The organism is Johannesbaptistia floridana (genome assembly GCF_057440575.1).
In genome coordinates this window covers 1-46,663 of sequence record NZ_JALKVM010000388.1, presented here as the reverse complement: position 1 = coordinate 46,663, position 46,663 = coordinate 1, and the positions used below count along the sequence as shown (strand labels likewise).

The 46,663-nt window shown below is 35.8% G+C and carries 39 protein-coding genes, 1 tRNA gene and 1 other RNA gene; 20 read left to right on the top strand and 21 right to left on the bottom strand.

The features are described from left to right. Positions 1-96: 96 nt before the first annotated feature. Positions 97-561 carry an AAA family ATPase gene (locus MW688_RS22130; protein ID WP_486738179.1) on the bottom strand — a complete coding sequence of 155 codons (465 nt, stop codon included), beginning with the start codon at positions 559-561 and terminating at the stop codon, positions 97-99. Between the two features lie 111 nt (positions 562-672). Here MW688_RS22130 and MW688_RS22125 point away from each other — a divergent pair, with 111 nt between their 5' ends. After that, positions 673-1,110, top strand: coding sequence for a DUF2996 domain-containing protein (locus tag MW688_RS22125; protein ID WP_486738178.1), 438 nt, complete (start codon positions 673-675; stop codon positions 1,108-1,110). Between the two features lie 75 nt (positions 1,111-1,185). Here the strand turns inward: MW688_RS22125 and MW688_RS22120 are convergent, their stop codons facing one another. Then, the gene (locus tag MW688_RS22120; protein ID WP_486738177.1) at positions 1,186-1,398 is read right to left on the bottom strand and encodes a hypothetical protein; all 213 of its coding nucleotides are present in this window, start codon (positions 1,396-1,398) and stop codon (positions 1,186-1,188) included. A gap of 240 nt (positions 1,399-1,638) precedes the next feature. On the opposite strand from MW688_RS22120, the gene MW688_RS22115 reads away from it, so the two are divergent. Beyond that, positions 1,639-3,429 (top strand): sodium:solute symporter family transporter, encoded by a 1,791-nt coding sequence (locus MW688_RS22115; protein WP_486738176.1) that lies wholly within the window; start codon positions 1,639-1,641, stop codon positions 3,427-3,429. Between the two features lie 133 nt (positions 3,430-3,562). Further along, complete coding sequence (locus MW688_RS22110) at positions 3,563-4,159, top strand: cyclic di-GMP-binding domain-containing protein, MshE-related (protein WP_486738175.1); 597 nt, start codon at positions 3,563-3,565, stop codon at positions 4,157-4,159. A gap of 35 nt (positions 4,160-4,194) precedes the next feature. Here the strand turns inward: MW688_RS22110 and MW688_RS22105 are convergent, their stop codons facing one another. After that, the gene (locus tag MW688_RS22105) at positions 4,195-4,869 is read right to left on the bottom strand and encodes an SDR family oxidoreductase (protein ID WP_486738174.1); all 675 of its coding nucleotides are present in this window, start codon (positions 4,867-4,869) and stop codon (positions 4,195-4,197) included. 95 nt (positions 4,870-4,964) lie between these two features. Continuing rightward, on the bottom strand, positions 4,965-5,618 hold the full coding sequence (locus MW688_RS22100; protein ID WP_486738173.1) for a DUF3318 domain-containing protein: 654 nt from the start codon (positions 5,616-5,618) through the stop codon (positions 4,965-4,967). A 72-nt stretch (positions 5,619-5,690) separates the two neighbouring features. Here MW688_RS22100 and MW688_RS22095 point away from each other — a divergent pair, with 72 nt between their 5' ends. Then, the gene (locus MW688_RS22095) at positions 5,691-6,107 is read left to right on the top strand and encodes a hypothetical protein (protein ID WP_486738172.1); all 417 of its coding nucleotides are present in this window, start codon (positions 5,691-5,693) and stop codon (positions 6,105-6,107) included. A 6-nt stretch (positions 6,108-6,113) separates the two neighbouring features. On the opposite strand, the gene MW688_RS22090 is transcribed toward MW688_RS22095, so the two are convergent. Then, complete coding sequence (locus MW688_RS22090; RefSeq protein ID WP_486738171.1) at positions 6,114-8,291, bottom strand: O-linked N-acetylglucosamine transferase, SPINDLY family protein; 2,178 nt, start codon at positions 8,289-8,291, stop codon at positions 6,114-6,116. A gap of 117 nt (positions 8,292-8,408) precedes the next feature. On the opposite strand from MW688_RS22090, the gene rsmI reads away from it, so the two are divergent. From rsmI to MW688_RS22050, 8 genes are all read left to right on the top strand, one after another. Further along, a complete protein-coding gene (rsmI, locus tag MW688_RS22085; RefSeq protein WP_486738170.1) occupies positions 8,409-9,260 on the top strand; it encodes a 16S rRNA (cytidine(1402)-2'-O)-methyltransferase in 852 nt (283 codons plus the stop codon). 72 nt (positions 9,261-9,332) lie between these two features. Continuing rightward, positions 9,333-9,869, top strand: a complete 537-nt coding sequence (locus MW688_RS22080; protein WP_486738169.1) for a type IV pilin protein — start codon at positions 9,333-9,335, stop codon at positions 9,867-9,869. A gap of 117 nt (positions 9,870-9,986) precedes the next feature. Then, positions 9,987-10,508, top strand: a complete 522-nt coding sequence (locus tag MW688_RS22075) for a type IV pilin-like G/H family protein (protein ID WP_486738168.1) — start codon at positions 9,987-9,989, stop codon at positions 10,506-10,508. Continuing rightward, complete coding sequence (locus MW688_RS22070; protein ID WP_486738167.1) at positions 10,505-11,047, top strand: type IV pilin protein; 543 nt, start codon at positions 10,505-10,507, stop codon at positions 11,045-11,047. The genes MW688_RS22075 and MW688_RS22070 overlap by 4 nt, the downstream gene beginning before the upstream one ends. After that, positions 11,044-11,838, top strand: a complete 795-nt coding sequence (locus MW688_RS22065; protein ID WP_486738166.1) for a hypothetical protein — start codon at positions 11,044-11,046, stop codon at positions 11,836-11,838. Before MW688_RS22070 ends, MW688_RS22065 begins: the two co-directional genes overlap by 4 nt. Positions 11,839-11,841: 3 nt before the next feature. Then, entirely contained in the window at positions 11,842-14,019 is a 2,178-nt protein-coding gene (locus MW688_RS22060; RefSeq protein ID WP_486738165.1) for an O-linked N-acetylglucosamine transferase, SPINDLY family protein, read from the top strand. Positions 14,020-14,041: 22 nt separating this feature from the next. Further along, on the top strand, positions 14,042-16,219 hold the full coding sequence (locus MW688_RS22055) for an O-linked N-acetylglucosamine transferase, SPINDLY family protein (RefSeq protein ID WP_486738164.1): 2,178 nt from the start codon (positions 14,042-14,044) through the stop codon (positions 16,217-16,219). Between the two features lie 22 nt (positions 16,220-16,241). Further along, a complete protein-coding gene (locus MW688_RS22050) occupies positions 16,242-18,419 on the top strand; it encodes an O-linked N-acetylglucosamine transferase, SPINDLY family protein (protein ID WP_486738163.1) in 2,178 nt (725 codons plus the stop codon). A 4-nt stretch (positions 18,420-18,423) separates the two neighbouring features. On the opposite strand, the gene MW688_RS22045 is transcribed toward MW688_RS22050, so the two are convergent. The 7 genes from MW688_RS22045 to MW688_RS22015 form a co-directional block, all read right to left on the bottom strand. Next, the gene (locus MW688_RS22045) at positions 18,424-19,083 is read right to left on the bottom strand and encodes a MotA/TolQ/ExbB proton channel family protein (protein ID WP_486738162.1); all 660 of its coding nucleotides are present in this window, start codon (positions 19,081-19,083) and stop codon (positions 18,424-18,426) included. A 40-nt stretch (positions 19,084-19,123) separates the two neighbouring features. Then, positions 19,124-21,445, bottom strand: a complete 2,322-nt coding sequence (locus MW688_RS22040) for a M48 family metalloprotease (protein ID WP_486738161.1) — start codon at positions 21,443-21,445, stop codon at positions 19,124-19,126. A 97-nt stretch (positions 21,446-21,542) separates the two neighbouring features. Continuing rightward, positions 21,543-23,393, bottom strand: a complete 1,851-nt coding sequence (gene drmB, locus MW688_RS22035; protein ID WP_486738160.1) for a DrmB family protein — start codon at positions 23,391-23,393, stop codon at positions 21,543-21,545. A gap of 37 nt (positions 23,394-23,430) precedes the next feature. Continuing rightward, positions 23,431-23,595 (bottom strand): hypothetical protein, encoded by a 165-nt coding sequence (locus tag MW688_RS22030; RefSeq protein ID WP_486738159.1) that lies wholly within the window; start codon positions 23,593-23,595, stop codon positions 23,431-23,433. Next, on the bottom strand, positions 23,579-24,529 hold the full coding sequence (locus tag MW688_RS22025) for a GDP-L-fucose synthase family protein (RefSeq protein ID WP_486738158.1): 951 nt from the start codon (positions 24,527-24,529) through the stop codon (positions 23,579-23,581). The genes MW688_RS22030 and MW688_RS22025 overlap by 17 nt, the downstream gene beginning before the upstream one ends. A gap of 57 nt (positions 24,530-24,586) precedes the next feature. After that, entirely contained in the window at positions 24,587-25,624 is a 1,038-nt protein-coding gene (gene gmd, locus MW688_RS22020) for a GDP-mannose 4,6-dehydratase (RefSeq protein WP_486738157.1), read from the bottom strand. Between the two features lie 119 nt (positions 25,625-25,743). Then, positions 25,744-26,475, bottom strand: a complete 732-nt coding sequence (locus MW688_RS22015; RefSeq protein ID WP_486738156.1) for an undecaprenyl-phosphate galactose phosphotransferase family protein — start codon at positions 26,473-26,475, stop codon at positions 25,744-25,746. 578 nt (positions 26,476-27,053) lie between these two features. Between MW688_RS22015 and MW688_RS22010 the strand changes: the two genes are divergently transcribed. Then, a complete protein-coding gene (locus MW688_RS22010; RefSeq protein ID WP_486738155.1) occupies positions 27,054-30,380 on the top strand; it encodes an FkbM family methyltransferase in 3,327 nt (1,108 codons plus the stop codon). 179 nt (positions 30,381-30,559) lie between these two features. Here MW688_RS22010 and adhE read toward each other — a convergent pair whose 3' ends face one another. The 4 genes from adhE to ssrS form a co-directional block, all read right to left on the bottom strand. Then, entirely contained in the window at positions 30,560-33,208 is a 2,649-nt protein-coding gene (adhE, locus tag MW688_RS22005) for a bifunctional acetaldehyde-CoA/alcohol dehydrogenase (protein WP_486738154.1), read from the bottom strand. Positions 33,209-33,408: 200 nt separating this feature from the next. Beyond that, positions 33,409-34,668, bottom strand: coding sequence for a M16 family metallopeptidase (locus MW688_RS22000; protein WP_486738153.1), 1,260 nt, complete (start codon positions 34,666-34,668; stop codon positions 33,409-33,411). Positions 34,669-34,677: 9 nt separating this feature from the next. Beyond that, positions 34,678-35,955: a M16 family metallopeptidase gene (locus tag MW688_RS21995; RefSeq protein WP_486738181.1), complete on the bottom strand. Its 1,278-nt coding sequence runs from the start codon at positions 35,953-35,955 to the stop codon at positions 34,678-34,680. A 103-nt stretch (positions 35,956-36,058) separates the two neighbouring features. Then, positions 36,059-36,240, bottom strand: a non-coding RNA gene (ssrS, locus tag MW688_RS21990) — 6S RNA. A gap of 135 nt (positions 36,241-36,375) precedes the next feature. On the opposite strand from ssrS, the gene recR reads away from it, so the two are divergent. Next, entirely contained in the window at positions 36,376-36,969 is a 594-nt protein-coding gene (gene recR, locus MW688_RS21985; RefSeq protein WP_486738180.1) for a recombination mediator RecR, read from the top strand. On the opposite strand, the gene MW688_RS21980 is transcribed toward recR, so the two are convergent. The 3 genes from MW688_RS21980 to MW688_RS21970 all read right to left on the bottom strand — a co-directional run bounded on the left by MW688_RS21980 (position 36,966) and on the right by MW688_RS21970 (position 39,938). Then, positions 36,966-37,157, bottom strand: a complete 192-nt coding sequence (locus MW688_RS21980) for a hypothetical protein (RefSeq protein ID WP_486738152.1) — start codon at positions 37,155-37,157, stop codon at positions 36,966-36,968. The genes recR and MW688_RS21980 overlap by 4 nt on opposite strands. A 164-nt stretch (positions 37,158-37,321) precedes the next feature. After that, complete coding sequence (locus MW688_RS21975; protein WP_486738151.1) at positions 37,322-38,581, bottom strand: AAA-like domain-containing protein; 1,260 nt, start codon at positions 38,579-38,581, stop codon at positions 37,322-37,324. Further along, positions 38,574-39,938, bottom strand: coding sequence for an AAA-like domain-containing protein (locus tag MW688_RS21970; protein ID WP_486738150.1), 1,365 nt, complete (start codon positions 39,936-39,938; stop codon positions 38,574-38,576). Before MW688_RS21970 ends, MW688_RS21975 begins: the two co-directional genes overlap by 8 nt. Before the next feature lie 377 nt (positions 39,939-40,315). On the opposite strand from MW688_RS21970, the gene MW688_RS21965 reads away from it, so the two are divergent. Together MW688_RS21965 and MW688_RS21960 are read left to right on the top strand one after the other, a co-directional pair. Further along, positions 40,316-41,719, top strand: a complete 1,404-nt coding sequence (locus tag MW688_RS21965; protein WP_486738149.1) for a GGDEF domain-containing response regulator — start codon at positions 40,316-40,318, stop codon at positions 41,717-41,719. 159 nt (positions 41,720-41,878) lie between these two features. Beyond that, positions 41,879-42,883 carry a PstS family phosphate ABC transporter substrate-binding protein gene (locus MW688_RS21960; RefSeq protein ID WP_486738148.1) on the top strand — a complete coding sequence of 335 codons (1,005 nt, stop codon included), beginning with the start codon at positions 41,879-41,881 and terminating at the stop codon, positions 42,881-42,883. 54 nt (positions 42,884-42,937) lie between these two features. Here MW688_RS21960 and MW688_RS21955 read toward each other — a convergent pair whose 3' ends face one another. Both MW688_RS21955 and MW688_RS21950 read right to left on the bottom strand, forming a co-directional pair. Beyond that, positions 42,938-43,429 carry a YajQ family cyclic di-GMP-binding protein gene (locus tag MW688_RS21955; RefSeq protein ID WP_486738147.1) on the bottom strand — a complete coding sequence of 164 codons (492 nt, stop codon included), beginning with the start codon at positions 43,427-43,429 and terminating at the stop codon, positions 42,938-42,940. Positions 43,430-43,452: 23 nt separating this feature from the next. After that, positions 43,453-43,956, bottom strand: a complete 504-nt coding sequence (locus tag MW688_RS21950; protein ID WP_486738146.1) for a DNA-processing protein DprA — start codon at positions 43,954-43,956, stop codon at positions 43,453-43,455. Positions 43,957-44,121: 165 nt separating this feature from the next. Here MW688_RS21950 and MW688_RS21945 point away from each other — a divergent pair. From MW688_RS21945 to MW688_RS21930, 4 genes are all read left to right on the top strand, one after another. Then, positions 44,122-44,195 (top strand) — tRNA-Val (locus MW688_RS21945). A 148-nt stretch (positions 44,196-44,343) separates the two neighbouring features. Further along, on the top strand, positions 44,344-45,204 hold the full coding sequence (locus MW688_RS21940; protein ID WP_486738145.1) for a hypothetical protein: 861 nt from the start codon (positions 44,344-44,346) through the stop codon (positions 45,202-45,204). A gap of 296 nt (positions 45,205-45,500) precedes the next feature. Beyond that, a complete protein-coding gene (locus MW688_RS21935; RefSeq protein WP_486738144.1) occupies positions 45,501-46,103 on the top strand; it encodes a hypothetical protein in 603 nt (200 codons plus the stop codon). Between the two features lie 56 nt (positions 46,104-46,159). Next, positions 46,160-46,420 carry a BolA family protein gene (locus MW688_RS21930; RefSeq protein WP_486738143.1) on the top strand — a complete coding sequence of 87 codons (261 nt, stop codon included), beginning with the start codon at positions 46,160-46,162 and terminating at the stop codon, positions 46,418-46,420. Positions 46,421-46,663 lie beyond the last annotated feature (243 nt).

Below are 46,663 nucleotides of genomic sequence, written 5' to 3'. Positions count from 1 at the left end.
CAAAACTTCAAGACTTCAAAACTTCAAGACTTCAAAACTCATTACTCATTACTCAACCACAACGAGTAACATTATGTATAGATGCAAGATGTGAGTTTAGGTGCGATCGCTTTTTTCATCAGCCCATGTTTCTACAGCAAATTTACCTTGTGAGATTATCTTAACACAATATAATTTATGGAAACCTTCTGTATAGGTTGGTGGGACTAGACGTGCGTATGTGTTAATTATGCCTTTTTCCGGGATTCTTTGTTTTCTTTCACGGGATTGATTCCGTAAAATGCAATCAGCAAGATTAGGTGAAAAATAATAGCCAATTACTGTAAAATCACGTGATTTAGCTGGTTGAATATAGCGTTGTCTATCTTCTGGGGTTGGATTAGTATTATCTATAACAAAAGATTGAGTAATTTCTAAACATGTTTCTAAAAGTCTTTTTTCTCGGTGTCTAGTTTTGATCATGTCTAGATTAATCCGAATATGGGTATCTATAAAATTTTGTTGGTAAAATGTAGATTTTCCACTAGCTTGAATGCCAATAAAGATAATTGCCGTGTACATTTTTTACTCTAAGTATAGTATATTGTCCCCTAGCTTGAAGTAAAGATTGTGGCGAGGCTTTAAATCCAATTTTTTGATAAGATATAAGCGTTATTACTAAAAAATTAAAGTATGGCTGAAGAAACTAAACCCAAATCCCCCGCAAAATCTAAACCCCCTGCGAAGAAAGCCAAACCCCCTGCTATTGAAGATAAACCATTTACTGAGTTTATGCAGGAACATTTCCTACCTTCTTTGGAGACTGCTTTAAAAGAAAAGGGACTCAATGAGGTTCAATTGGAGTTTACTCAAGATAAACTGCCTTTACCTAGTGATGGTCAAGTTTATTGGCAAGTAAAGGGCAACTTGTTTAATGGACAGAGACAATTTATCATTTACTTTCTTGAAGAAAACATCAAGGGGGCTAAAGCTTTTTCCTATGCTACCAATGGTGCTCCCCCTAGTACAATTGAGTCTTTTATGATTGATGAGCGTAGAGTCAATCTGGATCTTATGGTTTTATACACTTTACAACGTTTGAATGGTCAAAAGTGGTTAAGTGGTAATTGAAAATTTTGTTTTGTTTTTTTCTCACATAAGTTTGATCACATAAGTTAATTATAATACTAACTTATGTGAGAATAATTACTCTTTGCTTTGGTAAGCTTTAGCTGAGGCACGAATCCAAATTGAAGCAGCTAAAACAAAAGGAACTGCTGAAACAACAGCCCCCGTGAGAATAGGGTGTTCTCTACCTACAGGTGACATAATCATAAAAGCCATAATCACAGCACAATAGAGTAGTCCTAAAAAAGGTAGTCCCAAAACGAGCAAAGCGAATTTAGTATCTTTTTCCATAGTTATTTACTTTTATATATGGATTGATTAGTTGAGTTAGGAGGCATATAAACTAATGCACAATCCCTAGATTAAAAATCTAGATAATTTGATAACTCTCACTAAAGTTTCTTATTCTAAGATAGCTAAGTAATCAATCAATTAACAAAAACTTTAGATTTTTTTTGTGTTTATATTATCTAGCTAATTGATTGAGAGAAACATTGCCTGCGTATATAGTTAAATACTTGGAATGATTATATGTCTTTAGTTGATTACTTAGTAATTATCATTTATTTAATATTTATTGTTTGTCTGGGGTTGTTTTTACAGAAAAAAGCGAATCAAAGTATCGATAGTTATTTTCTGGGTAATCGCCAGATGCCTTGGTGGTTACTAGGGGTTTCGGGAATGGTATCTAATACGGATTTAGCGGGGACTATGATAATTTCGACTCTAATTTATAGTTTAGGGACAAAAGGGTTCTTTATCGAAATTAGAGGAGGATTAGTGCTAATTATGCCATTTTTAATGACATTTATGGGAAAATGGAATCGCCGTGCCCAAGTAATGACATTAGCAGAATGGATGGAATTGCGTTTTGGAGATGGTAGAGAAGGTAATCTAGCGAGAATTGTGAGCGCGATCGCCATGTTAATTTTTGCTATTAGTACTCTCAGTTACTTTTCTCTAGCTGGGGGGAAGTTCCTGGGGCAATTTCTGGGACTAGAGGATCGTGCGGCGGCTATTTGCTTGATAATTATAGCATTAGTTTATACAACGGCGAGCGGATTTTATGGAGTAATTTGGACAGATGTTTTCCAAGCAATTTTAGTATTTATTTCAATTATTTATATTTCTTATCTAGCTTTGACCCAAGTTACTCTACCGGATAGTTTTAATGTTTCTATACCAGGAAGCGAAGAATTACAGAGATGGAGTTTTGCTGAGTGGAGTGAGATTATACCGCCATTTACCACTGATTTACCAGGAAACTATGAGACTTTTAATTTATTTGGCGGCTTAATTTTATTTTACCTGTTGAAAACTATTATCGATGGTTGTAGTGGACAGGGAGGATATATGATTCAGCGCTATTTTGCGGCAAGAAGCGACCGGGAAGCGGGTTTACTATCCCTATTCTGGATTATTTTACTCTCTTTTCGCTGGCCTTTGGTTACATCATTTGCTGTTTTTGGTATCTACTATCAAAATAATTTGGGCACTATTAGCGATCCCGAATTAGTACTACCACTAGTTATTAATACTTATCTTCCTCAGGGGATAAAAGGATTAATTATTGCCTGTTTTATGGCTGCGGCTATGTCTACTTTTGATTCAATTATTAATTCTAGCGCTGCCTATTGGGTAAGAGATATTTATCAAGCTTATTTGAACAAAGAAGCTACCGATAGCCAACTATTACAACAAAGTCGTCTAGCTTCCGTAGTAATTGTTAGTTTAGGTTTATTGTTAAGTTTTAATTTGACTGATATTAATGATATTTGGGGTTGGTTGAGTGTGGGATTAGGAGTTGGTTTAGGGATACCTTTACTGTTAAGATGGTACTGGTGGCGTTTTAATGGTTATGGTTTTGCTCTTGGTACGGCTAGTGGGGCGATCGCCGCTATAGTTACTCCTTTGGTGATAACTCCTAATTTAACCAATATTCTCTTGAAAGACTATTTACTATTTTTGATTCCGAGTTTTACTTCTTTGCTAGGCTGTCTCCTAGGGACTATTTCCACTCAAGCGACTGAACTGGAGACAATAACCAAATTCTATCAACAAACTCGTCCTTTTGGCTTCTGGAGAGCTGTTACTCAACATTTACCACCGCAACTTTTACACAAAATTAAACTTGAAAATCGTCGGGATATACTCGCTACAGTTATAGCTTTACCCTGGCAACTAGTGTTAATGATGATGGGAATCATGCTAATTAGTAAAAATTGGCAAAACCTAGCCATCTTGGGGTCACTATTTATTTTACTTTCTTTAGCTCTATACTTGGTGTGGTTTCGTCATCTTTCTGAAGAAAAAGTTAGTTGAGTATTTTTAACTTAACTGTCTGTTGATTGACTAAAATATATTTTTGGTTTACCATAAGCATACGTATTAAGTAATATAGACTTTACTATAAATAACTAAATATATTCCACAGTAGTTACTTCAATTAGCAACTATGCCTAAGCCAAACATATTGATCTCAGAACCGCATATTTGTTTTCCCCAAGACTTTGAAACCTTTGGATCTAAAAAAAGAATAGAAGTTAAGCCCCTCGGGGAAACTCTCATAGAAGCAGACTTGGTGTCACCAGCACAACTACAATTAGCCTTGAGTGATCAAAAAAATCGTCAAGAATTAATTTTGGGAGAAATCTTAGCTTTAAGAGGTTGGATTAAGCAAGAAACTGCTAACTTCTTTGCTAGGAAATGGTTTGAACAATTATCAAAAGATTCGCACCATCCAATTGGTTATTATCTCCAAGAGGCGGGTTTGTTAAGTGAAAAGCAGATACAAGAAATTTTAGATGAACAAAAGCGAAATTGGTTTAAATTTGGAGCTATTGCTGTATTAAAAGGTTGGGTGAAACAGAACACTGTAAATTACTTTATTAAGTATTTAGCGCCAGAACAGACTCAGAGTTCTATATATGTAGACAAGACTCACTCAAGGGAAACTAAATCAACTGATGAGCCCAGAAATGAGGGCAAAAATATTCCTTATAATTGGACTGAAGATGACAGTATAGAAGATATACTATCAAAATTTGAGTAAACCCTGCTCATGTTCTATAATTTAGCTTCTATAATTTAGCAAATACTCAAAGGTTTACCATTGTCTCTAGGAGATAGTTTTAGGAAAAATGGTACGGCTTTTTTCACCCAGGTTTGAAGTGGAGTGTAAAAACTTGCTAGATCGCCAAAACAAATATCTAACATATCGGTATGGATAATTCCTGGGTTTATAGGTATTGCCGCCATACCTGATGGCAATTCTTGAGCTAAAGCTTGAGTTAATCCTTCTATTGCCCATTTAGAAGCACAATAGGGGGCCACATCAGGAGAAGTGGAACGTCCCCAACCAGAACTAATATTAACAATAATTCCTCGTTGAGATTTAATCATACTGGGTAAAACATGGCGAATAACATTGACAACACCTTTGATGTTGACATCAATTAGTTGAGAAAATTCATCACTGGGTACTTTCCACAAAGGTGCTGGATGGTTAATCAAGGCGGCATTGTTAATTAATAAGTCTGGTGGAGAATTGAGGAATAATTCTGACCAGTTTTCTACTTGTTCTTCATTAACTACATCGACTACTGTAAAACTATGGGGTTGACTATATTTTTTTTGGAGTTCTTGGATATTTGATTTTGAACGAGCACAGCCAATCACTGTATGTCCAACATTGATAAATTCTTCAGTGAGAGCACGTCCTAAACCTCTACTTACTCCGGTGATAGCGATAGTTTTAGTCATAAAATTAATTGTTTTTACTACTACTAGAAGAGTTAGAGAAACTACGAGTATTTTTTTCTAACCCTTCTTTTTTTCTATCCAGGCCAAGAAACTAGTTAATTAATCTCGCGAATTGGTTGTTTTTGAGATTCCATGTTAGCCTTAGCTTTGTTGGCACTACGCCGTAATGCTTGTAATCTTTCGTCATACTTCTTGCGCTGGCGACGGTTAGGAGTTTGTTCTATGATGGTTTTTAGGGCACTGCCAAGGCTTTTGTAGGCATTACGCAAAGAATAACCGAAGCGGGTAGCTAGGGCGATCGCCTGTTGATCCGCTTCAATTAGTTCTTTGAGTTGCTTTTCACCGTTGTTTTTTTGCCACAGTCTATAGCCTGAAATACCACAAAGTCCGAGGGCTAGTAACAGTAGTAATCCATCTTGTACCCATAATTCTCCCACAGCACCGCCTAAACCAATGGCTAAGGCTGCCATTTCCCAACCTTCGCGAGGGATGGTATCATTTTGAATTCTGGCCACTTCATGCCAAAATAATAAGTTACGTTGATCCATAGCTAAATTTTCCCATTTTGCTAAATCAACTTGAATTTCAACTTCATCTTTACCGAGTTCTTCACAACGAATCAAAGGAGGATTAACCTCGGTAGTCGCTTCTACCATTACCCAAGTTTGCAACTCTGGGGGTAGTAGAGTTTTTAAGCGACGTAGTTCACTCATTTCTGCGCGAGCTGCTGCGGTTGCATAAGATGTCATAATTAAATTTTAGGTTACACTAAACGTCTTTTTATTTTAATCATAAGCGCGATCAAAGGAATACGGCAAATTATGGAACGTGGTTTATTGTGGTTACCCCTACTCTTAGTTTTTATTGGTTTGGCTTGGGCTGGATGGAATGAATATCAAAAGATTGAAGCCTATCAAGCTTGGGCTAAGGATTTTGACAAGGCTAAATATGATATTTATGCAGTTTTAGGACAAAAAGATTTATCTTTGACTTGGGGGAAACCCGCACGCAATCGCCCCATTGATTTACAGTCTTTTTCTCTAGCTAATGTTAATGATGTCCGTTTATTAGTAGATGGGCACCCTGTAGATGCTTCTGATTCTTCTCAAACTAAAAATGTGGCGATTGAGTTTACTTTTGTTAGTGATACTCCTACTGTGATCATTCCTTTTACTGATGTTTCTCTCGCTGCTCAATGGGTAGAATATTTAGAAAAGTTGCGATTAGGAGAAAATTAATCTTAATTATTTTTGCCCTGCTTCCCACATTTCTTGATAAGCTTGTTCCATTTTACGGGTAAACTTTTCTCCCTGCCACAAGGGTGAAGTTTGACGAGATTGCTTTAATTGCCAAATTACTTGTTTACGTAGGTTAGTATCAGTGCCTAGTTTTATTCCCCATTCTATATATTCTTCTTCCCTATAGGCTATGCCTATATCTAAACCCACATTTTTCATAAAAGCGTAACTATTGCGAGCTGTAAATTGTTCTCCTACCAGTGTAACTAGAGGAATAGCCATCCACAAAACTTCAAGAGTGGTAGTAGCCCCATTATAGGGATATGTATCTAAAACTATATCAGCGATCGCTAAGTTAGCTCGATGAGTTTCTTCATTTTTGTCTTTACCTAGGAAACGTATTCTTGAGCTTGATACTCCTTCAGATTCAGCGATATCTATGATCGTTGCTTTAATTAATTCTTGTATGCCTGTGCCTTTTAATAGTAAAAAACTATTGGGCACGGCTTTGATTATTTTCATCTGTAGACTTATTATATAAGGGTTTAGCTTCATCACCCCTTGGACATTTAGATAAATTATGGCGTCGCTGGGTATATCTAAATCTTCACGGCTGAGGGTAGGTACTCCTACTTCAAAGCCATCTATACCTATATAGGTATCTGGTAATTCCCAAATCCTCTCTTGATAGTGATTTTTTACTACATCAGATATTACATAAGCATCGCTAATAAAATAATCAATACTAGGAATTCCTGAAGCGTCAAATCCTAACCAGGTAACTTGAATAGGTGCGGGTTTATGAGCCATAATTCTAACAGTAGGGCCATTGGTTGCACTATCTAAATCAACTAAGATATCTAATTCATCTGCTTTGATTTCCTGGACTATTGTGTTTACACTAGTGCTAAATTGGCGGACAATTTCCACTTTATCTCTAAAGCAGCTTTGAGTTATATCATCTTCTTCTTGATTAATTAAGTAGATAAATATTTGAAACTGTTGTTGGTCGTGGTGATGAATTAACCACCGACTTAGCCAGCCAACGGAATGCCGACGCAAGGTATTAGCAATATAACCAATTTTTAGTTTTTGGTTATTTCTATCGCTTATTTGAGGTTGAGTTTGAATAAGTTGACTTTCGCTTTGTTGGAGTAATTGAGCGATCTGATTTTGTAATAATCTATTTTCTTGGGCCTGGTCTCTATAGTAGAGTAAAGGCATGGTTATATATATAAAAATGTCTTTAACCAGGGGTTCGATTTCCTGGGGATTTGCTGCGATTAGTTGGTTAATTAGATTGAAATATTCTGACCATCTTGACTCTAGTTTTAACCAGTTACCTTCCTTTAAGAGTACATGGATAATTAGGTAATAGCCAGCAACTTTAGTAGTTATACTTTGACACTGAGTATAGAAATCTGTGGCGCGTTGAAAAGCTTCTTCATATTTATGGATAGTGCTATTTAAACTAATCAAGTCTTTTAGCAAAGTTAAATTATCAGGTTGCTGTTCTAAACAACTATTAAGTAATTCTATAGCATATACTAGCTGTAAATATTTGCTGTCATTTTTATAGGTTCTTTCTTGAGCTATTTTTAGGGCAGTTGCGTAAATTGAATTAATAGCTACTTCTTGATTAGAGGTATAACTCCAGGCACTATTGAGTAAAGATATAGTATCTGGGTGGGGAAACCAAACTAATCTGGGTAAAAGTTCCCAGAGTAAATCGGTGTTAACATCCGTGGTGGGTGTCTGTTTTAAATAGTCTATAACTTGCCACTCTGCCAGTATTTCTGGTTTATAGGTTTGTAAATCCATCTCTAGTTGACAGAGGTAGAGTAAGTTATTAATATTACTTGGTTCAATTTGTTGAATTTGATGGCGAATTAACCAGGATATGTATAGTTGATTATTTTTGGCCGTTTCTTGAGCATAATTACTGAGTATTTCCTCTAAGTCTTGAGACCATTTCTCTATATCCTCTTCATCCCCTTGACTAAAAGCTAGTAGCCAAGTTGTTTCGGCTGCCTCTGATTCTTCTAGAAATAAATACCCTAAACCTAGATACCAGTAAGGGGCGATTAAATCTGATTGATTTTCTAGCAAGTTTTCACAATATTCTACTAGTTGCTCATATTTCCCTGTAGCTAAATATTCTTTGATTTGTATTTCCCAATCCATAAATAAATCCTAGTTATTTTAAAAAAGCGATCTCCTTCCACCAGCTTGAGTTTCCCCAGGAATTAGCTTTATATACTAATGTTAACCTAAAGATATTGGCTAAAAGCTATAGAAGTAATGACATTATATATAGTAGGTACACCCATTGGTAATTTAGATGATATGACCTATAGGGCGGTAGCAATTCTCAAATCGGTAGATTGGATCGCCGCTGAAGATACTCGTCATACAGCTAAGTTGTTACAGCATTTTCAAATTAAGACACCATCAATAAGTTATCACCACCATAATCGTAATTCTCGCACCACGGAGTTACTCTCCTTACTCAAGCAAAATCAAGATATTGCTTTAGTTAGTGATGCGGGGATGCCAACCATTTGTGATCCAGGTTTAGAAATTGTCCAAGGAGCGATCGCCGAGGGTATTCCGGTGATTCCTATTCCTGGAGTCACTGCGGTAACTACGGCTTTGGCTATATCTGGTTTAACTACGGAGCGTTTTGTCTTTGAGGGGTTTCTCCCTACCAAAAATAAATTACGTGGGGAGAGATTAGAGGTGATTAAGCGAGAATCTCGTACTCTGGTGTTTTATGAAGCCCCTCATCGCTTAGTAGCTACTCTTTCTGATTTACTTGAGGTTTGTGGTGGCGATCGCCAAATTGTTTTGGCTCGGGAGTTAACCAAACTTCATGAAGATTTATGGAGAGGTACATTAGCAGAGGCGGTTGAATATCATCTTTCTACTTCTCCCCGAGGGGAATATACCTTGGTTGTAACAGGTTCTACAAATGAGCAGCTACCAAATCTTCGGGAAAATGAGCTAAAAATCGAATTAGAGAAGCTATTAGCGCAAGGAATGAGCTTAACCCAAGCTACACGCCAATTAGCTCCTTTTACCAGTTTTTCTCGTCGAGAGATCTATCAAATTGCCATAGAAAAAAATTTTTTTTCAAAAGGTGATAGGAAATGATGAAAAACTGGGTATGTTCTAAATAGGAAAGAAAAACAACATTATTACCTAATAATTTACAGGAGCAAAACCATGAGATCCGACTTACAATTTAAACTACTCGCTTACTTAAACGACAACCAAGAAGAAAAAGGTTTCACATTAATTGAACTACTCGTAGTTGTTATCATTATCGGTGTTCTTGCAGCAGTTGCACTACCTAACCTTCTAAAACAAGTAGGTAAAGCTAGAGAAACTGAAATCAAAAACGCAGCAGGTACAGTTAACCGTTCTCAGCAATCATACCACTTTGAAAGACAACAATTTGCGCCTGGTTTAAGCTATCTTGGAATTTCAGTTCCTACTGAGTATATCTCTAATGGTACTACTGCCACTGCTGACAACCTAAGTATAGCTTCTGTTGACCCCCAAAGTGATGCTACAGTTCAACCAGCCAACACTAACTGGAGCAACGACGGTACAAGAGCTTATTCTGGTTTAATCATCTACGCTAACGGAACTTACGCTCAAATCCTTTGTCAATCAAATGATGCAACTGCCTTCATGGCGGCTCCTGCTGGTGTTAGCGGACCAGACTGCGACGCTGTTAACGGTAACATCATCAGATAATTATTGAGATATCTTAGAGTTTTCTACATAAGTATCTTAACAATTGAGCGAACGGAGGTGCAGCTTATTCTCCTAGAAAATAGGATAGGAGTTAATAGGCTGCTTTTTTTTATTTATATGTTTCTACCAATTCTCAAAGTAAAAAATCAGCAAAATGCCGATAGACATGGATTTACTCTCATAGAGTTAACAGTAGTAATCTTATTTATTTCTGCACTAGTAGCTGTAGCTTTACCTAATTTAATCAGACAGGCAGGTAAAGCCAGAGAAGTGGAGTTAAAAAATGTAGTGGGAACGATAAATCGAGCTCAACTAACTTACCATTGGGAAAAAGAGATATTTGCTCAGGGAGTTGATGATTCAGATAGTTTAAGATTGTTAAATCTTAGCTTTAATAATAACTATATTGTAGACTATAATATAGTGGCGAATACTAGTGCTATTTATCATGCAACTCTAGCCCCTACTAACCCTAATTATCAAAAAGACCAGACTAAAGCTTATTCTGGTTTAGCCCTGTTTAATGCAGGTGTGTACAACACAGTTATTTGTCAATCACTGCAATTGCAACAGGTTGCTAACATTCCTAGTTTACCGCCCGCTATACCCTGTAGTTCGGATTTGGAGCAGTTGAGATGAATAATAACTTATCTTCACAATTTAGATTAAATTTAAGTTTACATATTGTTCGTTTATTAAAAAACCCGTCAAAAGAGTTAAAGGGTTTTACGTTACTCGAATTATTGGTAGTAATGATATTTGTGAGCCTTCTAGCAGTTGTTGCTTTACCTAACTTAGTTAGACAAGCAGGAAAAGCTAGAGAAGTAGAATTTAAAAATGCAGTAGGCGTAATTAATCGTTCTCAACAAGCCTATCACTGGGAGAAACAAAACTTCGCCCAGGGTGTAGATGATGCTGATAGTTTAGAATTATTAAATGTAAGTTTTGATAATCGTTATATAGATGCTTACAATATTCAGGCATTTTCTAGCCATGCAAACATCGCCTTAACTAATTTAGAATCAATAGATGATCAAACGAGAATTTATTCGGGAGCAACTTACCACGACACTGGCCAATATAGCATGGTTGTTTGTCAATCCCTTCAGGTAGCTACTAGTGTAGCACCACCTGTTAGTAGTAGTGATTGTGGAGTAGATGCAGAAAGAGTTAGATGAGTAAGCTGAGTACTTCTGTATGGCAATTAGGCCAAAGACTAATAATTTTACTACTTTGTTTGAGTGGTGTAGTTATTTTGCAACTACCTAGAGCTAACGAAGAGCAATCAGAAATTACTGAAGAAGAAGCAATCAAAGAAGAACAGCAAAAAAAGCTGCGTATAGATGTACTCCAACAAATGCCTGATTTTGGCTACAGTAATCTTTTTGCTAATTGGATATTTTTAGATTTTGTCCAATACTATGGAGATAGAGTTTCAAGGAGTTTTACTGGTAATACGCTTTCAGGAGATTATTTTCAAGCAGTAGTAACAAAAGACCCGCGTTTTGTCGATTCATATTTTTTTCTAGCACCAGCAACTTCCTTGTTTGCCGCTAAACCAGCTCTATCTGTAGAATTAATGGAAGAAGGACTAGAAAAAGTTTCTCCCACTCAACCTGTAGCTTATCAAATATGGAATTACAAAGGTATTGATGAGATGTTGTTTCTGGGGGATCATGAAGCAGCGATAAAATCCTACAGTAAAGCTCTAGAATGGACTAAATACCATAATACCGAACAGGCAAAAATTGCAGCAATGAGAGCTCAACAAGCTAAGGATTTTTTAGAAACTAAACCTGATAGTAGATTAGTTAGAGCTAGTGCTTGGTTGATGATTTATAGTAATGCCAGAGACGACCAAACTAGGGAATTAGCCCGTAATGCAGTAGAAAAAGAGGGGCTAGAAATTGTCGTAAGTGGGAATACCCTAACGGTTAGGCCCCGTGAGCTACAAGAAAATGAAGAGTAATATATGAGCTGGGATTCACAAGTAACTACATATTTAAAAAGTAATAACTATCAGGAAGTGGCCGAATTTTACGAAGCTAAAATCAGCGAAACACCTGATGATGTTTCCCTATACTGGTATTTAGGCTTAGCTTATCTATTAGCAGAACAAGAAGGGGAAGCAGTAGGAATTTGGTTATCGGTTTTTAGTGAAGGAGAATCAGAGGAGATAGAAGCTTGGACTAGAGAATTAGTAACAATTTTAGAAACAGAAGCAAATCGTCAAGGAGATTTAGAAAATAACTATAAAGCTTGGTTAATTCGGCAACAAATATTAGAATTAAACCCAGAGTTAGTAAATAATATTTTACATTTAATTAATTTGGAAGTAAATCTGGGGGAATATCAACCAGAGAAATTAAGAGAATGGCGTATATATGATTTACTAGAAGCAAATAGTAGAGAAAATATAGATATTCAGTTACTGCTTCAAACCCTAGATTCTCTTTTGCCAATTCCTACTTATGAGTCAGTAGAATTTGCTGAAACTGTAATAAAAAAATATTCTGACATTAATGAAGTAATTAATAAAATAGTTACTAATGCTGAAATAATGACTTATGAACAGGGGTTTCCTCTTTATGCACTAGATTTACACAAAGTTTGTACAAGATTAGACCCTAATAATTTATTTTATTATAAAAATCAATTTTGGTGCTTAATAGAAGCTTCTAAACTACAAGATGCTTTACCGATAGCAGAAGAATTTTTGCGCCGTTCTGATAGTATTGTAGTCAAGGTATTTGCCTATTATCAACTTTTGTATGTTTATATGAGGCAGGCAGATTGGTCAAAAGTAGTAGAAGAAACTGAAAAATATAAAGAATTAATTAGAGGTTTGACGGAGGAGAAACCTTTACTCGTACCCATGTTTTTAATTATTGACTTTATTATTGTGGGGAACCCTCTACTATATATAGAAGACAATCCCCAAGAAAATCGCCCTCTAATTAATGAAATTGGGAAAATCTTTCAAGAAGGTGCAAAAACAGTAATTCATCCTCCAGAAATCCTAGAGACAAACAGAAAAACCACTAAACATCAAAAGTTAAAAATAGGCTATGTGGCGCACACCCTAAGAAGACATTCTGTGGGTTGGTTAAGTCGCTGGTTATTTCACTATCATGATAGAGAGGCTTTTTCTATACATATTTATTTACTTAGTCAACAGGCAGAAGCATTTACTAAAACTTGGTTTGAACCATACTCTGAGTCAACACACTATTTTGACAGGAATATCAAAGAACTAATTGAACAAATTAAAGCCGATGAAATTGATATATTGGTAGACTTAGACAGCATCACCCTCAATTTAACCTGTCAAATTATGAGTTACAAGTTAGCGCCAATACAAATTACCTGGTTAGGGTTAGATGCTTCGGGAATTCCCGCTATAGATTACTTTATCGCTGACCCCTATGTGTTGCCAGATGATGCCCAAAACTACTATCAAGAAACTATCTGGCGTCTACCAGAAACTTATTTAGCTGTAGACGGTTTTGAAGTGGGGGTTGCCACTATTAGTAGGGAAAGCTTAGATATTCCCGAAGATGCCGTTATTTATCTCAATATTCAAAACTCTAAAAAAAGACATCCTCAGTGTTTAGAATTACAAATGCAAATCTTAAAGGCAGTGCCTAATAGTTACTTCCTAACCAAGGGTACAGGAGATACGGAAATTATCAAAGAAGTGTTTACTAAAGCAGCTTTAGACCATGGTATTAATCCCGAAAGACTACGGTTTTTAGACCGCACCCCTAATGAAGAAACCCATCGCGCTAATTTGGCGATCGCTGATGTAATTTTAGATACGTATCCTTACAATGGTGCGACTACTACCCTAGAAGTTCTCTGGATGGGTATTCCCCTAGTGACGCGAGTGGGAGAACAATTTGCCGCCCGTAATAGCTATACTTTTATGAAAAATGCTGGAATCACGGAAGGAATAGCCTGGACAGATGCTGAATATGTGGAGTGGGGCATCAAATTAGCCAAAGATGCTAATTTACGAGAGGAGATTATCAAGAAACTGAGACAATCCCGTCGCCATGCTCCCCTATGGAAGAGTAAAAAGTTTACCCAAGAGATGGAGAAAGCCTATCAACAGATGTGGGAAATTTATTGTGAACAAGAATCAAAATAATTAGCCAAACTATCTATTTAATATGAACTGGAATTCAGAAGTAACCACATATTTAGAAAATCATAACTATCAGCAAGTTGTCGAATTTTACGAAGCTAAAATAGGCGAAACACCCGATGATGTTTCCCTATACTGGTATTTAGGCTTAGCTTATCTATTAGCAGAACAAGAAGGGGAAGCAGTAGGAATTTGGTTATCGGTTTTTAGTGAAGGAGAATCAGAGGAGATAGAAGCTTGGACTAAAGAATTAGTAACAATTTTAGAAACAGAAGCAACTCGTCAACTAGATTTAGATAATAATTATAAAGCTTGGTTGATTCGTCAGCAAATATTAGAATTAGCCCCAGATTTAATCAATAATATTTTGCACTTGATTAATTTAGAAATAAATCTCAGGGAATATAGACCAAATAAATTAAAAGAATGGGGAGTATATGAGTTATTGGAAAAAAATACTGTAGATACTATAGATAATCAGTTACTTCTAGAAACCCTAGACTCGATTTTACCAATTCCTACTTATGAGTCGGTAGAATTTGCTGAAACTGTGGTCAAAAACTATCCTGAGATTAATGGAGTTACCAGTAAAATTACTCAAAATGCTCAATTAATGGCTTATGAAAGAGGGTTTCCTGCTTATGCGGTGGACTTAAATAAAATTTGCCTAGCAGCCTATCCAGATAACTTATTTTTCTACAAAAATCAATTTTGGTGTTTGACTAAAACTGAAAACTTTCAGGATGCTTTACCAATAGCAGAAGAATTTTTACGTCGTTCTGATAGTACTTTACCCAGGGTATTTGCCTATTATCAACTGTTTTATCTGTATATGAGACAGGCGAATTGGAATAAAATAATCGAGGAAATTGAAAAATATAAAGAATCAATAAGAGATTTGACAGAGGAAAAACCCCTATTTGTTCCGAACTTTTTAAGCATTGATTTTATTATTGTTGGGACTCTTCTGTTATATATTGAAGACAATCCTAGAGAAAATCGTCCCTTGTTAAATGAAATTGCTAGGTTGTTTCAAAATAGCACCAGAAAATTAGTATCAGATACAGAAATTTTAGCAATAAAAAACACAAGAATTAAAAACAAAAAGTTGAAAATAGGTTATGTGGCGCACACCCTGAAAAGACATTCGGTAGGGTGGTTAAGTCGTTGGTTATTTCACTATCATGACCAAGAGGCTTTTTCTATACATATCTATTTACTCAGTCAACAAGCAGAAGCCTTTACTAAAACTTGGTTTGAACCATACTCTGAGGCAACACATTATTTTGAGAGGAATAGCAACAAAGCAATAGAACAAATTAAAGCCGATGAAATTGATATATTGGTAGACTTAGATAGCATGACCCTCAATTTAACCTGTCAAATTATGAGCTACAAGTTAGCGCCAATACAAATTACCTGGTTAGGGTTAGATGCTTCAGGAATTCCAGCTATAGATTACTTTATCGCTGACCCCTATGTGTTGCCAGATGATGCCCAAAACTACTATGTAGAAAATATTTGGCGTCTACCAAATACTTATTTAGCTATAGACGGTTTTGAAGTGGGGGTTCCTACTATTAGTAGAGAAAGCCTGAATATTCCTGAAGATGCCGTTATTTATCTCAATATTCAAAACTCTCAAAAAAGACACCCTCACTGCTTGGAATTACAAATGCAAATCTTAAAAGCAGTGCCTAATAGTTACTTCTTAACTAAGGGTACAGGAGATCCAGAAATCATCAAAGAAGTGTTTACTAAGGCAGCTTTAGACCATGGTATTAATCCCGACAGACTACGCTTTTTAGACCGCACTCCCAATGAAGAAACCCATCGCGCTAATTTGGCCATCGCCGATGTGATTTTAGATACTTACCCTTATAATGGTGCTACCACTACCCTAGAAGTTCTCTGGATGGGTATTCCCCTAGTGACGCGAGTGGGAGAACAATTTGCCGCCCGTAATAGCTATACTTTTATGAAAAATGCTGGAATCACGGAAGGAATAGCCTGGACAGATGCTGAATATGTGGAGTGGGGCATCAAATTAGCCAAAGATGCTAATTTACGAGAGGAGATTATCAAGAAACTGAGACAATCCCGTCGCCATGCTCCCCTATGGAAGAGTAAAAAGTTTACCCAAGAGATGGAGAAAGCCTATCAACAGATGTGGGAAATTTATTGTGAACAAGAATCAAAATAATTAGCCAAACTATCTATTTAATATGAACTGGAATTCAGAAGTAACCACATATTTAGAAAATCATAACTATCAGCAAGTTGTCGAATTTTACGAAGCTAAAATAGGCGAAACACCCGATGATGTTTCCCTATACTGGTATTTAGGCTTAGCTTATCTATTAGCAGAACAAGAAGGGGAAGCAGTAGGAATTTGGTTATCGGTTTTTAGTGAAGGAGAATCAGAGGAGATAGAAGCTTGGACTAGAGAATTAGTAACAATTTTAGAAACAGAAGCAACTCGTCAAGGAGATTTAGATAATAACTATAAAGCTTGGTTGATTCGTCAACAAATATTAGAATTAGCCCCAGATTTAATCAATAATATTTTGCACTTAATTAATTTAGAAATAAATCTGGGGGAATATAAACCAGAGAAATTAAAAGAATGGGGAGTATATGAGTTATTGGAAAAAAATACTGTAGATACTATAGATAATCAGTTACTTCTAGAAACCCTAGACTCGATTTTACCAATTCCTACTTATGAGTCGGTAGAATTTGCTGAAACTGTGGTCAAAAACTATCCTGAGATTAATGGAGTTACCAGTAAAATTACTCAAAATGCTCAATTAATGGCTTATGAAAGAGGGTTTCCTGCTTATGCGGTGGACTTAAATAAAATTTGCCTAGCAACTTACCCTGATAATCTGTTATTTTACAAAGATCAATTTTGGTGTTTGACAAAAGCTCAAAAATATGAGGAAGCTTTATCTGTAGCCGAAGAATTTTTACAGAGGTCTGATCAGATTTTACTCAAACTATTTGCTTATTATCAAGTATTTCATATTTATATGCGAAAGGCAGATTGGAATAAAGTAACAGAAGAAGCTAAAAAATACAAAGAATTAATCAAAGATTTGATTAAGGAAAAATACTTATTTGTTCCCGACTTTTTAAACAAAGACTTTATTATTGTTGGTAATCCTCTACTATATATTGAAGACAATCCTAAAGGAAATCGTCCTCTGTTAAATGAAATTGCTAGGATATTTCAAGAGACTACCAGAAGATTAATCTCAGATCCAGAAATTTTACAAATAAAAAACACAAGAATTAAAAATAAAAAGTTGAAAATAGGTTATGTGGCGCACACCCTGAGAAGACATTCGGTAGGGTGGTTAAGTCGCTGGTTATTTCATTATCATGATAGAGAGGCTTTTTCTATACATATTTATTTAGTAAGTCAACAGGCAGAAGCATTTACTAAAACTTGGTTTGAACCATACTCTGAGGCAACACATTATTTTGAGAGGAATAGCAACAAAGCAATAGAACAAATCAAAGCCGATGAAATTGATATATTGGTAGACTTAGACAGTACCACTCTTAATTTAACTTGTCAATTAATGTGTTATAAGTTAGCGCCAATACAAATTACCTGGTTAGGCTTAGATGCTTCAGGGATTCCCGCCATAGATTACTTTATCGCTGACCCCTATGTGTTGCCAGATGATGCCCAAAATTACTATGTAGAAAATATTTGGCGTCTACCAGAAACTTATTTAGCTATAGACGGTTTTGAAGTTGGGGTTCCTACTATAAGTAGAAAAAGTCTAGATATTCCCGAAGATGCCGTTATTTATCTCAATATTCAAAACTCTCAAAAAAGACACCCTCACTGCTTGGAATTACAAATGCAAATCTTAAAAGCAGTGCCTAATAGTTACTTCTTAACTAAGGGTACAGGAGATCCAGAAATCATCAAAGAAGTGTTTACTAAGGCAGCTTTAGACCATGGTATTAATCCCGACAGACTACGCTTTTTAGACCGCACTCCTAATGAAGAAACCCATCGCGCTAATTTGGCGATCGCCGATGTGGTTTTAGATACTTATCCTTACAATGGTGCTACTACTACCCTAGAAGTTCTCTGGATGGGTATTCCCTTAGTGACGCGAGTGGGAGAACAATTTGCCGCTCGTAATAGCTATACTTTTATGAAAAATGCCGGAATCACTGAAGGAATAGCCTGGACAGATGCTGAATATGTGGAGTGGGGGATTAAATTAGGTACTGATGCTAATTTACGAAGAGAGATTATCTGGAAACTGAGAGAATCTCGTCGTCATGCTCCCCTATGGAAGGCGAAAAAGTTTACCCAAGAGATGGAGAAAGCCTATCAACAGATGTGGGAAATTTATTGTGAGAAAAACCCTGAATAATTTACTAGCTAGAAATCTCTGACATTAATTTCTCTCGATTTTCACTCATCCAGCGTTGACGGTAAATCATCTCTAAATCACTTCCCGCCTTGCGAAAAATTCGCACTTGATAAGACCAAAGAGCTTGAAAAATCCGATAAAAAGCCATAGTAATAATTGCTACGATTAAGCCTGTAGCCGTAGAAATAAGAGCTTCAGCGATACCTAGGGATACTCCCGTAGTGGAAGAGTTACCCAAATCATTAATCTGAATTGAACCCAAGGAATTAATTAATCCCAAAACTGTCCCCAATAACCCTAGTAAGGGAGAAAGAGCGATGACTGCTTCTAAGAGTTTATCACCTTTGCGCATTGATCCTAGTTCTTCATCAGCGGCGGTTTCTAAAGCTAAATGAAAAACATCAGGCTCAACTTTTGACAACCGTAATGGTGCGTAAAGAAAGCCTCCAATAGGGTGTTTACGATATAAATGGGCTACTTTTTCTACTACTTCCCAATTACCTATAGCTGCATCCATAATCTTGTTGAGAATTATGCCTTCTCTAGAAAGTAGCTTACTCCAAAACCAGATGCGTTCAACTATTGTTCCCAAGGCTAAAATTGATAATAAGAGTAATGGCCACATTGCCGGGCCACCTTTTGTCATAATCTCTCCAAAGTTCATGTGTATTCCCCTTTTATCCTCACCTTCTGCAATATCCAGTTTAGATTACCCATTTTAACATACTCAATACACCTAGAGTTATCCAAGCGCAACCTATGGCGATCGCTCTTAAATTATAATAGGTTTTTACACTCTCATCTTCAGATGTTAACTCTTTTAAATCTAGCCAAATTCCCACCCCCCTCCGAAACCAACCTGATACTTTTACTTGAGTTCCTAGGGGAAAATTTGACTGTTTTATTTCTTTAGGACAGTGACGCAAATTAATTATACCCAATCGATCTTGTATTTTCAAGTCATTAATCAATAAACTTCCTTTTTCTCTAGTTCCGATTAATTTTCCTGATATTTCTACTTTTTCTCCTTTTACTGGGTTAATAGAGGAGTTATAAATTAAGCTCATTATTTTACTTTCTTTAATTTTTTTATTTCCAGAATACATTAACAAACTTCTTACTATTATACTCAACCCTAAACAAAATAGAGGTAAACTTACTAACATCTTATTATATTCGCTAAAAAAGTAAACAATTACCCCTATAATTATCCCTCCAATTAATCCGATTATCGGTAAATTTAAAATTATTAAATCCAGCCAGACATTATGCTTGAATTTATTTCTACTTATTTGTTTTTCTTCTTGAATAGTTTCTTCTAATTCAAGTTGAGTATATAAGTTTAATTGTTGAGCATAATTAGTTAAAACTCTGAGTCTTTTTCCTATCAAAGGATGAGTAGCGTTTAATTCTAGCCATTTAGCCATAGGGTTAATTATATCCCAGGTAAAAATTCGTCCCACATTGTTAGATTCGAGGAGGGGACAGGCAACCCCAGCAGAAATCGCCATTTGATAATCATAAATGCCCATAAGGCGAGTCTGCACCAGTAACTTATTAGATTTTGTGATATTTTCTTTAGGTGTAATTATACTCTGGGCTATTTTTAATAAAGCACGAATTAAAGCATTAGGATTACCTGTCGTTTTCACAGCAAAATAGTCAGCCTGATGTTCTCTAATCCGAGATAAATAAAAGAGAAAATAAGTTCCCAGATTGTAAATAAAACTAGGCATAATTGCCTGTTGATGTTTAGGCTTAGTAATTGTATTTACCAAAATATGAATGGTATTAATTAAACTATAACCAAAAGTAATTACCCAGACATCTCCATCAACAATATGTCCTAACTCATGGGCATAAACTGTAGCGATAGCTTCTTCATCCTTTTTCAAGCAGGAAAACAAGCCTTTAGTGAGTATTATGCGGGGCTTATTAGGAAAAACTCCATAGGTAAAGGCAGTTGGAGTTGGATCATTGATGATGCCCAAGCGTGGTAAATTAAGGTTATTATCTCTACAGACATTGTGAATTGTTTCTGAAGCTTCTTGAGAGTAGTAGCTAATTTCGCTAATGTTTACCCAACGAATATTATAGTTATTTTCATATATAGAATCTAATAGTTTTGTAGCCGTAAAAAGTGCTATCAAATCAACAACTACAGTTAAGGCGATGGCGATTTTCACTAAACTCAAAAAAGCAAAAGAAGCCAACCAAAAATTTAACAACCAAGCCACAATCAAGATTGGCCCTAAAGTTAGGATAAAAATCAATCCCAAAGTAATTGATATAGCTAAAAATAGATTACCACTCGATGGAGCTTTTTTAAGTGTTATATTTGTTTCTAGACAGCGCTTAGGTAAAGGTTTAGATTTAACTGTCAATTGAGCTGAGATATTTTCTTCTAAACTAGCTGTTTTTAAAGCTTCATTTTCTAGATAGGTATTCTCATCTAAATATTGATTATTTTCTTGATTTGCGTGAGTTAGTTTCAAATTGGGTAGTTTTTCCTTAGCCCAATTTTGAATCATAGTATCTTGACTCCAGTTAAGTTCTTCACACAAACACATAGCATTTTGTGTATCTCTTGTAGCTGTGTAAGCTTGAACTAGCCACATTTTTGCTTGCTGAACTTCTAGAAGATTCAACTGATGATTATGGTGACAATATTCCTCAAGAAGATTAATTGCTTGGGGATAATTTTTGTCTCTCAAAGCTTGTTGACCTTCTTCAAAAATAGCGTTTAGCTGTTCTATAGTATATTTAGGGGTAGCTTGAATGGCATTAAGCCATTGTTGAGCCCATTGACGCACGGAGAGAGTCTCACTAGCGGCCAATTCTCTACAGATATAGATTACTGGTTCTCTTTCACCGAGACCATAATATGCCCTAGCCAAACCTACTTTGGCTTGAATATATTCATGAGAGTGATAGTTGGTGTAACTATCGCAAAAATCCGTTAATAATTCTATGGCTTTTGCATATTGCTGTTCTTCTACAGCTTTTAATCCTTTTGTTAATGACATTCTACCGACTCTACTGAGTAAACAGATAATTAGCGATATTTTATATTTTATAAGTACCCAAAATTGAGCCACAAATTAACATTTTTGAGGCAAAAATTTAGCCAAAATAGGCTATGTCTGATTTATTCATAGTTTTCACTAAGATAGCCCGATCTAAAAATTTGTTTCCACGTTCACAAGCAGTTTCAGGAGCAAATAAACAAGCATGACAAGCGGCCCAATGTAAAGAAATATTACCTTGATTAGGTTTATGTTCAGCACAAAGAGGATCTGAGGTACAGAGTTTAGTAGTTTCCAAAGCACTAGCGATATGATAACCGAGAGTTTGAGGATTACCCAGATTAACTAATCCTCCCAACGTTCCCTCACTATCGGGAGCTGCTGTATAAATTAAAACTCCTCCCTGAGGGCCATTTTCAGCGCTAGGAGATTGAGAATAGATGCGTTCTTTTAAACTAGCTGCATTATAACCACATTCGATTGATAATTGACACATCAAAGCATGGGTAAAAGAATGAATTAACAAATAGCGAACACCCAGCAGAGATGCTTTTTTTGGATCTAATCCTCGACTATTGAGCCAGTTTTTTTGAGCTTCTTTTAGTTCAATTTGATACTTTTGAACTGCTGCTAAATTTTCCCACTCTTGTAGCTTATCTTCGTTAAACTGTAAAAAGATGCCTTCGCCTTTGACTTCTGTAGCAGGAACCCAAGTAGGTTTTTCTCTACTTAGAGAGACTTGATAATCTTGAGGTGATTGTTGATTATCATCAAGGTCATTGGGGGATTGTATGCGTGTAAATCCAATTAAAGCTTTAACTTCTCTGAGTTTTTCTACTAAAACTATGCGGTCAAAATAACTTTCGTAACCACGAGGTGCATCTACTGGATTGAGTTTAAAATTATCTGATTCTGGTGTTTTTTCTGGTTGAGATAAAGCTAACCACTCTGGTGTTTTTAAGTCTTGATATTCATCGGGTTTTATGCCTTCTTTTTTCTTGCGAATTACTTCCCAAATCTCTGCATAAGAATATTTATTTAGTTTGATTAGTTGTCCAGTACTTTGGAGTGTTTTTACAATTATTTCTAATATTTCGGGTGTATTGGCTCTTTCTAAGCTTTGCCAATTATCGGCGACAATTTGCTCTAATAAGGCATTTCCTGCCGGGAGAGAAAGAGCGGATCTCGTTACTGGAAACCAGCTATTAGAGGCACCTAGTAACATAGTTTTCATTTGATGTTGACAACTTTCGTCAAAGGTTCTTAGATGAGGATTTCGTCCCCGACATTGGGGCATATTTTGTTTACCCCTTTCTCCAAAAGCTTCAGATAAAGGACGGGGTGGTACTTCACAACTATCGCATTTGACAAAGATTTCTGTAGTAGATCCTGAAACGCCACGTTCTTCTAAACGCAGTAATCCTTTACAGTTGGTGTTGCCTCGGTGAACAAAAAAGTGCCAGGGAAAATCATCTAAATGTCCTTGTTCACAAGCTACTAGAAAACGCACAGGAATGCTAGGGCGTGGTTTATTCGCCTTGTTACAATTTTGATGGACATAATAAGTTTTCTCCTGGCGATATCGGTCTGTTTTTAGTTGAAATAATTGTGATTGCAATGGGGCCAACAGATTACATTCAGGACACACCATCCAACTAGGAAAGGGTGCTACAGGAATGCCGATTAAATTCTCCCAGGGATTAGGGTTATCATTGGCTTCTGTATCAATGGGGGGAGGACAGAGTTTTTGAACTTGTCTCCCGAGGTGTTTTTGAACATCCGCAAGCAGTCGTTCTTCTTGGAGTAATAACCCATTGTCGGCATCAAGCCATTCTTCTAATCCCATGATAATCACAGAGAAGTTAAGTAGGTCTGCTACAGCACCTACTCCATAACTAAAGAGGATTTGACTAGGTCGTAGTTGACCTACTTTGTATTTTTTAGCCATGGCGATCGCAATTTTTTCTCAGGATAGCTTAATCTTGCTATATTTCTGGTTTTGGTTTGTCATCAGGTATTTTGGGAGCTGTATCTACTTTTTCCAGATGGTATCCCTGTTTTTTTAATTCTTTAACAAATGCAGTAGATTTTTCTGGTTGCTTTACTCCCTGCTGTTTTTTTGCTTGTTTTAGTTTAGCTTTTCTGCCCATTTACTTGATTCCGATACCATTCAATTGTTTTTTTCAGTCCTGCTTCTAAGGACATTTTAGCAGTAAAACCAAATTTTTCTTTAGCTAAGGAAGCATCTAGGCAGCGGCGGGGTTGACCATTGGGTTTATCTGTTTCCCAGATAATTTCTCCTGAAAATTCCATCAATTCACTTATAAGTTTTACTAAGTCTTTGATGCTGATTTCTTCATTAGTTCCTAGATTAACTGGTTCTGACTCGTCATATTTTTGAGTGGCTAAAACAATTCCTCTGGCGGCATCGGTAGAGTAGAGAAATTCTCTCGTGGGACTTCCATCTCCCCAAACCGACAGGTTTTTATTCCCTGTAGTTTGGGCTTGATGTATTTTATATATTAGTGCTGGAATTACATGGGAACTTGCTGGATTAAAGTTATCTTCTGGACCGTAGAGATTTACTGGTAATAGATAAATCCCCTTAAATCCGTACTGTTGTCTATAGGCTTGTAGTTGCACTAGCAGGGCTTTTTTGGCGATTCCATAGGGTGCATTAGTTTCTTCTGGATAGCCATCCCAAAGATTACTTTCTTGGAATGGTACTGGGGTAAATTTTGGATAGGCACAAATTGTCCCGATACAGACAAATTTTTCTACTCCCCCTCTATAGGCACTTTCTATTAATTGAGTACCCATTAACAAGTTATCGTAAAATAGTTCCGCGGGTTTTTCTCTATTTAGGCCAATCCCTCCCACATGGGCAGCTAAGTGAATAACTATATCTTGATTAGCCACTATTTTCTGGCAATTATCTAGTTTTCGTAAATCGCAAGAGTGCGATCGCGGTATCGTCATCCTCTTAGCTGTCGCTCCTGCTTCAATTAGTTCTTGAACTACTTGGCGACCTAAAAAGCCCGCACCTCCTGTCACCAGGATATTTTTTTCTTTTAAATCAAGCATTTTTTTCTTTAACGATTCTTGACTCTTTAACTTGACTCTTTCACTTTAATCGTTTTTTCAGACATTTTCTTGACCTAAAGCTTTTAAATCTGCATCTACCATCAATCTTACTAATTCTTCAAAATTTACTGATGGATACCAGTTTAATTTTTCTCTAGCTTTTTGGGGATTCCCTATGAGTAAATCTACTTCTGTCGGACGTAGGTATCTTTCATCGAATTCTACATAATCTAACCAATTGAGATTTACATAACTAAAAGCTAATTCCAAAAACTCTTTCACTGAATGTGTCTCACCTGTAGCTATTACATAGTCATCTGGCTTCTCTTGTTGTAGCATTAACCACATAGCGTTTACGTAGTCTTTGGCGTAACCCCAGTCTCTTTTGGAGTCTAGGTTTCCCATATACAGTTTCTTTTGTCTCTTTGTAACTATCTTCGCTACAGCTCTAGTGATTTTTCTTGTTACAAAAGTTTCTCCACGTCGTGGCGATTCATGATTAAACAAAATTCCGTTACAGGCAAATAAATCGTATGATTCTCGATAGTTAATAGTTTGCCAATGGGCATATACTTTTCCGCAGGCATAAGGACTACGAGGATAAAAAGGTGTTTCTTCTGTTTGGGGTATTTCTTTTACTTTCCCGAACATTTCTGAAGAACTTGCTTGATAAAATTTGATTTCTTTGCCTGTACGTTGTTGATAATCTCTAATTGATTCTAATAGTCTTAGAGTCCCCATAGCCACTGTATCCACTGTATATTCTGGAGAGTCAAAACTTACTCTTACATGGGATTGTGCCCCTAAATTATATATTTCTTGGGGTTGTATTTGTTCTATTATTCTGCCTATGGTGGTTCCATCGGTCAAATCTCCATAGTGTAAGAATAACCTCGCATCTGGGTTATGGGGATCTATATATAGGTGGTCTATTCTATCTGTGTTAATTGTGGAAGTTCTTCTGATTATACCGTGAACTTCGTAGCCTTTTTCTAAGAGTAATTCGCTTAAATAAGAACCATCTTGACCTGTGATACCTGTTATTAAAGCTCGCTTCAAATCAACACTCATTAATTTTTCGTTTATTGTGTACATTAATTATAGTATATCCTTTCATGCTTTTTCTAGAAACTTTTAGTTTTTCCTTTATATACTTTAAGTCCAGTGCGATAGAGTGTAGGAATCTATCGCCACTGTTTTGTTTAGATAGGAATTTAATAAGCTCCGTTTTTATAGGGAAATAAGACGATACTAATGGTTTTAATAATAATCCAAATGTCCAACCACCAATAGCGATAACTAGCGTAATAAACGTCTATTTTTACCCTTTGAGGATAGGGTATATCATTACGTCCAGATACTTGCCACAAACCAGTTATACCTGGGCGTACTGTGAGAACTTTATCTATAGAGTGACCATATTGAGATAATTCTTCTGGTATCAATGGTCTTGGACCTACAATACTCATATCTCCTTTTAAAACATTCCAGAATTGAGGAAACTCATCGAGACTAGTTATTCTCAAGAATTTACCAATCCAGGTAATGCGCGGGTCATCTTTTAGCTTAAAATTCGCTTCAAACTCTTGACGCAGATGTGGATTCTCCTCCATCAGTTTTTCTAAAACTTGGTCGGCATTTTGAACCATTGTTCTAAACTTGATACATTTAAAACGTCGATAATTTTTACCCACACGTTCTTGTATATAAAAAATTGGTCCTTGAGAACTTCCGGCTATTAATATCGCTACCAATAAATACAGTGGTAAACAGGTAATCAGAACCAATAAAGAAAAGACGATATCAAATAAACGTTTAGCAGAATTTCCGTCTAAAGCTTTCAAGGGAAGACTTAGGTATTTATATTTATTTGATTGAGGTAGGGGACCTCTTCTTAGCAACCCTCGTACTAGCTTGACGGAGATAAGTTGGCTATTAGCTGTCATCTCACTCCTATACACACACACCACATTTAATCATCAGGTCGCTGATTAATAAGCAAGCTCCATAGAGCTTTCTATCTATTCAGCGAACTATTCCCGAAAGGGATCATTCTTATTGTTACACACCCTTAGTCTGAATGCTCAATTTCTTAGCTAAAATCTTGCCATTGAACTTTCAAAAATATCTGAAGACTAAAGGCGTTAATATTTTAACAAAAAACTAGTTGTAGCTAGGGGGATGATAGGCTACTTTTAAACTATATTACTTGACTCTCATCTGTAAACTTGAAAATTTTAGCCAATCTTAATTTTTGCTAATTAACTAGTACACATATATATGAGTAATGAGTCTTGAAGTAATGAGTAATGAGTTTTGAAGTCTTGAAGTCTTGAAGTTTTGAAGTAAAAGAATTGATCCTAACCCCTTAAACTCAGACCCTCGCATCTTTACCCAAAGTTACTTGTGGATGAATAATGAGTTTTGAAGTCTTAAAGTAATATTAAGTCTAAGTATAATCATGATTTTTCATGGCTATATAATATAATAGAATTGAGATTATAATCGATTATTCACAAAACCTATGAATGTTGAACCTTGCTGCCTAAATTTACTATTTGTTTTGTTACCTTTGATAGACCAAGAGAAAAAAGGTGTTTGTATTGAAATTGGTGTGGGAACTTTTGCTTTTTATTGTGAAATATTTGCTCGTCAAGGTTTTAAAACCATAGCCGTTGAGCCTTTACCTGTAGATAATCTTAAAAAATTATGTAATAATCTCAAGATAAATTTAATTGAGAGTTGTGTTTCTGAGATTAATGGAAAACAAACTTTATACATAGGCAATTTTCAAGGTTCAGAAAATCTTAATCTTTGCTCTTTACATTCTGACTGGTGGGGTGCTTCCAGCAAAAAAATAGAAGTACCTTCCATAACTTTATCTAAACTCATAACAGACAATGACGTTACAAATATAACCTGTTTAAAAATCGATGTAGAAGGAGCCGAGTTAAGTATTATTCAACAACTAAAAGAGTTACCTCAATCTTTGTTACCGACTGTAATTATGTTTGAGTATGGAGGTGGAGATAGCAAGCAAAGTAATGATAAAGGATGGTTACCTAAATTTTTAAATGCAACTAAAGAATGTCTCAAAATCTTAAAAAGTTGTCAATATAGTTTTAGTATTCTCATAGATGCCGAAGAAAGCGAAGAAGAAAGAATATTTGATTTGCAAACTATTGATTTAGATAATGATTATATTTTTAGTTCTAATGCTCAATGGGGCAACATAATTTGTATCAAAGGATATACTTTTAATCCTGTAGAAATTAAACAACTATGTTCACCTTTTCGCCAAGAAAAAAGCCAAGAAAAAAGTATTTTTAATAAAACCGGAGAAGAATTAGTAATTGAAAAATTTATTCATTCAGAAGATATTGTCTTTGATGTAGGAGCTCATCTAGGTGATTGGAGTCAACCAGTATTTAGTAAATATAGCGATGTAGAGATACACCTATTTGAAGCAATCCCGCAAAATTACCATAAATTATTACAAAAATCAGGGCAGTTTTTAGAAAGTGGTAGATTTTTTGCTAACAATTGTGCTATAGGCGCAGAAGAAGAGATTAAAAACTTTTACCATTATCCCCAGCAACCTAGTTGGAGCACTTCTTATCGTAGGTTGGAGATAGAAGAAAAATATAGTTTACCAGCGCCGCAAGAATTTCCTGTTATTACCACAACTTTAGATAAATATGCTCAAAGAATGGGAATTAAACGGATCAATTTTTTAAAAATAGATACTGAAGGGGGAGAATTAGATGTACTCTATGGATCCGAAAGTTTATTAAAAAAAGGAGGGATAGATTTTATTCAGTTTGAATATGGCGGAACTTATTTAGATGCAAAAATTACCTTAGAACAAGTATTCAATTTTTTGAGGAAATATAAATACAATATTTTTAAAATACTTCCCGAAGGTTTATCGTACTATCCTGAATTTAATAAAGCTTTAGAAGATTATCAGTATAGTAATTTTTTGGCTTGTAATGAAAGATTTCCCTTGAATAATGGTCAAGATGCTCAACCTCAAATGTTTGATTTACCTAAGATGTTGCAAAAATACAACATTCAACCGAGGGGAATCATTCATTTAGGAGCACATCAAGGAAAAGAAGCGAAATTATATCAATCCCTAAAAAGCAACAAAATTTTATTAGTAGAAGCAAATCCAGAAATATTTACTCAATTAGAAGAAAATATCAAAGATATACCAGAAGCTCAAGCCGTTAACTGTGCCATTAGCAATGAAAATGGGACAGTTACATTGCATATAACTTCAATGGATCAAAGTAGTTCTATTTTACCATTAAAGAGGCTAACTGAATACTACAGCATGATTGAAGAAAGTAAGCAAATAGATGTACCAAGCAAAAAGCTAGATAGTCTTTTAGAAGAGCTTAATTTGAAGCCATCTGATTTTAATTTTCTCAATATTGATATTCAAGGAGCTGAGTTACTCGCATTAGAAGGGGCAATTAATTTATTACCACACATAGAAGCAATCAACACAGAAATTAATTATGTAGAATTTTATGAAAATTGTGCCTTAATAGATCAAGTTGATGAATTTTTAGAAAATCATGGTTTTATCAGAGTGGCAACTACTACACCCTATCATCCTCATTGGGGTGATGCTTTTTATATCAAAAAACCAGTGATTACTATGTCTACTTTAGGTAGAAATGGAGGTTTTGGCAATCAAATCTTTCAATATGCTTTTCTCAAAATTTACTCTCAAAAACATAACTTGCATTTAGAAACACCTTCTTGGATTGGTCAAGATTTGTTTGGAATTGAAGATCCCCCGATTACCAAAAAATTACCTAAACTAGATGCTATATACACATCATACTCACAACCAATTATTGTCAATGAAAATGAAGTATTTCACAACGTAGACTTTTGGGGCTTTTTTCAATACCATACTCGCTACTACGCTCCCTATAAAAACTATTTTCGCTCTTTATTTCAACCGATACCAGAGCTTAAGAAAACACTTAATGTAGCATGGAATAAGCTTTCTCTAGACAATAAAACTGTAGTAGCCCTTCATCTGAGACGCAATGATTTTGGCTGTGGATACTTTTTTATTGCGCCAAGTAAATGGTATCAAGATTGGTTAGAGGGTTTGTGGGAAACTTTAGATAATCCCATATTGTATATAGCTAGTGATGATTTAGACCAAGTAGTTCATGATTTTGATAAATACAATCCTATTACATGTCATGACTTAGGTCTTAATATACCTCAAGCTCAATTTTATCTAGATTTTTGGATGCTTACTCAAGCAAATATAGTAGCAACATCTAATAGTTATTTTTCTGTTACAGCTTGTTTATTAAATGAAAGAGCTAAATTCTTTTTCCGCCCTCATTTAACTACAGAAAAATTAATTCCTTTTGATCCTTGGCACAGTGAGACAGTGTTCAAAGAAGCAACAGTAGAAGAAAATATTGCCCAAAAATATCAAGATGATCAAGTCAATTTAGTAATTTTGCCTGATTGGCAACAATCAGAAGAAATTTTATACGAAGATTTATCACAGGCAATTAATATTTTTCTGCAACATCCTCAAATAGATAGGTTAAGATTGTTTGTTCTGTTTAGTAAAATATCAATTGAAGAAGTTTACTTAATAATAGGTGATATAGTTATGAATATATTTTTAGAAACTAATTTAAGCGATTTGAATATAGAGCCTCAAATAGAACCAATTCATTGGATGAAAAACTTCAAAGATAGACTTAGAATTAGAGGTAGAATTGCATTATCTCATGAAGATCAAGGTGTAGTCTCTGAAACAAATATACCAACAATTGATCTCAATAGTTTAACTTTTGAGTAATTTGGCAATCCTCACTACCTACTTTAGTGCTTTCCTTGAATGTAAAAAACACATAATAAATATACTCAAATCTTGCATCTTTCTCCAAAGTTACTACTATTAGAGTTTAGGATTTGGAAAGAATAATTAAGATTTGAGTATACTCTTATAATTGTTTACAGTTTCAAATCAATAAAGCCTTAAGCTTCTACAGTTTGAGTTTCTTTGACTTGGCCATTTTGTTGCTCTTCTAGATCTAAACGACCATAATAAGCATCGATAACCAATTGCTTTAGATCCTCAATTAAAGGATAACGAGGATTAGCACCAGTACACTGATCATCAAAAGCGTGTTCTGACAATTCATCGACTTTAGCTAAAAATTCTGCTTCACTTTCTGTAATTACTTCTTGAATTGAGTTAGGAATCTCGATATCAGCTTTTAATTTTTCAATGGCATTAATTAAGAGAGTAACTTTTTCGTCATCAGTATCGCCACCTAAATCTAAGTAGTCAGCAATCTGAGCATAGCGCCATTTAGCGTTAGGATATTTATACTGAGAAAAAGTCGCTTGTTTAAAGGGGGCATCGATAGCATTATAGCGAATGATGTGGGAAATCATTAAAGCGTTGGCTAAACCGTGAGGAACATGGAACATACCACCTAATTGGTGGGCGATGGAGTGACAAATCCCCAGAAATCCGTTAGCGAAGGCTAATCCGGCCATAGTTGCTGCATAGTGGATTTTTTCTCTAGCTTTAGGATCATGGGCACCGTTGTGATAAGAAGAGGGGAGATATTTAAAAATCAAACGAATTGCTTCTAAAGCTTGACCGTTGGTAAATTCTGATGCTAGTACAGACACATAAGCTTCAATTGCATGGGTTAAGGCATCAATACCGCCGTAGGCTGTTAATTTTTTGGGTAGATGAAGAACTAATTCCGGGTCAACAATGGCCATGGTCGGGGTTAGGGCATAATCGGCCAGGGGATATTTAATATTGTTACGGCGGTCTGTTACTACGGCAAAGGGGGTAACTTCAGATCCAGTACCAGAGGTTGTGGGGATGGCCACAAGAATTGCTTTTTCTCCTAATTCAGGTAAATCGTAAACCCGCTTACGAATATCCATAAAGCGCATAGCTAGTCCCTCGAATTCGATTTCTGGATGTTCATACATTAACCACATAATTTTGGCTGCATCCATTGGGGAACCTCCACCGATCGCGATGATCACATCTGGTTCAAATGTATTCATCATTTCTAAGCCTCGATTTACTGTATCTAGGGATGGATCTGGTTCTACATCATAAAATATGTCATACTTCAAACCAATTTCTTCTAGGACTTCTTCTAGTCCTCTCGTCATGCCTAGTTCATATATTGGCTTATCGGTCACAATAAAGGCGCGTTTTTTCCCAGCTAGTTCACGAATTGCGGTGGGGATAGAACCATATCTAAAATAAATTTTAGGTGGTACTCGATACCAGAGCATATTCTCCCGTCGTTCTGCTACGGTTTTGATGTTGAGTAAATGTTTTGGTTCCACGTTTTCGCTGATTGAGTTACCACCCCAGCTACCACATCCTAGAGTTAATGATGGGTCTAAACGGAAGTTATAGATATCTCCGATTGCCCCTTGAGAGGATGGAGTATTAATTAACACTCTAGCGGTTTGCAGGTTATCTTCAAAGGTTTTAATATGTTCTAAATTAGCCGGGTCTGTATACAAAGCTGCTGTATGACCTTTCCCTCCAAATTCTACTAGTGCTTCAGCTTTGGCCACTGCGTCTTCATAATCTGTGGCTCGATACATCCCTAGGATTGGAGATAGCTTCTCGTAGGAAAATGGTTCGTCTACACCAATCTTCTCTACTTCTCCAATAATCACTCTGGTGTTTTTCGGTAGAGATAATCCGGCTATTTCTGCTATTTTCTGCACTGGTTGTCCTACGATTTGAGAATTTAATCGTCCCTCGACAATCATTAGGTTGCCTAATTTTTGTATTTCTTCTTTTGTTAAAAAGTAAGCACCTCGGTTGATGAATTCTTCCCTTACTTGTTCGTATATTTCATCGACTACTATTACTGACTGTTCACTGGCGCAAATCATCCCGTTATCAAAGGTTTTACTGAGTATGATTGAAGATACGGCCATTTTGATGTGAGCTGAAGTGTCAATTAATGCTGGTGTGTTTCCAGCTCCTACCCCTAGAGAGGGATGTCCCGAAGAGTAGGCGGCTTTAACCATTCCTGGTCCACCTGTGGCTAGAATTAGCTTGATATCTGGATGCTGCATTAAGCTTTGAGATAGGGGCACTGTCGGCTCATCTATCCAGCCTATAATATTTTCTGGGGCGCCTGCGGCTACAGCAGCTTGTAAAATTATTCTCGCTGATTCTATGGTACATTGCTTCGCTCGCGGATGAGGGGAGAAAATAATTCCGTTGCGAGTTTTTAGGGCAATGAGAGATTTAAATATTGCCGTTGATGTGGGATTGGTTGTCGGTACTATTCCTGCTAAAATTCCTACTGGTTCGGCTATTTTCTGAAAACCAAAGGATTTATCTTCTTCTATCACTCCACAGGTTTTTTCTCCTTTGTATTTGTTGTAGATAATTTCTGAAGCAAAGTGGTTTTTAATTACTTTGTCTTCTGTTACTCCCATTTCTGTTTCTGTGGCTGCCATTTTTGCTAAAGATATGCGAGCCGCATTGGCTGCTAATGCTGCTTTTTTAAAGATTTTATCTACTTCTTCTTGACTATAGGTGGCATATTTTTCTTGAGCTGCTTTTACTTTAGCAATTAATTCTGCTAATTCTTCGTGATTTGTAACTTTAGTAACCATATTTATTGATTTTTGATTTAACTAACTACTATTAATTTTAACTCTCTGTTTTTTAAAAACAACTGTTTTAAAAATCTTAAGGAAAATATAATATTTAAAGCAGTCTTAATAAATTAATAAATTAATTACCATTTATTAAGGGAATTTCCGATAACCTCTGTACCTTACGCCTATATACAACCTTAATTTTAGTTGAAAATTTACTCTATGGGACCAACTAGAGAAATATAGGGTTTAGTTAGGTATTTTTGGGCTACTTCTTGTATTGATTCCGAGGTGACTGCGTTTACTTGAGTCGGAAAAAGACTATCAAAGTCAATTCCTAACTCTAGTGTTTCGTACCACCCGAAAATTTGAGCAATTTCCCCGTTAGATTGTTTACCTAAAGCGTATTGACCTAAAAGTTTATTTTTAGCTACTTGAAGTTCTGTTTCTGTCAACAAGATTTCACAAAGACGTTCTACCTCTCCTTTTAAACCAGCTTGGGCGATCGCTGTATTTTCTGGCGATGTTCCCATATAGGTAATTAAATTAGATTGGTCAATTCTCGTGGGATAGAAGGCGGAGACATCGTAAGCTAAGCCGCGTTTTTCTCTCAATTCTACAAACAGACGGCTAGATAAACCGTTGCCTAAGTAAGTATTAATTAGCTTTAAAACTGGGTATTCTTCACTTTTTACCCCTGGAGTCAGATAACCTAGCATCACTATACTTTGTTGAGTATCTTGATAGAGTTTTACGGTTTCTGGTTGAGCTTGTAGTTCCCGAAAATTTGGACTATCTAGGGGTGATTCTGGGTTTTTTTGGTCTCCAAAGGCTGCTTCTACCCATTCTCTTGCTAAATCTGGGTCTATTCGACCACAAAGACTAATCACCATTTGATCTGGCCGAAAGTGTTTTCCCTGATAGGCGTGTAAATCTGCTTTAGTTAAATTTTCTATAGATTCTTCTGTTCCCAGTACTGATAAACTATAGGGATGATCCTGGTAAATTGAGCTTTTGAGTTGATTAAATGCTAAATTAAAGGGTGATTCTTTTTGAGATAGAATACTTTGTTGGGTGAGATATTTTTCTCTTTTAACTTCTGTTTCAGGAAAACTAGGAAAGCGGATGATTTCTGCTGCTAAATTTAGTATTAAAAGAAAGTCACTACTTACTGTTTTTAAGCTAATCAGGCTATAGTCTGATGTAGCTTCTGCTCCTAAACTAGCTCCTATTGATTCTATTTGATAGGCTATATCTACTGCGTTCAGTTTTTCTGTCCCTTTAGTAATTACCGAAGCCACTAAATGAGATAATCCTGCTTTTTCCGGTTTTAGAGAGCGAGAACCAGCATTTTTAATAAATATTTTCCCAGAAATTATGTCACTACTAGGATTAGTGATAGTCAGTAGAGTTAGGCCATTTTCTAAGGTTGTTTGGTGGATTTGTTGAGCTGAAGTTGAGTTTCTTGTTTTCATTGATTTTTTTTACACTGGGTAGAGTACTGTGATTGCGTAGTGTTGACTAGATAAGTATTGTTGGGCAACTTTTTGTATATCTTTGGGGGTGATTCTGCTTATTGTTGAAGGATAGGCTACTGACAGTGTTGCTGTATTTGCTACAGTTTGATAGTATCCATATAATCCTGCTAGTTGACCTGGTGTTTCTGTAGAAAATATATAGTCATTGATCAGTAGTTTTTTGGCTAAGTTAATTTCTCTTTCACTAACTAAATCGTTCTGTAATAATTCTATCTCTTTGGCGATCGCTTCTTCTACTTTTTCTACATTTTCTGGTTTTAGCAGTGCGTCTATGGTTAACAAGCTCGAATCTTCTTGTATTGAGTAGTCACTACTTATATCTAAAACTATTTGTTTTTCTTCTTGTAATTTTTTTCTTAGACGTGAATAACGTGCTCCGGCAATAATTACCGAGATCAAGTCTATTACCAATGCCTCAACCCATTCTTGAATACTTGGTCCTATCCAGCCTATACTTAGGCGTGCCTGTTGAATTCTGGGTAGATATATTTCATTTCTGCGAATACCAATCAATGGTGGCTCTGCTTCTCTTGACTTTGGTGGGCATTCACTCCGAATGCTAAAGTTTACGAAGCAATCATCTACTAATTTTAGAGCTTCTTTAGCTTCTATTCCCCCTACAATCACTACTGTCATATTTTCTGGTTGATAGTAGCTTTTGTGGAAACAGCGCATTTGATTTGGAGTATGCTGTTTTAGTATTTCTTCTTCTCCTAGTATAGAGCGTCTGTAGGGATGTTTTTGATATATATTTTCACATAGTGATTGAAATCCTATCCAATCAGGATCATCATAGGCTGAATAAATTTCTTCTATTACTACATTTCTTTCATAATGAAATTCTTCGGCATCTATTTCTGCTTCTAAGAGAATTTCTGCGAAATAGGGCAAAGTTTCTGGCAAATCTAACGCTCTCGTGGACAGGAAAAAGTGAGCATAGTCGTGACTTGTGGCGGCATTAGTTATGCCTCCTGTTTTTTCTACTTGATAGTCAAATTCTCCTGGCTTTATATTTTTACTGCCTTTGAAGATCATGTGCTCTAAAAAATGGGCCATTCCTAACCAGGCTTCTGGCTCTTCTTTTGCACCTGCCTTTACCCATACGTCTACTACTACTATCGGGCTAGATTCCACTGTTTGATGGATCACTGTTAGCCCTTTTGCTAATTTATATATTTGTCCTGGAAAAACTGGTTGTCTTTTCTTTTTGAGGAGTTGTGGCAATTTCAAATCCCCTTCCCGGATTGCTGCTTTAATGTTATCTATTATACTTGCTTAGGGGTTTTTCCGGGGATCCTTTTGTTATGAACTGATAACATTTATCTGATAAATCACCACAACGCCGTTTTACCTCAGCTTATGACCTGGAAATCCAGGTGGGCACCTCAGCGATTCGTTTAAAGTTTCCAGGTACTTGCCTGGTTTACTGCCACGAATTCAACAAGTTCCCTTATTAGTCAAGCATAGATCAATAAACTTTATTGGCAGTCACCAACGCCGTAGTGATTTATTTATTTCAGTATAGTCTAATTTCCCTGTAATTGACAAGATCTAGTTATAGGAGCAATCAAATTAGTTCAACAGCATGAAAACAATTCATGATATCTTTAAGACAAAGAGTTATTAGTATTAGGAGTATATAAAATTTATACCCCTCCCCTAGCTAGATTAATAGAACAACTGCAACGTTTACCAGGAGTTGGACCAAAAAGCGCACAACGTCTGGCTCTACATATTCTTAGGCGAAGTGATGACGAAGTACAAGCTTTAGCCAAAGCTCTAGTTGATGCCAAAAAACAAGTAGGTTTGTGTCAAGTTTGCTTTCATCTTTCTGCAACTCCAGTGTGTGAAATTTGTAGAAACCCTAATCGTGACCAAAAAACAGTTTGTGTGGTTAGTGATTCTCGGGATGTTATTGCCTTGGAAAAAACTCGTGAGTATTCTGGAAAATATCATGTACTGGGAGGTGTAATTTCTCCCATGGATGGAATTGGACCAGAACAATTGAATATCCAACCCTTAGTCAAAAGAGTTAGTCAAAAAAGTATCGAAGAGGTAATTCTAGCCATCAGTCCCAGTGTTGAAGGAGATACAACGACTCTGTATGTGGGTCAACTGCTTAAACCATTTACTAAAGTAACTAGGATTGCTTTTGGTTTACCCATGGGAGGCGACTTGGAATATGCCGATGAAGTAACTCTAGCTAGGGCTTTAGAAGGGCGTAGAGAATTAGATTAATTAAGTTTACGGTATCTAAGACGATACAAGACATGTCTTGCTAGAGGATGTTTTGATGGTAACAGGGGGTGATCAAAATCATCATCTTGTGTATAAGTCATATTTAGCCTTTTCATCACGGCAATTGAACGCCAATTCGATGATTGACAAAAAGGTCTTAAGATTAAACGTTGAGTTTCTAGTATCATTAATTATATGTTGACAACAAAAGTACTGGTGGAAAATATGAGATAAGGCAATATTGAGGACCCGCAATTTTAATTTCAGCCATCCCCTCTCTTAACGCCATTGAAAACCTGCACCAATTCCTTTTTCAGTATTTCTTAACTGTATATCTTTCTGAATCGGATTATTACTTATATAGTATAAAAAATTTACCAGATGAGTGCAAAGTACCTAGTTGATCTAATTGTTTGAGAATCCAGTCACAATTGAAGATAGTTTTATATATCGGGTTTTTAACCTGGAGTTTTCCTCTGTTTTTAGTTACTAAACCTGAGAGTAGAAGTTGAATTTGTTCAGGAGTGCCATCAATGATTAGCCCCTCTTGTGTCAAGATTTGTTGATATAATTCTAGTAATCTTCTCGCTTTTGGTTCGTTGTATAAAAGTCGGTTACGAATGGTGCGTAAATGTTCGGGATTATCTTGTGTCTCCCAATCATTGATTATGTGCGATCGCACAATTGCCTCAACAAATAAGGTTTCTTTTCCAGGTGTCAAACTTACACCAGAATTAGAGGTATTTAAACTAGAGATAATCACTTGTTGACAGAGTTTTTGAGTTAACAGTGGTTGTCCCCCTGTCCATTTAAAAATAGCTTCTAAAATAGTTTTAGGATTAACAGAAATATTGGGTAAATATTGAATTAAATTTTGTGCTTCACAAATACTAAAGTCTTGTAATTCAATTTCTCTACCAAGATTAAAAGGAGTCATCCGTTCCCCGGATTTTAAATCCGGGGTGCAAGCAGTGCGACCGCCAATCAAATCTGAGGGAGTTGCTACACCAAACAATGCCCAGGTCACTCGTTCCCCGGATTTTAAATCCGGGGTGCAAGGGAAGTGACCGCCTGACGCGCTCAAAGGTTGATAATCCTGTTGATAGGGACGTAACTCATGACAAGAGCGGATGAAAGCAAAAAAATCATTTACCGGGAAAGGTAAGCTAAGAATACTATCAATTTCATCTACCAGAATAAACAGTCGGCTTTCTTGAGTCTGCTTAAGAATTTCTTGAGTTAACAACCATAGTTGTTGTAACATGGGCAATTCTGACCAAGTTTGCCAATATTTTTTGAGAGATATACTTCCTAAAAGCTGAAGGTCACTCACTAAAGCTAACATTATGCCTCGATACCATTGTTGAGGGCTTACCTGTTTACTTGCCAGTTGAGTCATATCTAAATAAACACATCGATAGCCCTGTTGTTCTAACTGGTGCTGTATTCTTACCCTTAAGCTAGACTTTCCCATTTGATGAGCATTGAACACATAGCAAAATTCTCCTTTTAACAAAGCATCATATAATTCTCGATCTGCTTGACGAGAAACATAAGTTAAAGCATCAGCGGTGAGACTTCCTCCTACCTGATAAATTTCTTGCTTATTCATTTTGTTCATAGTTAACATGAGAAAAATATTGTTTATATAGTTCACATCCAGGACTAGCTCGGAGTCCTTGTAGTTTCACTAAGCCCAATGCTTCTAAACGATAGGCGCTGTCTAAATCTAAGGTGACAGGATTGTCACTAGATAACACTTGAGTAAATTTTTGCTGTAAGAGCTTATCTTTGTTTAAAATCAACCATAGGTGATGCAAATGTTCTTGATAAATACCTTCAGTAGTTGACGCTTGTTCTAATAGTTGTCTGAGAGATAAGTAACCTGAGCATAACCAATAAAAAGCCAACTGCAATAAATAAGGATGTCCTTCGACCAAATCGAATAAAGGCTCTAAACTAAAAAGACTCTGAATACCTAATTTACCTAGTTCATAACGTTTCACTAAATCCCCCATTTGAGGCAAGGTCAAACTAGGTAACTGTAGAGAAAGCCCTATATTAAAGGGAGACTGATTAGGGGGCAAATACAATGTTAAGTCGCTAGTATGAGATATAATTAACCTTAGCTTTTGCCATCTTTGGCGTACTCTCCCATATTCATACCAGGCACGCAACATAGAAAAAAAATCACTGGCTAAATCGGGATAATTAAATAAATAATGGGCCTTTTCGATGGCAATTACTAAGGGCTCTTTTACTACATTCAGCAAATACTCTTGCATATATACAGTGCAACTTAACTTACTCTCTTGACCATCAAACCAAAAATCTTCAAAATTAGGATTTAACTGTAACTGTTGAGTAACACTTTGACAAAACCAGCGGAGAAATTTGTCTAAATCATTTAAGCTCGCTTTGTCTGCCTGCTGCATATCCACCCTAACGGTTTTAATTCCATTTTGACAAGCAATACCCATCATTTGATAAATCAAAGATGTCTTACCCATATATTTTGACGCCTTAATACGAGTTAAGCTCCCTGGTTGATTAAGAGCATTAAATGCTAAAGTTTCTACCGGAGGACGCTCAATATACAAACGGGAGTTAAATGGAAGGGGATAACCCGGAAAATGCAGTTTTTTCCAGATTGGATTTTCTTGTGGTGGTCTTTGAAATCTTGGGTCTCTTGGCGGTGGTGTACTTGTATTTTCTGACTGAGAGAACTGAGTTAAAATTAGTGGTAGATTTTTTTTTGTAACACTACAGCCTAATTCTTGAGATAGAGATAGCCATAACTGAGAACCAATATCTTTGAGATACCCTGCATCATATCCTGTCTCTCCTGCCATTTCCCGATATGATTTTCCCATTAAAGTCATACGGAAAACTATTTCTTCAACATTACTCAGTTTTCTAGGTGCCAAGATAGCTGTAATCCACTCAAGGGTTTCTTCTAGGTTTTTCATTGCAGAAAATATGAGATTAATTTTTATAGTACGTTAATTTACAAATTTTAAGATACAAAAATACTTGGTTTTATATTTTATCATTTGAAGAGAATATTAAGTACTTTTTAAAATTATTATTGTACTTGCACTTTAACTTGAAAAAAGTCATAAAAGTCGTAAAAGTCATAAAAGTCATAAAAGTCATAAAAAACTATTTCAATTACTTACTTATCTGACTTGTCTTTCTCCTACTAGTTTTGATAAAATACCGATTACCCGTTTTTATAACTGAGATACAGTTTATTTAATAATTTGATTTTTCCCTAGTGTCATAATTTAAAACCTTTTAAGTAGTTTTTTACTCAAGTTTATTTAATCAGTAAAGGCAGTTCCTAATGATTTTAAAATCTATTAATCATAAAAAAGAAACAATTTTAATTGTGAATGATCAATCTAGTAATTTACTAGAAATAGAAATAACCTTGTTATCTCGTGGTTATCATGTAAAAAAAGCAATTAACGCTCAACTGGCAATAAACTTTTCTCGATTAACGCCCCCAGATTTAATCCTTATTCAGGTAAAAGGACAAAAAATCAATGGATATAAAATATATCAAAAACTCAATCAAATAGACTGTACACAAAATATTCCCCTTATTTTTTTAGGAGATTTAGACGGAATTTATCAGAAAGTTGAGGGTTTAATTAGTGAGAGTGTCGATTATATTATTGAACCTTTTACTACAGTAGATATTTTAAGAAAAATCGAGTTAAAACTAATGAATAAAAGAGAAAAAAACCTAAAAACAAAATTAACTAACCAACTTAAGGGTGAGCAAGATTCACGAGTTGAAATTAAAAAAAATCAGTATATGCAATCAAAATCGGATAAATTTTATAAGAAAATTAGGAAGATAATTAATTCTTGTCCTAAGGGGATTGCAGAATTAGAATCAGTTCATGATGCAACTGGAAAAATTATTGGTTTTAAATGTCTTTTACTTAATCCTATAATGAGAAATATTTTAGATATTAACGAAGAAGAGGTAACAGACAATATTATTTTACAACAGCTTTTAAACAAGCTTGATACCCAATTATTTGATGAATTAATTCAGGTAATGAAGATAGGCAAATCTCTAGAAAAAGATTTATATGATCAAAATCATTTTTTAGAAAATTGGTACCATTTAACTGCGGTTAAGTCGGAAGATAAAATCAGATTAACAATAGCAATAATTACCAAGAGAAAGCAAACTGAATTGGAACTACAAAAAATATCTAATTTAGATAGTTTAACCCAAATAGCTAATCGTCGTATTTTTAAGAGTTATTTACTTGAGCAATGGAAACTATGCGATCAGGAAAAACAATCTTTATCTCTCCTGATTGTAGATATTGACTATTTTAAAGAATATAATGATACTTATGGTAATCTAATAGGAGACAATTGTTTAATTATAATTTCTTACTTGCTACAGCGTTGTCTTAAAAGCTCTGATGATTTGGTAGCTCGCTATGGAGGAGAAGAATTTATCATTATTCTTCCCAAAACTTCTTTGAAACAAGCTGTTGATTTAGCCCAATCTATTAAAAATGAATTAGCATCATTAAAAATACTTAATCCTAATTCCCCTCTGGGAAACTATCTTACATTGAGTATAGGAATTAGTAACATAATTCCTCAAGCAAATAAATCAGCTAAAATACTAATTGAAACCGCAGCTAAAGCACTAGATCAAGCAAAAAATCAAGGGCGCGATCGCTTCGTTGCTTGTCAAATTTCATCGGAATTTTAAAAAATTAAACTGCAAGACAAAAACTAGAGGCGATCGCCAATCTTGAGTTGAATGTAAATAAAAGTTAAAATCTAATGTATTTTTCTATACAAGATTTACACAAACACAATTGCAGCAATTATACTAGCTTTTAAAATTCTTTTTTTAGACTATAAAAATATGAAAATTTCTCAAATAGGTATTTCCCTCTCCCTGTTACTATTGTGTTTAACAGTACCCAGCAATAGGAGTTATTCTCAAACATCTGAAGCTATTACTAACGATGTCATTGAAATCGATGGCTCTAGTACAGTATTTCCCATTACTGAAGCAGTTCAAAAAGAATTCACTCAGTCAAGACCAGATTTATCAGTTTCTGCTGCTTTTTCTGGTACTGGTGGAGGTTTTGAAAAATTTTGTGCTGGAGAAACAGATATTAATGGCGCTTCTCGACCTATTTCTAACGATGAATTGGAAGCTTGCGATAATGCAGAGGTAAGGTTTATTGAACTTCCCATCGCTTTTGATGCCATAACCGTTGCTGTCAATCCCAATAACGATCAAGTAACTGAGATTACAGTAGAAGAACTACAAAAAATCTGGTCAAGTTCAGCCCAAGGGCAGATAAATAATTGGCAAGAGGTAAATAGTAGTTGGAGTGATCAGCCTTTAAACTTGTATGGTCCTGGTTCTGATTCTGGGACTTATGACTATTTTGCTGAAGTAATTACAGGAGAAAGCAATACTCGTAGTGATTACACTGCTAGTGAAGATGATGATATTTTGGTAGAAAAAATTAGCCAAGACCCAAATGCTTTAGGTTATTTTGGTCTTTCTTACTATCTCAGGAATCCAGATAAAATTAAAGCACTAACAGTTAATGGTGTTTCACCATCAGCAGACACAGTTAAAGATGCTACTTATCAACCTTTGTCTCGTCCTTTATTTATTTACGTAAATGTGCAGTCAGCTCAGAATAACCCTGAACTGCGTGAATTTGTTGATTTTTACCTGAATAATGCCCCTAGAATCGTAGAAGAAGTAGGTTATGTGCCTTTACCAGAGGAAGCCTACCAAGTTGGTTTAGTACATTTTTATAACGGGAAAATAGGCACAGCATACAACGGAGTTCCCGAACCCAACTTGACTATCAGAGAAGTTTTGTTAAGAGAACAGAGATTTTAATAAAAAAATCGCCATCTTAGTTAAGCTGAGAATGGCGATTTTCATAAACTAGAATCAACGATAATTAGTGAATTGGAGTTCAATCGGGAAATCTTCCTGTTTAATTATTTGAATAGCATCTTGTAAATCATCTTTAGATTTAGCCGAAACTCTGACCGTATCGCCTTGGATGGAAGCTTGAACTTTCTTGAGATTATCACGAATAATCTTAGTTATTTTTTTTGCTAATTCCTGGTTGATTCCTTTTTTTAGTGTTATTTCTTGACGAATACGATTACCGCTCGCTGTTTGGGGAACCCCATATTCAAAGATTTTTTGAGAAAGTTTGCGTTTAGCCGCTTTTGTCCTCAAGACATCTTGAACTGATTGCAATGTGAAGTCGCTGTTGGTGAGAATTATAATGCGGTCTTCTCCTAATTCAACCGTTGTGTTGGTATCTTTGAGATCGTATCTAGTTTTAATCTCTCTAGTAGTTTGATCCACAGCATTAACTAATTCTTGACGATCAAAATCACTAACAATATCAAACGAAGAAGTTGAAGCCATAATAAAAAAAATTTTAACTTAAATTAATCAAGGTAAAAACGGGTGACTAATTTGCGTTGCTCTTCTGCCTCTTCACAAGTTTGCAGCAAAATTTTACTGTCATGAAAAGCAAAGCAGATTAGTTGTTCACACCGGGAAACAATTTCTCGATTACACAAAGCACTAGCTTCTCCTAAGGGAAGGTGATCATTTTCGGCATTTTCTACCAAATGCAGTACTTGATTTAGTTGCTTTCGAGACTCTTTAGGTTGTTTTGCTAAACTTTGAGGAAGAATGACCGTAAGCATTTCTGGATCTGCTCGCATTGCTCCTCTAATCGCCGCGGAATTGGTGCCCGTTGCACCAGATGTAATTAGGCGATTGCCTGATAACACTAAAGCATAACTCATCATTTCAATTAAGTTTTGATGAGTTATTGGTACATGGCGAGAACCAAGCAAAGCAATACGCTTAGAACTGGTTTGCTGGATAGCTGCTAGTTCTTGCGCTAATGTATCTAATTTATCTATCTCTACTGATTGACTCAAAGACTTTTCCAAATAGTCATGGTGAACCTAATATAATCTAGCAAATTTCACTGATTCTGGTCAATAGCTTTTAAAAAAAAACACCGAGAACTGTGAAAGTGTATATTTTTGTTAAGAAATCTTTGAAGTTAAAGAGTTGTTTGTGTTAAGATAAAATGCCTGTAGGGACGTATAGCTCAGTTGGTTAGAGCGCTACGTTGACATCGTAGAGGTCACTGGTTCGAATCCAGTTACGTCCATAAAAAAATAAGCAAAAGGCGATCGCCTATATTTTGACCAAATTGAACTAAAGTAATGAGATCTAGATTGCTATAATGTATCCAGTAACTTGAACAAATGTTACTTCCCTCCTGGGTTTTAAACAGAAAAATAGATGAAAATAAATATATGAAATTGTACAAGTTAGCTGGTTTATGTTCCTGCTTATCTTCCCTAGTTATTAGTATTTCCCAAGCTTACGGTGCCACTTTCACCCCTGCCAATTTTCCCTGGGAAGAATTTTCTGAAGAATTGCCCGTAAACCAAGAACTAATAAACGAAGAAACCAATCAACAAGCAGACATTCTATTTTTCCAAGAATTAACACTTTTATTAGACCAAGAACTACTATTAGCTTTAACAATTACCTCTCAATTAGATTCCCTAAAGACAGAATCTAAATTAGCAGTGGAGGGGCAAAACATAGATACAGAAATCTTAGCGGCAGATCTCACTCAGGAAATAGGCATAATTGATAATGAGGTTAATGTCTGGCAAGAAGTATTTCAGTCTTTAAGAGAATTACGATTTGAAGGGATCAATGCCGATTCTCTAACCGACAGTGGAGTAAGAGTTGTTAACCGCAGTAATCTAGATGAAGCTTATGTGGGAATCTATGGATTTACAGGCAGACCAGTAAGGAGAGGATTAAACTATGGTTATGGGTATAATTTCTATTTGATTAACCCCACTTTGGGCGGTTATGGACAAAGAATTTATGACCCTGCTACCGGAAGACTAATCGATGCTCAAGGACTTGCTTACAATAGCGTAGGTAACCCTGACTCTGTAGATAATTTTGGCAATTTAGATTTTGCTGTAAATTTAGCTCAAATACCAGAAACAGAGCTGCCAACAGCACTATATACGGCCTATCGAGACGATATTAAAAAAATGTATCAATTAGAACCATTTGGAGGGTTAGAAATTAGCGTTGATTTACCAACTATACCCAAAGAAACATTACCGATGATGACCAAAATTAGATGAATAATGTTATCTTAATTTAACTACTAGATAATTATCTTGTCAACATTCCACCACTATAATCGGAGTACCGATTATAGTGGGGGCTTGCAAAAGCCTATAGTTGACCAGTCTTAGTTCTAATCAAACTACGTTTAGAAAGCGATCACACCTACAAATACCTCGCCAGTTTGTAGCTCTATTGTAAACCTATTCACAAATCAGATGGATACAACTATGCAACATAAATTATGTCCCTCATTTCCTCTCATCGCTAACCTGATGAGAGGTTTAGCGAGAGTCTCCATGAGGGCGGAAAGATGAATAAAACTAGCAAATATAAAAATATGGGTAATCTCCTTTTAGCCTGCCTATGTTTGTTTAGTATAACCAGTATACTACCAGGAGCCGCTCAAGAAAATACTACAGAAGCACCTGAAACAGAAGCAGTAACCGAAGTAACTGAAACCGAAGATATCACAGACCCAGATACTGTTACCCCCATCACTCCTGCTGATAGTATTTTAAGCTTACAAGGGGGAAAAAGGTTGATGGATGAGGCAAGCGCTGCTATTAATGATGAAAACTATGAACTAGCAGTAACTAAATTACAACAAGCCCGTCAGGTTTTTAATCAACTGACTAATTTCTATCTACAACTCAATAACAGTTTTGCAGGAATTGATAACAATATCGCCGATGCTCAAAAAGCTAACGCTGCTCAAACCGGACAAATGAGGGATGAAGCCACTTATCAGTTAGCATTAGTACATCGTGCTCAAAATCAACCAGAACTAGCAGTACCTTTATTGATTCAAGTAATTCGCTCTCAAAATCCTACCAGTGAATTAGGAAAAAAATCTTATCAACAACTTTATGAAGTTGGTTTTGTAGATGCACCTTTTTCCACCTCAAGTCAATAATAAATAATAATAGTTCAAACAATAGTTTAAGGTCATTAGAAATTTAGGAAATTATTATGATTAGTCTCGAAAAAGTAAAAACAATGATTAAAAGTCAATTACCTGATGCTGAAGTAATTGTTAGAGATTTCAAGGGAGGCGGCGACCATCTCGAAGCAATTGTTGTCTCTAGCAGTTTTGAAGGGAAAAATCGCGTTAAACAGCATCAACTAGTTTACTCTGCTTTGAGTGAAGCAATATCTTCTGAAGATATCCATGCTTTGGCTTTGAAAACTTATACCCCTGAAGCTTGGCAACAAGTTAGTCGGCAAATTTAATTAGCAAGGCCATATTTCTTACCTTGAAAAGGTGAAATCCCACCTACAGACTACAACGGAAGGGGCGAAGCCTAATGTGCTTCCCTCGACCTAATCAATCTCCTCTCTGGCATGGAGTCATCCCAGAAAATAGAGGCTAGGGTAACCTCAGATCTTGCATCTTTACCCAAAGTTACTTGTGGTGGTTAAGTAATGAGTAATGAGTAATGAGTAATGAGTTAAAGAATTAATGCTCAACGCTTA

Coding starts and splice junctions, on each gene's coding strand:
- MW688_RS22040 (WP_486738161.1), bottom strand. CDS start 21,445: ATGTCATTAACAAAAGGATTAAAAGCTGTAGAAGAACAGCAATATGCA.
- MW688_RS22055 (WP_486738164.1), top strand. CDS start 14,042: ATGAACTGGAATTCAGAAGTAACCACATATTTAGAAAATCATAACTAT.
- MW688_RS22060 (WP_486738165.1), top strand. CDS start 11,842: ATGAGCTGGGATTCACAAGTAACTACATATTTAAAAAGTAATAACTAT.
- MW688_RS22105 (WP_486738174.1), bottom strand. CDS start 4,869: ATGACTAAAACTATCGCTATCACCGGAGTAAGTAGAGGTTTAGGACGT.
- MW688_RS22045 (WP_486738162.1), bottom strand. CDS start 19,083: ATGAACTTTGGAGAGATTATGACAAAAGGTGGCCCGGCAATGTGGCCA.
- MW688_RS22070 (WP_486738167.1), top strand. CDS start 10,505: ATGAATAATAACTTATCTTCACAATTTAGATTAAATTTAAGTTTACAT.
- MW688_RS22090 (WP_486738171.1), bottom strand. CDS start 8,291: ATGGATTGGGAAATACAAATCAAAGAATATTTAGCTACAGGGAAATAT.
- MW688_RS22025 (WP_486738158.1), bottom strand. CDS start 24,529: ATGCTTGATTTAAAAGAAAAAAATATCCTGGTGACAGGAGGTGCGGGC.
- MW688_RS22120 (WP_486738177.1), bottom strand. CDS start 1,398: ATGGAAAAAGATACTAAATTCGCTTTGCTCGTTTTGGGACTACCTTTT.
- MW688_RS22100 (WP_486738173.1), bottom strand. CDS start 5,618: ATGACATCTTATGCAACCGCAGCAGCTCGCGCAGAAATGAGTGAACTA.
- MW688_RS22080 (WP_486738169.1), top strand. CDS start 9,333: ATGAGATCCGACTTACAATTTAAACTACTCGCTTACTTAAACGACAAC.
- MW688_RS22130 (WP_486738179.1), bottom strand. CDS start 561: ATGTACACGGCAATTATCTTTATTGGCATTCAAGCTAGTGGAAAATCT.
- MW688_RS22095 (WP_486738172.1), top strand. CDS start 5,691: ATGGAACGTGGTTTATTGTGGTTACCCCTACTCTTAGTTTTTATTGGT.
- MW688_RS21940 (WP_486738145.1), top strand. CDS start 44,344: ATGAAATTGTACAAGTTAGCTGGTTTATGTTCCTGCTTATCTTCCCTA.
- MW688_RS21970 (WP_486738150.1), bottom strand. CDS start 39,938: ATGAAAAACCTAGAAGAAACCCTTGAGTGGATTACAGCTATCTTGGCA.
- MW688_RS22115 (WP_486738176.1), top strand. CDS start 1,639: ATGTCTTTAGTTGATTACTTAGTAATTATCATTTATTTAATATTTATT.
- MW688_RS21965 (WP_486738149.1), top strand. CDS start 40,316: ATGATTTTAAAATCTATTAATCATAAAAAAGAAACAATTTTAATTGTG.
- adhE (WP_486738154.1), bottom strand. CDS start 33,208: ATGGTTACTAAAGTTACAAATCACGAAGAATTAGCAGAATTAATTGCT.
- MW688_RS22075 (WP_486738168.1), top strand. CDS start 9,987: ATGTTTCTACCAATTCTCAAAGTAAAAAATCAGCAAAATGCCGATAGA.
- drmB (WP_486738160.1), bottom strand. CDS start 23,393: ATGGCTAAAAAATACAAAGTAGGTCAACTACGACCTAGTCAAATCCTC.
- MW688_RS22010 (WP_486738155.1), top strand. CDS start 27,054: ATGAATGTTGAACCTTGCTGCCTAAATTTACTATTTGTTTTGTTACCT.
- MW688_RS22015 (WP_486738156.1), bottom strand. CDS start 26,475: ATGACAGCTAATAGCCAACTTATCTCCGTCAAGCTAGTACGAGGGTTG.
- rsmI (WP_486738170.1), top strand. CDS start 8,409: ATGACATTATATATAGTAGGTACACCCATTGGTAATTTAGATGATATG.
- MW688_RS22110 (WP_486738175.1), top strand. CDS start 3,563: ATGCCTAAGCCAAACATATTGATCTCAGAACCGCATATTTGTTTTCCC.
- MW688_RS21980 (WP_486738152.1), bottom strand. CDS start 37,157: ATGATACTAGAAACTCAACGTTTAATCTTAAGACCTTTTTGTCAATCA.
- MW688_RS22000 (WP_486738153.1), bottom strand. CDS start 34,668: ATGAAAACAAGAAACTCAACTTCAGCTCAACAAATCCACCAAACAACC.
- MW688_RS21935 (WP_486738144.1), top strand. CDS start 45,501: ATGAATAAAACTAGCAAATATAAAAATATGGGTAATCTCCTTTTAGCC.
- MW688_RS21960 (WP_486738148.1), top strand. CDS start 41,879: ATGAAAATTTCTCAAATAGGTATTTCCCTCTCCCTGTTACTATTGTGT.
- MW688_RS22125 (WP_486738178.1), top strand. CDS start 673: ATGGCTGAAGAAACTAAACCCAAATCCCCCGCAAAATCTAAACCCCCT.
- MW688_RS21955 (WP_486738147.1), bottom strand. CDS start 43,429: ATGGCTTCAACTTCTTCGTTTGATATTGTTAGTGATTTTGATCGTCAA.
- gmd (WP_486738157.1), bottom strand. CDS start 25,624: ATGTACACAATAAACGAAAAATTAATGAGTGTTGATTTGAAGCGAGCT.
- MW688_RS21975 (WP_486738151.1), bottom strand. CDS start 38,581: ATGAATAAGCAAGAAATTTATCAGGTAGGAGGAAGTCTCACCGCTGAT.
- MW688_RS22050 (WP_486738163.1), top strand. CDS start 16,242: ATGAACTGGAATTCAGAAGTAACCACATATTTAGAAAATCATAACTAT.
- MW688_RS22030 (WP_486738159.1), bottom strand. CDS start 23,595: ATGGGCAGAAAAGCTAAACTAAAACAAGCAAAAAAACAGCAGGGAGTA.
- MW688_RS22065 (WP_486738166.1), top strand. CDS start 11,044: ATGAGTAAGCTGAGTACTTCTGTATGGCAATTAGGCCAAAGACTAATA.
- MW688_RS21930 (WP_486738143.1), top strand. CDS start 46,160: ATGATTAGTCTCGAAAAAGTAAAAACAATGATTAAAAGTCAATTACCT.